Origin of the sequence: Pseudomonas sp. P7759 (assembly GCF_013386445.1) — a bacterium.
GTDB classification, from domain to species: Bacteria; Pseudomonadota; Gammaproteobacteria; order Pseudomonadales; family Pseudomonadaceae; genus Aquipseudomonas; species Aquipseudomonas azotoformans_A.
In genome coordinates this window covers 56,165-112,655 of the sequence record NZ_JACART010000027.1, presented here as the reverse complement: position 1 = coordinate 112,655, position 56,491 = coordinate 56,165, and the positions used below count along the sequence as shown (strand labels likewise).

Sequence of the window (56,491 nt, the reverse complement as noted above, 5' to 3'; positions counted from 1 at the left end):
ATCCCCGTGCTGGAACTGGAAGACGGCACCTGCCTGTGGGAGTCCAACGCGATCCTCAATTTCCTGGCCGATGGCAGTGAATTCCTGCCGTCCGAGCCGCGCCTGCGCACCCAAGTGCTGCAATGGCAGTTCTTCGAGCAGTACAGCCACGAGCCATACATTGCGGTGGCGCGGTTTATCCAGTTTTACCTGGGGCTGCCCGAGGATCGCCTGGAGGAATACAAGAAGCTGCACAAGGGCGGCTACAAAGCGCTCAAGGTCATGGAGCGCCAATTGCAGCTCACGCCGTACCTGGTGGGCGATCAGTTCTCCATCGCCGATGTGGCCTTGTATGCCTACACCCATGTGGCGAATGAGGGTGGTTTTGAGTTGGAGGCTTATCCGGGTGTGCAGGCGTGGTTGAAGCGTGTTGCCAGCCATCCCAAGCATGTGGCGATGCTCGATTGATCATCCGCGCAATTCGTTGCTCAATAACTCGAAACACCGCTGCGCTGCCGGGCTCAAGCCCATCCCGCTGCGACTGATCAAGCCGATCTCCCGGTTCACGCCGGGATGATCGATGTTGATGCGATTCAATCCCTCCAAACTGTCCGCCGCCGACTCCGGCAGCACACTGATCCCCAGCCCCTGGCGCACCAGGGCCAACACCGTGGACATGTAGTTGGCCTCCATGCCGGCGTTCATTGTCAGGCGCGTCTCATCGAACAGTGCATCCACTTGCTCGCGCACGCTGCTGTCGCGGCCGGTGAGGATGATCGGTTGGTCGGCCAATTGCTCCAGGGTCAGTTGGCGATGGCGGGTGAGCGGATGATCCACCGGCACGAACGCACACAGGCGATCATTCAGCACTGGTACGAACTCCAGGCCATGGCTGAGCCGTGCGCGCACGCCGATACCGAAATCTACCTCGCCGGAACGTACCTGGGCATGAATACGGTGGGCCACCAGATCATGCAGGCGTACCTCGATTCCGGCAAAACGTTCGCGAAACAAGCGTAGAACCGGCGGCAAACTGCCGGCGCACACCGAGGGCAGGGCGGCGATGGTGACCACGCCCCGGCGCAGGGCGGCGAGGTCGCGGGAGCCGGTGACAATGTTGTCCAGGTCCAGCAGCAGTTTTTCCATGGGGCCGCGCGCGTCCTGGCCGGCGGCGGTAATGGTCACATGTCGCGGGCTGCGGTCGAGCAGGGCGACGCCGAGCCAGTCTTCCAGCTGTTGAACTTGTACGGTGAGTGCGGAGGGCGACAGGTGCAACTCGTTGGCGGCCTTGGTAAAGCTGCCCGTGCGAGCCACCGCCAGAAACGCCTGAATGTGTTGGATACTGTTCTTCATTTTGTTTTTCCGAACACTAGCGGGTGAATATTCCAATTTACAAAGACTAACCCGCTTCCAATACTCCAGGGAAAACAATAACCGGCCAACAAGGCCGCTCTGGAGTAACCCATGCTCGCTACCCTGGGTGTCATCACCATCCTGTGCCTGCTCGCTGCCGTCATGAGCAAACGCCTCTCGCCGCTGGTGGCCCTGATCGCCTTGCCGATCATCGCCGCGTTGCTCGGCGGGTTCGGCCTGCAAACCAGCGCCTTCATCATCACCGGTATCAAGAACGTCGCCCCCGTGGTGGGCATGTTTGTGTTTGCGATCCTGTTTTTCGGGATCATGACCGATGCCGGCATGCTCGATCCCATCATTGACCGCATCCTGCGCACGGTCGGCACGCGTCCTACACGCATTGTCGTAGGCACCGCGACCCTGGCGCTGTTGGTGCATTTGGACGGTTCCGGCGCGGTGACTTTTCTGGTGACGGTGCCGGCGATGCTGCCGCTGTATACACGGCTGGGTATCGATAAACGCATTCTGGCGTGTGTCTGCGCGATGGCAGCCGGGGTCAACTTTCTGCCGTGGACCGGCCCGGTGCTGCGCTCGTCGGCGGCCCTGCACGTGCCGGTGGCAGACCTGTTCCAACCGCTGATCCCGGTGCAGATCGTCGGCCTGGTTTTCGTTTTCGCCTGCGCCTGGTGGCTTGGCCGTCGCGAAGAAAAACGCCTGGGCCTCGGCGCCGGCTCCACCGTGGACGCGGTGCCGCAACGGGTACTGAGCGACGACGACATCAAGCTACGTCGTCCGCGGCTGTTCTGGGTCAACCTGATCCTGACCGTGCTGGTGATGGTGGTGATGATTGCCGGTTGGGTCGACCCCGTGGTGATGTTCATGCTCGGCACCGTGGTGGCGCTGTGCATCAACTATCCGAATGTGGACGCTCAGCGCGCCCGCATCGACGCCCATGCCAAGACCGCCCTGACCATGGCCAGCATCCTGCTCGCCGCCGGGGTGTTCACCGGGATCATGCAGGGCACCGGCATGCTCAAGGCGATTGCCGAGGTGGCGGTGGCGCAGATTCCGGCCGGCCACGGCAAGTTGATCCCGGCGGTGGTGGGCTTTATCTCCATGCCGCTGAGCATGTTGTTTGACCCGGATTCCTACTATTTCGGCGTGATGCCGGTGATCGCCGAAGTCGGCAAGGCCCTGGGCGTCGACCCGCTGCAAGTGGCCCAGGCCTCGTTGCTGGGCGTGCACACCACCGGCTTCCCGGTCAGCCCGCTGACCCCCGCGACCTTCCTGCTGGTGGGCCTGTGCAAGATCGAACTGGCCGATCACCAGCGCTTCACCATTCCGTTTCTGTTTGCCGCGTCGGTGTTGATGACCCTGACCGCGTTGCTCCTGGGAGTTATTTGAGATGAAAACCTTGCGCATCGGTTCCGGCGCCGGCTATTCCGGCGACCGTATCGAACCTGCCGTAGAACTGGCCGAGCACGGCGAACTGGATTACCTGGTGTTCGAATGCCTGGCCGAACGCACGATTGCCTTGGCGCAACAGGCACGCATCAGCGATCCCGAGGGCGGTTACGACCCGCTGCTGAGTGAGCGTATGCGCCGCGTGCTGCCGTTTGTGGGCGTAAGGGCCGGGCGTCGTCGCCTACGGGTGATCACCAATATGGGCGCGGCCAATCCGGTGTCGGCGGCCAGTGAGGTGCGGCGAATTGCGCGTGAACTGGGCTTTGCGCTCAAGGTCGTCGCGGTGGTCGGCGATGACGTGTTGGATGTGTTGAAGCCTGACTTTCTGCTGGATAACGGCCAGAGGGTCGGCGCCTTGGGTGAGCGGCTGATTTCCGCGAATGCCTACTTGGGCGTCGACGGCATTCTGCAGGCGTTGCACGCGGATGCCGACGTGGTGATCACCGGGCGCGTGGCCGACCCTTCGTTGTTCCTCGCGCCACAGATGTTTGAATTCGGCTGGGCCGCGGACGATTGGCAGCGCCTGGGGCGCGGCACGTTGGTGGGGCATTTGCTTGAATGTGCCGGGCAAGTCAGCGGCGGCTATTTTGCCGATCCTGGCTTCAAGGATGTGGAGGACCTGGCGCGTCTGGGTTTCCCCTTGGCCGAGATCACTGCGGACGGCGAGGCGGTGATTACCAAGGTAGCTGGGTCCGGCGGGCGGGTCAGCCGTGCGACCTGCACTGAACAGCTGATCTATGAAGTGCACGATCCGGCGGCGTACCTCACGCCTGACGTGACGGCGGATTTTTCCCAAGTGGGGTTTGTGGAGGAGGGCGTTGATCACGTTCGCGCCCAAGGTGCAGACGGTCGCGCGCGCCCCGAACAGCTGAAAGTCAGCGTCGGCTATCTGGACGGTTGGATTGGTGAAGGGCAGATGTCCTACGGCGGTCCCGGCGCTGTCGCACGGGCGCAACTGGCGCGGGATGTGGTCCTCAAGCGCCTTGAGTTGATGGGCGTGAAGATGCAAGACGTGCGTGCCGAACTGATCGGCATGGACTCGCTTCACGGCCCGCGCAGCACGGTCGAGCCCTGGGAAGTGCGCCTGCGCGTGGCGGCTCGCTGTGAGGCGCGCGGTGAGGCGGTACGCGTCGGCAATGAAGTGGAAACCCTCTACACCAACGGCCCGTCGGGCGGCGGCGGCGCGAGCAAAAGCGTGCGTCAGGTGGTAGCGGTAGCGTCGTTGTTGCTGCCGCGCGATAAGGTCAACCCGAGGATCGAAGCATGAAGCTGCAGAGGCTGGCCCATTCCCGCACTGGGGATAAAGGCGATACGTCGAACATTTCGATCATTGCCTATCGTGTCGAGGATTACCCACTGCTCTGCGAACAGTTGACGGCCGAGCGCGTGGCCGAGTTTTTCGCGGGGTTGCGTGAGCCCGGCGCAGCGCCTGTGCGGCGCTATGAATTGCCGAATGTGCAGGCGCTGAACTTCGTGTTGCCGGGCATCCTGCGCGGTGGCGTCACCCGCTCGCTGGCGCTGGATGCCCATGGCAAGTGCCTGGGCTCGGCGCTACTGGAACTGTCGATTCAGCGGTAGGCGGTCAAACCCCGGCGAAACGCTTGTCCAGATAATCAATGATCACCTTGGAGTCGTACATCCAGGTGGTCTGGCCATTCTCTTCGATACGCAGGCACGGCACCTTGATCTTGCCGCCTTGCTCCAGCAGGGTCTGGCGGTCCTGTTCGTTGTTCTTCGCATCTTTCAGCGCGACGGGCACATTCAGGCGGTGCAGGGTGCGGCGGGTCTTTACGCAGAAGGGGCAAGCGTGGAACTGATACAGCGTCAGCTCCTTGGCCGCTGCATTCACCTGTGCCTGTTGCTCGGCGGAACGCTGCTTTTTGCGTGGGCGGGTAAGAAAGTCGCCCGCGATGATGACGTGGCCGAGGCCCACTCGAAGTGCTTTGACGAACATGGCTGAAACCTCTTGCCCATGAAGAAGGGGCCGCAGCTTACCTCAATTTTGCAGGCGAAAAAAAACCGGCGATGAACGCCGGTTTTTTCGTCCGCAGCCGGTTACTTGATCAGGCTGAGGAATTCGCTGCGGGTGGCCGCGTTTTCGCGGAACTCACCCAGCATCACCGAGGTGATCATCGACGAATTCTGCTTCTCCACACCGCGCATCATCATGCACATGTGCTTGGCCTCGATCACCACGGCCACGCCCAGGGCACCGGTCACTTGCATCACGGCATCGGCGATCTGGCGGCTGAGGTTTTCCTGGATCTGCAAGCGGCGGGCGTACATGTCGACAATCCGCGCAACCTTCGACAGGCCCAGCACCTTGCCGCTTGGGATGTAGGCGACGTGGGCCTTGCCGATGAACGGCAGCAGGTGGTGTTCGCACAGCGAGTACAACTCGATGTCCTTGACCAGCACCATTTCGCTGTTGTCGGAGCTGAACAAGGCACCGTTGGTGACTTCTTCCAGAGTCTGCTCATAGCCGCGGCAGAGGTACTGCATCGCCTTGGCGGCACGCTTTGGCGTGTCGAGCAGACCCTCGCGGGAAACGTCCTCGCCGAGTTGGCCGAGGATCGCGGTGTAATTCTGTTCCAGGGACATGAAACTACCTGTGGGATTTTCGCAAAGCGCAAGGTTACGGTGGCGGGCACATCGCTGCAAGCCTGGCGATGGCACTTGTTACTCGTCGCGCCCTTCCATCATCGTACGCTTGAGCATCACATACACCGCCCCCGCGCCGCCGTGGCGGGCCTGGCATGAGGTAAAGCCGAGGACCTGGGCATGCTGGCGCAGCCAGGTGTTGACGTGGCTTTTGATCATCGGGCGCTTGCCGTCCAGCCGCACAGCCTTGCCGTGGGTGACGCGTACGCAGCGGATTTCGAACTTGGTGGCTTCAGCGAGGAAGGCCCACAGGGTTTCCCGGGCTTTTTCCACGTTCATGCCATGCAGGTCGAGACTGCCTTCGAACGGGATCTGGCCGGCCTTGAGCTTGCGTATCTGGCTTTCCTGCACGCCATCGCGGGCCCACATCAGCTCGTCTTCGGGGCCGACATCGATCACGAACTGGTCCGACAGGCCGTCCACGGTGGTGGCATCGGTGCGCACGGTCGCGGCCTGGCGCAGCTTGGCGATCTGCGCCCGGTCGGCCTTGGGTTTGCCGGTGTCGGCGCGGTCGTGCTTGATCGGCTTGACGCCGCGCAGCTCGTTTTTGAACAGGGAAAAATCGTCGTCTTGCATGTTGGCCTCCGCGAAGGGCGGGCAGTTTACCTAAATCGCGGCGGCCAGGGCGCAGGAAACGCTATCCAAGCGCCATCAGTCGTGCTTTTTCATCAGGTGTGAAGCGATGTTCAGCGACAACGGTTGACGCATCTTCCGACGGCTGCGCCGCCATAACCATACGCCCAACCACAGCACCAGCAGCCCGATCACCAACAAAATCGCCGAGCCGCCAGGGCTGGCATTCAATTCACCAAGGGCTGGCGAGTGACCAAACAAACCGGCGCCACCAGCGCCGGCCAACAGCAAACCAACTATCGCCAGCAACGCGGCAATGCCGGCTACCAGGCGCAGACGCCAGTTGCTCGGGCCCTTGGGGCGCAAGCGACGAGCGTCAAAACCATCGGATATCTTCATTCCGACCTTTCCTCCAGGGTATCGGCCCTTCGACCGGACAATACACAGGTTGTTCCGGGGGGAGGGGTAAATGCGCCAAATGAGAGGGCTTTGCAGATGAGCGGGGCCGTAAACAGGCCGCGCCGCTCATCAGAAGGTCGATCAGATCAGATCTTTGGTCAACGCCAGGGTGGCGAAGTTGTCGGCCATGATGGCCATTTCGGTTTGTTGCACGTGCTCGGCGCTGAGGATGCCACCTTTGTAAGGCAGGTCGCGGGTGGCGCAGGCGTCTTCCACGAGGGTGCAGCGAAAGCCCAGGTTCTTGGCGGCGCGCACGGTGGTGCTGACGCTGGAGTGGCTCATGAAGCCGCAGACGATCAGGTCCAGGGAGCCGAGGTCCTGCAAGTGTTTTTCCAGGCCGGTGCCATGAAAGGCGCTGGGCAGCAGCTTGCCGATGATGGTTTCGTCGCCTTCCGGCTCAAGCCCTGGAATGAATTCGCCGCGTTCGCCCTGTGGGTCGAACAGGCCGCCCACGGTGCCCAGGTGACGCACATGCACGATCGGGCGCCCGGCGCTGCGTGCGGCGGATACGAGTTGCTTGATATTGCCGACGGCCGCGTCCATGCCCGAGAGGGCGAGCGGGCCGCTGAGGTATTCCTTCTGGGCGTCGATGATCACGAGGGTCGCATGGCTGAGGTTCGCTGCTGCGTAACCACGACCGCTGAGTTGAAACATCGTCTTTGGAACGGACATTCTGGGGCTCCTGTGAGGGGGGCTTTTGCGACATTGTCCACTGGCTGAGCGGTTCTGTGAATCGCTACCATCGTAAGGTACGCCGTTGTTGACGTGCAGCCATGTCAAGAGGTGGGCCTGTTTAACACAATGATGGTAATTTGGATGAAATCCGACGGATGGCGACGGGCTTTCGTACATCGTCGGTACAGGTGAAGGCTGTTAGAATCGCCAGTCGTTTTTTCCAGGAGCTTGCCCCCGTGACCACTTCCCGCCTGCGCACCTTGCGCGACCATATCCGTTGGGCTGTCAGCCGTTTCCATGGGGAAGACCTGTTTTTTGGCCATGGCACCGATAATGCCTGGGACGATGCCCGGCAACTGGTGCTCGGTGCCTTGCACTTGCCGTGGGAAATTGCCGACAGCTACCTCGACTGCAACCTGGAAGAAGAGGAAGTCGCCCACCTGCAACGCTTGTTGCATCGCCGCATCCACGAACGCGTGCCGACACCCTACCTGATTGGTGAGGCCTGGTTCTGTGGCATGTCGTTTATCGTCGATGAGCGCGTGCTGATCCCGCGCTCACCGATCGGCGAGCTGATCGAAAACCGCTTCGAGCCCTGGTTGGCGCAGCCGCCGGCGCGCATCCTCGACCTGTGCACCGGTTCCGGTTGCATTGGTATCGCCTGCGCCTACGAGTTCCAGGACGCCGAAGTGGTGCTGGGGGACTTGTCCTTCGAGGCCTTGGAAGTGGCCAACCAGAACATCGAGCGCCATGGCGTCGATGAGCGTGTCTATACCGTGCAGGGTGACGGTTTCGACGGCCTGCCGGGCCAGCGTTTTGACCTGATCGTGTCCAACCCGCCGTATGTGGATGCCGAAGACTTCGCCGATATGCCTGACGAATACCAGCACGAACCGGAGCTGGGCCTGGCCTGTGGCGACGACGGTTTGAACCTGGTGCGGCGCATGCTGGCCGAAGCGGCGGACCACCTGACCGAGAAGGGGTTGCTGATTGTGGAAGTGGGCAACAGCCAAGTGCACGTCGAGGCACTGTACCCGGAAGTGGATTTTGCCTGGCTGGACTTCCAGCGCGGTGGTCACGGGGTGTTCATGTTGACGGCTGAGCAGTGTCGTCAACATCAGGCGGTGTTTGCCGCCCGAGTTTAATCGTTACCCGCAGGGCGCCCAATCAACAGGGCGCCTAGCGGTGAGTTGCAATCCAGATCAACAACCCCGCCTGAAACACCGTAAACGCCACCAGGCACGTGATGGTAAAGCGCAACCCGCTGTCTTCACGCTTGAACTTGGTGACCTTTTCCTCTTCCTTGCGCAGCTTCACTTCCTGCTCTGCCAGGTTCTGTTCTGCCTGTTGCAGCATCTGCGCCGCTTCCAGGATTTCTACGAACTGCACCTTCTCGGTGTTCCAACTATCCAGCACGTCACTGACCTTGCCCGGCTGCACATTACCCTTGAGGTGCTGCACATCGGCGTAAGCCACATCAAAACCCTGGATGCGCAGGAAGTGATCGCGGCGCAGGCGGGTGGCTTCGTTCAGCGCATCTTTGTTGGCCAGGTCAACGCCGTCGACGCGGTAGTGCGACCATTTCTTTTTCGCCCAGGCAGCGCCTTGGGCCACCAGGAAGCGCCCGATGCCACGGTTGGCCGGTTCGATTTCCAGGCTGTTGCCAGGGCCGAAGTGCACGCGGTGCGTGTCGTGGTCGACCCAGATATCCAGGTGATTCTGTTCACGGCGCACGCGCTGGCCGGGCAACTGGATGACCATGCGCAGCAGGCTGTGGTGTTTGTCGTTGCGCTCGGCATAGCCGAACTGCACGAAGCGCAAAGGCCGCACGCCCGTGGCGCGGTCGGTGGCCAGGGGCGCCAGGCGCAGCATCTTGAGATGCTCAGCCTGGACATCCGCCCACGGCAGGGGCGCCGCGTCGACGGCCTCGGTTTTGTCAGCCGGGGTGTCGGCGGTGGATTCCGGTATTGCTTCAGTGGTTGTCATGCGGCGCGATCCTGTCCAAGCCCAGCGAGTCGACAGTCTTTTTACTGTCGACTCTGGGCTTATCGGCCGCTTTCCCCAGGACTGGAGGCAAATTGTCGCTTAACGGGGTTGAAGTCCGTCGATAAAGCGCACCAGGCGGTTGCCCAGCTCGGCGGCGAGGGGCAGTTGCGGGTCGTTGTAGGAGGCCAATTGCTGCTTCACATCGTTGGGCACGATGCGCATCACGTGGTTCATGCCCTCAATCAGCACAAGCTGCGCGTCGGGCTTGGCTTTTTTAAGTTGCTGGGCATCGCCCACGCCGACCTGGATATCGTTGGTGCCCTGGATGATCAGTGCCGGCATGTTCAATTTGGCAAAGGCTGCCGACGGATCGGCACGAAACAGGCTGATCAGATATGGCTGCACACTGGGTCGGAAAATGCCTTCCAGCGGGCCAGGCACATCCGCATCCACTTGGCCGGCCTTGAGGTGATCGAGGATTTGGTTGCTGCGCAGCAGCAGGGCAGGGGGCAGGTGATCGGCCAACTGTTGGCGGATCACTTGATCCACCGGGCGCGCACTGCCAGACAACGAGACCACGCCCGCCGGGTCCAGTTGCGGCGCGGCGAGGGCGGCCACCAGCGCACCTTCGCTGTGGCCCAGCACAATCAGCGGACCCATGCGTTTGTCGGCCTTGAGCAGTTTGCCCCAGGCCACGGCGTCGGCGACGTAGGCGTCGAGGGTCAGGTTGCGTTCGTCGGGGGTGGCCGCCAGGCTGGCCGCGACGCCGCGTTTGTCGTAACGCACGCTGGCAATGTTATGCCGCGCCAGCACCCAGGCCAGGCGCTTGAGGCTGTCGTTGCGCGCACCGTCGGCGCTGTTGCCGTTGCGGTCTGTAGGGCCGGAACCGGCGATGATCAGCACCACCGGCACGGGTTTGTCGGATTTAGGCAGTAAGAGTGAGCCAAACAGCTCGCCGCTGCCGGTGTCCAGGCTGATAGGCCGTTGCAACACCACGGGGGAGGCGGCGAAGCCCAGGCTGGAAAACAGGGTGAGGGTCAAAAGCAGAACTCGCAGCATCATCGCGCCATCATTGGAGAGGTGCCGGTTGGACCAAGGTCTACCGCTAAGGTTTCGAGGATGAACTACTCGGTTAGCCTGCGTATACTGGCCGCCTTAAGTTATTACGGTTGACTTGATTCAACTGATTTCACGGAGCGCCCTGCATGTCCGGCAATACCTTCGGCAAGCTGTTCACTGTCACCACCGCGGGCGAAAGCCATGGCCCGGCGTTGGTCGCCATTGTCGACGGCTGCCCGCCCGGCCTCGAGCTGTCCCTGGAAGACTTGCAGCGTGACCTCGACCGCCGCAAGCCCGGCACCAGCCGCCACACTACCCAGCGCCAGGAGCCCGATGAAGTCGAGATCCTCTCCGGCGTGTTCGAAGGCCGCACCACCGGTTGCGCCATCGGCCTGCTGATCCGCAACACCGACCAGAAGTCCAAGGACTACTCGGCGATCAAGGACCTGTTCCGCCCGGCCCACGCCGACTACACCTATCACCATAAATACGGCGAACGCGACTACCGTGGCGGTGGCCGCAGCTCGGCGCGCGAAACCGCGATGCGCGTGGCGGCCGGTGCCATCGCCAAGAAATACCTGGCGACCCAAGGCATTGTGATCCGTGGCTACATGAGCCAGTTGGGCCCGATTGAAATCCCGTTCAAGACCTGGGACAGCGTCGAAGACAACGCCTTCTTCAGCCCTGACCCGGACAAGGTGCCGGAACTGGAAGCCTATATGGACCAGTTGCGCCGTGACCAGGACTCCGTCGGCGCCAAGATCACCGTGGTTGCCGAAGGCGTGAAGCCCGGCCTGGGCGAACCGATCTTCGACCGCCTGGATGCTGAACTGGCCCATGCGCTGATGAGCATCAACGCGGTGAAAGGCGTGGAAATCGGCGCGGGTTTTGCGTGCGTGTCGCAGCGCGGCACCGAGCACCGTGACGAGCTGACGCCGGAAGGTTTTCTCAGCAACAACGCAGGCGGCATCCTCGGTGGCATTTCTTCGGGTCAACCGATTGTGGCGCACCTGGCGCTCAAGGCGACGTCGAGCATCACCACGCCGGGCCGTTCGATTGATGTGCACGGCAACCCGGTGGACGTGATCACCAAGGGCCGCCACGATCCGTGCGTCGGCATCCGGGCCACGCCGATTGCCGAAGCGATGATGGCCATCGTGTTGATGGACCATTTGCTGCGCAACCGTGGGCAGAATGCCGATGTTCGCGTGAGTACGCCGGTGCTGGGCCAGCTGTGACGGCTCGGCTGTGACAGCCCTCCCGTACTGGCGCCTCTCCAGCTTCTACCTGTTCTACTTCGCCCTCCTGGGGGCGACGGCGCCGTTCCTGGCGCTGTACTTCGACCACTTGGGCTTCTCCAGCGCGCGCATCGGCGAGCTGGTGGCCATCCCTATGCTGATGCGCTGCGTGGCGCCCAACCTGTGGGGCTGGCTGGGTGACTACACCGGCCGGCGTCTGGCCATCGTACGTTTTGGCGCGGTGTGCACCCTGGCGAGTTTTTCGCTGATCTTCATCAGCCATACCTACGCCTGGCTGGCCCTGGTCATGGCGCTGCATGCGTTCTTCTGGCATGCGGTGCTGCCGCAGTTTGAAGTCATCACCCTGGCGCACCTGCAAAAACAGACCTCGCGCTACAGCCAGATCCGATTGTGGGGCTCCATCGGGTTCATCCTCACCGTGGTGATCATGGGCCGCCTGTTCGACTGGCTGAGCCTGGACATCTACCCGGTGGTGGTCGTGGTGATCATGGCCGGCATCATCGGTGCCAGCCTGTGGGTGCCGAATGCGCAACCTGCCAGCCACGGCAATCGTCTGGCGGGCGAGGGTTTCCTCAAACAATTGCGCAGCCCCGGCGTCCTGGCGTTTTATGCCTGCGTGGCGCTGATGCAGATGAGCCATGGGCCGTATTACACCTTTCTCACCTTGCACCTCGAACACCTGGGCTACAGCCGCGGTGTGATTGGTATGCTGTGGGCGTTGGGCGTGGTGGCGGAAGTGCTGATGTTCCTGGCCATGAGCCGCATCCTTTCGCGCTTTTCGGTACGCCGGGTGCTGCTGGCGAGTTTCCTGCTGGCGGCGCTGCGCTGGCTGCTGCTGGGCTCGTTTGCCGAGTTTTTCTGGGTGCTGTTGCTGGCGCAGGTGATGCACGCCGCTACCTTTGGCAGTTTCCATGCGGCGGCGATTGCCTTTGTGCAGCGCAGTTTCGGCGACAAGCAACAAGGCCAGGGCCAGGCGCTGTATGCCGCGTTGGCCGGCACCGGTGGCGCATTGGGCGCCCTGTATTCAGGCTACAGTTGGAACCTGTTGGGGCCGACCCTGACCTTCAGCATCGCCAGTGTCGCCGCCTTGGCGGCCGCCGTTATCATCGGTTTTCGATTGCAAGAGCAGAACCAAGGAACCCTTCAATGAGTTATGTCGCTGTCTACTCCGTCGCTACACCGGAAACGCCGAACAAGGTCCTGACCCATTTTGACGACATCGCCGCCACCCTGGCCGAGCAGGGCGTGCGTTTTGAGCGCTGGCAGCCCGGCCCGGTCGAGAAGGGCGCCAGCGATGGCGAGTTGATTGCCGCCTGCCAGGCGCAGATTGATCAGCTCGGCTACCGCGCCGCCGAGGTGATGAGGGATGCCGGCGACCCCGCGCAGAACGCCGAATTACGTGGGCAGTTTCTCGATGAGCGCCGCTACAGCGAAGACGATGCGCGTTTTTTCCTTGCCGGCCAGGGCCTGTTCGCGTTGCATATTGGCGATTACGTATACGCCATACGCTGTGAGAAGAATGACCTGCTGGTGATCCCGGCCGGTGTGGCACATTGGTTCGACATGGGTGAGAACCCGCACTTCGTGGCGTTGCGTTTATTCAATACCGAGAAAGGGTGGGTGCCAGCATTCACCGGTGACGATATTGCCCGGCGTTTTCCCGGTTTGGATGACTGATCGCGAGCTATCAGAATCTTCAAGTCCCGCATGTTGGAAGTTGTTGTGGGAAGAAACTTAAGCTCATGTAGGGGCTTGCTGTTTATTCTCATGGGTGCGCCTTAATCCCACGCCTTATGTAACTCTCTTCGGCAATAGCGTTTATATCATCCGTCAATAGGAGGAATCCGAAGGGTGATAGGTCGTCAGCCAATAATAAAGGAGAGGAACTAATGAGAGGCTCAAGGGAATCGTTTCTGGCGCCGTATACGGTGCCCAACGCTGTCAGGCGGCGCATTAATCTGGCGGGCAAGAGCCTGACTCGCACGGAGCTGGAAATACTGCGTTGGGCCTCGGAAGGCAAGACCGTGTGGGAGATCAGTCAGATACGCGCCACGTCCGAAGCCACGGTAAAATTCCACCTGCGCAATATCTACGGCAAGTTGGAAGTCAGTAACCGCGTCCAGGCAATGAATGAAGCGGCGCGCAAGGGCCTGTGCTGAACGCATGAAAAAGGGCCGCGACACCCCTGGGTGTCGCGGCCCTTTGCTTTTGTGGTTGATTAAGCCGAATGGTAGGTCGGCAGGGCAAAGCGGTTCTGGCTTTGCAGCATCGAAATCTGTGGCAGGTCGCTGGCTTGTTCAGCCAGGTCGCGGCGGATGGCGCTGATCACCCAAGTCAATTGGTCGGCCGTGTGCAACTGCTGGTACGAGATCGAGCGCTTGACCTGTTTGCCTTCACTGTTACGCAGGGTCAACAGGATGCCGCCGTCGGGACGTGGCTGGGTGGTGACGTCGTAGTTGGAGAATACTGAAGCGAATTTATCTTGGATCAGGCTCATGTCTATCAGCTCCGTTGGCTCAAGTTGGCAAGCATGGAGTGATAGGTGCAGTGATTGTGCCAGCTATTGATTTTATAAAATATCGTTATAAATCAATAAGATATAAAAATTGCAGATTTTCGATTTCGTGCAATTTGCATGAATGGCCATCATGCATCCTGCATTTTGCGTGGCCCGTCGGGGTCGAACGGGCCCGCCATTACTCCTACAGACTGCCCTGGCGTCGCTGAATTCCTTTTTTCGGCGGTCGTTCATCGGGATACAAAACTTTTCAAATCCTGCGTGTACAGCCGGAGAGAGGCTGACGTACTTTCCTGCAAGGTTTACGAAGAATAAGAAAAAGGATGTTCCCATGAGCCAACCGCCAAACGACATGATCACCTGGGGCATGATGCTGCGTAAGGTGCCCGCCATTGTTCGCGCCCTGCCACGGGTAGTGCGCGGCATGCGTGCCGCCAACGTCACCGACCCTCAGCAGCCCTGCGGCCTGGGTTGGACCTTCGAGCAAGCCACCCAGCGCAATCCGGATGGCGCCGCGTTGTTGTACGCCGACCGCGTGCTCAGCTACACCGAGGCCAATCAATCCGCCAACCGTATCGCCCACCACTTGCAGGCCCAGGGCATTCGCAAGGGCGATGTGGTGGCGATGTTTATCGAAAACCGCCCCGAGTTGCTGCTGAACGTGCTGGCCGTGGCCAAGCTGGGCGGCATCTGCGCCATGCTTAATACGGCGCAGACCCAAGCGGCGCTGGTGCACAGCCTGAACCTGGTGAGCCCGGTGGCGATTGTGGTGGGCGCGGAATTGGTGGCTGCCTATGATGCCGTACGCGATCAAGTGGACATTCCCACTGCACGGTCCTGGTTTATCCCGGAGCAGCAGGCCGTTGTGACGCCCGAGGGTTATGTCGACCTGATGGCCGCCAGCGCCGACGCCCCGGTGGATAACCCGATCAGCAGCGCGCAGATCTTTTTCAACGATCCCTGCTTCTATATCTACACCTCTGGCACCACCGGCTTGCCCAAGGCCGGCATCATGAAACATGGCCGCTGGACCAAAACCGCCGTCAGCTTCGGCAGCATCGCCCTGGACATGGGCCCGGACGACGTCCTCTATTGCACCTTGCCGCTGTACCACGCCACCGGCCTTTGCGTGTGCTGGGGCTCGGCGATTGTCGGGGCGTCAGGGTTCGCCATCCGGCGCAAGTTCAGTGCCAGCCAATTCTGGGATGACGCCCGCCGCTTCAAGGCGACCACCCTCGGTTATGTCGGTGAATTGTGCCGTTACCTGCTCGATCAACCCGCCAACCTCAACGACCGCGATCACCGCGTGACCAAGATGGTCGGCAATGGCTTGCGCCCCGGCGTGTGGGCGCAGTTCAAGGCGCGGTATGGGGTTGAGCATGTCTGCGAGTTGTATGCAGCCAGCGACGGCAACATCGGCTTCACCAATGTATTGAACTTCGACAACACCGTCGGCTTTTGCCTGCAGCACTGGGCGCTGGTGGACTACGCCCACGACACCGGCGAGCCGATTCGTGGCCGCGATGGCTTCATGCACAAAGTAAAGACTGGCGGGCAAGGTTTGCTGCTGGCCAGGATCGATGAAAAGTCGCCCTATGATGGCTACACCGACCCGGAAAAGAACCGCAAGGTGATCCTCACCGACGTATTCGAGAAAGGCGACCGCTACTTCAATACCGGCGATCTGGTGCGCAGTATCGGCTTCGGTCATGCGCAGTTCGTCGACCGCCTGGGGGATACCTATCGCTGGAAGGGTGAAAACGTCTCCACCACCGAGGTGGAGAACGTGTTGCTGCAACACCCGCAGATCGCTGAAGTGGTGGCCTACGGTGTGGAAATCGAAAACACCAACGGCCGCGCCGGCATGGTTGCCATCACCCCGAGCGAATCGCTGGCCTCGTTGGATATGCGCGAGTTGCTGCAATTCGCCCACGGCCAGTTGCCACATTACGCGGTGCCGCTGTTCCTGCGCATCAAGGTCAAGATGGAGACCACCGGCACGTTCAAATACCAAAAGGTGAAACTCAAGGAGGAGGCATTCGATCCGCAGAGGGCAGGCAATGACCCGGTCTATGCCTGGTTGCCAGGTTCGGACTGCTACGTGCCGGTCACTGGGCAGCTATTGGCGCAGATCCAGGGCGGACACTTTCGTTATTAAGCCGCGCTATTGAATATGCCTATGGAGGCTTTTGACAAAAAAGCCATGACAGATGGGAACTCCCTCGCGACACTGGGCGCCATATAGAGGACAAGACAAGGAGCCCCACATGTCAGACCAAGCCAAACAAATGACCGATGACGAAGCCGCAGAATTTGCCGAACAGGTGTTCGACGTCGCCCGCAAAGGCGACGCCGCCATGCTTGCCGCGCTGCTGGCCAAGGGCTTGCCAGCCAACTTTCGTAATCACAATGGCGACACCTTGCTGATGCTCGCGGCCTATCACGGTCATATCGAGGCAGTAAAAGTGTTGCTGGAGTTCAAGGCAGACCCGCTGATTGCCAACGACAAGAATCAGCTGCCAATGGCTGGCGCGGCGTTCAAAGGCAACCTGGAGGTGGTCAAGGCACTGATCGAAGGCGGTGTGCCAGTGGATGCGTCTTCCTCCGATGGCCGTACGGCACTGATGATGGCTGCGATGTTCAACCGCGTGGAAATGCTCGACTACCTGCTCGGCCAGGGCGCCGATCCCAAGGCCACTGACGCCCAAGGCGCAACCGCGTTGGCGGCGGCACACACCATGGGCGCGGTGGATACGGCGGCGAAATTGCAAAAACTGGTGTAGGCTACCCGCCCTCGAAAACCGCCCGCCACAGGACCACACCCATGAAAACCGCCCTCGTCGAACTCATCAGCAAAATCAGCGCGGGTGTCATGAGCGAGGAAGAAGTGGCGCGCATTGCCGATGAAGCGGCCCAGGCCTACGCGGACCCCGCGGCGTTTCTGGCGGCCAACCCGGATATCAACTACGACGACAGCTTCCCGATTCCGTTGGGCGAGTGGGTCGTCGTCGGCAGCCTGCCGGAGACCGTGCTGTTCCAGGCCGACACCTATGGCGACCTGTTCGCGCAAATCGTCGCCTCGTTCGGTCCTGGCGTGGCGTTCAACCTCAAGCCCAAGCAGCTGGCGAAGACTGAGGACCTCACGGCGCTGAACCGCATCCAGATCCAGATGAGCGCCCTGAGCCCGGAAGATGGCGGCTATGTGCTGCTTAACTTCAGCCAACTGCTGGATGACGAGATCCAGGCCGTGCTGGTCTATGGCAACGACTTGCCGCGCGTGCTGGAACTGTGCGCCGAGGTGGGCATCAAGGGCGAGCCCTCCCTGGAAGCGCTGAAGATCGCCGTTCACGTCTGAAATAAAACGGAACCCCCGCCAGGGCTGGCTATCCTACAAGTGCATGCCCCCACTTTAGGAGCGACACCATGGGTTCCACTTTTAATGGCTTGATCGGGCTGATCATCCTGGCCCTGGATATCTGGGCGATCATCAACGTGTTCAAAAGCGGCGCGAGCACGGGCGCCAAGGTGCTGTGGATTTTGCTGATCCTGTTGTTGCCGGTGCTGGGCTTGATCATTTGGGCAATCGCCGGGCCGCGCGGTAACGTGCGGATCTGACCCCGCAACGCTTAGTCGATGCAGTCGGTGTGGAAGAGGGGCAAGCCTTCTTCCACATTTTTTTGTGTCCAAATATTCGCTACACAGAATTTTCACACAGCGTTTTGGACAATTCCCTTCGCTTTGCTTCCTTGTAGGAGAGGTCTGTCAACGGCCTGGAAAAGCACCACAAAGACGTGTTTTCCCTCAGTAATCAATAGCGTTGATGGCATTCATCGGGCACCATTTGCGCCAACGCGCTAACCCCCCTGTTCCTACACGCTTGGGTGTAGGCAGGATGCCGCTGCAATATTTCGCAACTTAAACCTCCAATGGGTCCTAAAACGACATGGCAAACCCGGACGCCCTGAATCAGCAGCGCGCTTCAAATCGCTTGCTGCAACCGACCGTCAAATCCCATCTGGCGTACACGCTGCTCTGCGCACTGGTCATGATGGTGATGTTCTCCCTGCTGCGCCTCGCGCTGCTGGTGTACAACCGTGAAATGATCCTCGACACGCCGGCCTCGACCTTCCTGGAAGCGTTCGGCAATGGCACGCGCTTCGACATCCGCTTTGTGATGTACGCATTGGTCCCGCTGCTGCTGGCTCTGTTCAGCGTCCGCGCCATGGCTGCGCGTGGGTTCTTCCGTTTGTGGCTGACTGTCGCGTCCAGCATTGCCCTGTTCCTGGGCCTGATGGAAATGGACTTCTACCGCGAATTCCACCAGCGCCTCAACGGCTTGGTCTTCCAGTACGTGAAGGAAGACCCGAAAACCGTGATGAGCATGCTCTGGTACGGTTTCCCGGTGGTGCGCTACCTGCTGGCCTGGGCCGTGGGTACGCTGATCCTTAGCATCGCCTTCAAAGGCGCCGACCGTGCAACACGCCCGCGTGGCCCGTTCAGCGGTGGCAGCATCGGCACCCGCCAAGTGGCGCCGTGGTACACGCGTATTGCGGTGTTTGTGGTGTGCCTGCTGGTCGCCGTGGTCGCCATTCGCGGCACCCTGCGCCAGGGCCCGCCGCTGCGTTGGGGTGACGTGTACACCACCGATTCGAACTTCGCCAACCAGTTGGGCCTCAATGGCACGCTGTCGTTGATCGGCGCCGCCAAGGCGCGTTTCTCCGAACACCGTGATAACACCTGGAAGGCCACGCTGGAGCAGCCGCTGGCAACCCAGACCGTGCGTGACATGCTGGTGCTGCCGACGGAAAAACTGGTGGATACCGACACCACCGCCGTGCGCCGCGAGTTCACCCCGCCGGCCGAGAAAACCCTGCCGATCAAGAACGTCGTCGTGATCCTGATGGAAAGCTTCGCCGGTCACTCGGTCGGCGCCCTGGGGCGTCCGGGTAATATCACGCCGTACTTCGACAAACTGTCCAAGGAAGGCCTGCTGTTCGACCGCTTCTTCTCCAACGGCACGCACACCCACCAAGGCATGTTCGCCACCATGGCGTGCTTCCCGAACCTGCCGGCGTTCGAATACCTGATGCAGACCCCGGAGGGCAGCCACAAGCTGTCGGGCCTGCCGCAGTTGCTCAGCGCGCGCAAGTTTGACGACGTGTATGTCTACAACGGCGATTTTGCCTGGGACAACCAGTCGGGCTTCTTCAGCAACCAGGGCATGACCAACTTTATCGGGCGTAACGACTTCGTCGACCCGGTGTTCTCCGACCCGACGTGGGGCGTATCCGACCAGGACATGTTCAACCGTGGCCTGGAAGAGTTGAAAGCCCGCGAAGGCGGCAAGCCGTTCTATGCCTTGCTGCAAACCCTGTCCAACCACACGCCGTATGCCTTGCCGACGCCATTGCCGGTGGAGAAGGTCACGGGCCGTGGCAGCCTCGACGAGCATTTGACGGCGATGCGCTACTCCGACTGGGCCCTTGGCCAGTTCTTTGAAAAGGCCCGCAAGGAGCCGTACTTCAAGGAAACCCTGTTTGTGATCGTGGGCGACCATGGTTTTGGTAACGAGCAGCAAATTACTGAAATGGACCTGGGTCGCTTCAACGTGCCGATGCTGATGATTGCACCGGGCATGCAGGAGAAGTTCGGCGAGCGTGACCACACTGTCGGTACGCAGATCGACATCGTGCCGACCATCATGGGCCGCCTCGGTGGCGAGACCCTGCACCAGTGCTGGGGCCGCGACCTGCTGAACCTGCCGGAAGGCGACAAGGGCTTTGGTGTGATCAAGCCGTCGGGCAGCGATCAGACTGTGGCGCTGGTCACCGGCGATCGCATCCTGGTACTGCCCAAGGAAATGCCGCCGAAGTTGTGGGAATACGAGCTGGGCGCCAACCCGACCGGTAAGGTGATTCCAGAGTCGCCGGACGAGGGTGCATTAAGGCAGAAACTGGAGTCGTTCCTGCAGACGGCAACCAAGAGCCTGTTGGATAACACCGCTGGCGTGGTTGACGGTAAGCCGGACTAAATAACCGGCAATAAAAAAGAGGCCTTTAAAGGCCTCTTTTTTTTGCCTGGCTTTTATATCCGGCCGAGCAGCAGTAGCACCAGCAGGACGACCAGCACAACACCCAGAATACCTGACGGGCCATAACCCCAGTTACGTGAGTGAGGGAATACTGGCAGACCACCGACCAGCAGGAGGATCAGGATAATGATCAGAATGAGGCTCATGGTTTTTTTCCTTATTGGCCTTCTGCAAAGACCGGTTATTAACGATAGGCCCGCTAGTTGATTCACGAACGCCTTAACAACTCCGACTGTTACCCTCTGCGGAAAATTCAGTATTTTTTTAAAGCATTTCGCACACTTGCTTATTTCTTTTAATGCGTTCGCAAATACGCGTTGTTAGTTGAAAAATATTGAACTTAGGCTACACGCGAACCTCCGACCCGGCTGCCGGTTTGCCAGGGGCATTCATCATTCTGATGGTGGATGGGGGCAGGAAGAACCTTCGCTACACTGCCGGTCACTTCTTCCGTGAACCACAAGGCTACCTCCTATGCAAAATCGCATGATGATCACTGGCGCCGGGTCGGGCCTGGGCCGCGAAATCGCTTTGCGCTGGGCCCGTGAAGGATGGCAGTTGGCCTTGTCAGACGTCAGCGAACCTGGCTTGCAGGAAACGCTCAAGCTCGTACGCGAGGCGGGTGGCGACGGGTTTATCCAGCGTTGCGACGTGCGCGACTACAGCCAACTCACCGCGTTCGCCCAGGCGTGCGAAGTGAAACTGGGTGGCATCGATGTGATCGTCAACAATGCCGGCGTGGCCTCCGGTGGTTTTTTTGCCGAACTGTCCCTGGAAGACTGGGACTGGCAAATCGCGATCAACCTGATGGGCGTGGTCAAGGGCTGCAAGGCGTTCCTGCCGCTGCTGGAAAAGAGCAAGGGCCGCATTATCAACATCGCGTCCATGGCGGCGTTGATGCAGGGCCCGGCGATGAGCAACTACAACGTGGCCAAGGCCGGAGTGGTCGCACTGTCGGAAAGCCTGCTGGTGGAACTCAAGCAGCAGGAAGTCGGCGTGCACGTGGTATGCCCGTCATTCTTCCAGACCAACCTGTTGGATTCGTTCCGTGGGCCGACCCCGGCGATGAAGGCCCAGGTAGGCAAGTTGCTTGAGAGCTCGCCGATCTCGGCGGCGGACATTGCCGACTACATCTACCAGCGCGTGGCAGAAGGCGAGTTCATGATCTTGCCACATGAACAAGGGCGGATGGCGTGGGCGTTGAAGCAGAAGAACCCGCAACTGCTCTATGACGAGATGACCACCATGGCTGACAAAATGCGCGCTAAAGCGCAGGCGGCCAAGGGCTGATCAGGTAGTAGTCTGTCAGGCAATTTACCTGCGTTTGTAGGTATGGCCTGATTTCGCGGCAAGCCATTGCTGCGGTCCACCCCCAGCGCGCATGGTCGAGGTCCTTTCACTGTTAAAAGGACAACCGCCATGCTGGTCTTAAGCCGCGCTGTAGGCGAAGTCATCTCCATCGGCGATGACATCGCCGTGCACATCCTTGAGTTGAACGGTAACCAGGTGAAGTTCGGCGTTGAAGCGCCGGCCGGGGTGCATGTTCATCGCGCGGAGGTGTACCAGAAGATCCTCGAGCGCCAAGACGCCAGAACCCATCCGGTGCCTGTGCCCAACCCCTGAAAACCCGCTCAGTCGAACAGATGCTTGGGCACATCGTGCTTGAGCATCAACTGGCACTGCTCGCTCTCGGGGTCGAACACGATCAGTGCCTGGCCCTTGGTCAGCGCCTGGCGCACGCGCAACACGCGGGTTTCCAGGGGCGTGTCGTCGCCATTGTCGGTGCCGTCGCGGGTGACAAAATCTTCGATGAGACGGGTCAGGGTGTCGACTTCAAGTGCGTCGTAGGGAATCAGCATACAGGCCTCGGGTGATGGATCCCGGCGATGCTACTGCGCCGGGACCCTGGTTGCCAGCCTCAGGACTTATTGCCCACCAGGCTGTCCACCGACGGCACACGTGTGTCGCTTTCCATCTGCGTCTCGTGCTCGATCTGATGACTGAACCGATCCAGGGAGCCCTGGGCCGGCTGTGCATCGCTGGCGAACACCGGCGGGCTGAGGATGTAAGCGCCCAATAGACGACTCAACGCCGCGAGGCTGTCGATATGAGTGCGCTCATAGCCATGGGTCGCATCGCAACCAAACGCCAGCAAGGCGGTGCGGATATCGTGGCCGGCGGTGACCGCTGAGTGTGCGTCACTGAAGTAATAGCGGAACAGGTCGCGACGCACTGGCAATTCGTTGTCAGACGCCAGGCGCAGCAGATGCCGGGACAGGTGATAGTCATACGGCCCGCCGGAGTCCTGCATCGCCACGCTGACCGCGTGCTCGCTGGAGTGCTGGCCGGGGGCGACCGGGGCGATATCGATGCCGACAAACTCACTGACGTCCCAGGGCAGGGCGGCGGCTGCACCGCTGCCGGTTTCTTCGGTGATGGTGAATAGTGGATGGCAGTCGATCAGCAAGGGCTCGCCACTGTCGACAATGGCCTTGAGCGCCGCGAGCAGGGCGGCGACACCGGCTTTGTCATCCAAGTGGCGCGCGCTGATATGCCCGCTCTCAGTGAACTCGGGCAACGGGTCGAAGGCGACATAGTCACCGATGCCAATGCCCAGGGAATCGCAATCGGCGCGGGTCGCGCAATAGGCGTCAAGGCGCAGTTCCACGTGGTCCCAGCTCACCGGCATTTCATCCACGGCGGTGTTGAAGGCATGCCCGGAGGCCATCAATGGCAACACGCTGCCGCGGATCACGCCATTGTCGGTGAACAGGCTGACGCGGCTCCCTTCGGCAAAGCGGCTCGACCAGCAGCCCACCGGCGCCAGGCTCAGGCGGCCGTTGTCCTTGATCGCACGCACGGCCGCGCCGATGGTGTCCAGGTGCGCGGACACGGCGCGGTCGGGGCTGTTTTTCTGGCCTTTCAAGGTCGCGCGGATGGTGCCGCGGCGGGTCATCTCAAACGGGATGCCGAGTTCTTCCAGGCGCTCGGCGACGTAGCGCACGATGGTGTCGGTAAACCCGGTGGGGCTGGGAATGGCGAGCATTTCCAGCAGGACTTTTTGCAGGTAATTCAGATCCGGTTCGGGGATGGTTCGGCTCATAAAGACTCCTGGGGTTCGGATCGTTCAGCTATGGGGAAACAGCAAATCCACAAATTTCTCCGCGGTAGGCTGCGGTTCATGATTGGCCAGGCCGGCCCGTTCGTTGGCTTCGATAAACACGTACTCGGGTTGATCGGCGGCGGGCACCATCAGGTCCAGGCCCACCATGGGGATGTCCAGGGCGCGGGCGGCGCGTACGGCGGCGTCCACCAGCGTCGGGTGCAAGATGGCGGTGACGTCTTCCAGGCACCCGCCGGTGTGCAGGTTGGCGGTGCGGCGCACGGCCAGGGTCTGGCCACGGGGCAGGATGCTGCTGTAGTCGACACCGGCGGCTTTCAAGGTGCGTTCGGTTTCGGCATCCAACGGGATTTTGCTTTCGCCGTCGGTGGCAGCCTGGCGGCGCCGGCTTTGGGCTTCGATCAGCGCGCCGATGGAATGGTGGCCGTCACCGGTCACCTCCGCAGGGCGACGAATCGCAGCGGCAACCACCTCGAAACCGATCACCAGGATGCGCAGGTCCAACCCTTCGTGAAAGCTCTCCAACAGCACACGGCTGTCGAACTGCCGCGCCGCTTCAATGGCCTGCTGCACCTCTTCGATGCTCTGCAGGTCCACCGCCACGCCCTGGCCTTGCTCACCGTCCAGCGGCTTGACGACGATGCGCTGGTGCTCGTCGAGGAACTCCAGGTTGTCATCCGCGCTGCCCGCGAGTTGCTGTGAAGGCAGTTTCAAACCGGCCGCTTTCAGCACTTTGTGAGTCAGGCTTTTGTCCTGGCACAGGGTCATGCTGATGGCGCTGGTCAAGTCGCTCAGCGATTCACGGCAACGCACGCGACGCCCGCCGTGGCTCAGGGTGAACAACCCGGCATCCGCATCATCCACCTGTACGTCGATACCACGACGATGCGCCTCTTCGACAATGATCCGCGCATAGGGATTGAACCCCGCCTGCGGGCCCGGGCCGAGAAACAGAGGCTGGTTGATACCGTTCTTGCGCTTGATCGCAAAGGTGGTCAGCGCGCGAAAGCCAAGCTTGGCGTAGAGGTTCTTGGCCTGACGGTTGTCGTGCAGCACTGACAGGTCCAAGTAGCTCAAGCCACGGCTCATGAAGTGTTCCACCAAATGGCGCACCAGCACTTCGCCCACGCCTGGCCGCGTGCATTGCGGGTCGACCGCCAGGCACCACAGGCTGCAACCGTTTTCCGGGTCGTGAAAGGCTTTTTGGTGATTCAGACCCATGACGCTGCCGATCACCGCGCCGCTGTCTTCGTCTTCCGCCAACCAATACACCGGGCCACCTTGATGGCGCGGCGTGAGGCGTTCTGCGTCGACCGGCAACATGCCGCGTCCCTGATACAACTGATTCACTGCCAGCCAATCCGCCTCAGTCTGCACCCGGCGAATGCGAAAGCCGCGGAACACGCGAGTGGCGGGGCGGTAGTCGGTGAACCACAGGCGCAGGGTGTCGGAAGGGTCGAGGAACAATTGCTGCGGGTCGATCCCCAGGATCTGCTGGGGCGCCGCGACGTAAAGCGCGATATCCCGCTCGCCCGCCTGCTCATTGAGCAATTCCTGGGCGAGACTGGCAGGGTCTGGAAAGGTATGACCGATCAACAACCGGCCCCAACCGCAATGCACGGCAATCGGTTCGGCCGCCAATGGGCTGCCATCTTCCGCCAGCCGGGCTTGCAGGCGCTCGTACGACGGTGCCTGGCCCTTCAGCAAACGTTGGCTGTAAGCCGCTGCATGGGGTTTCATCGATCAGATTCCTTGTTCGCTGAGCCACAGGTTCAGCGCCGCCAGTTGCCACAGCTTGGAGCCGCGCAGCGGAGTCAATTGGCCTTGCGGGTCGGTGAGCAAGCGGTCAAGCATCGCGGGGTTGAACAGGCCGCGATCCTGGCTCGGGTCGAGCAACAGTTCACGTACCCAGTTCAACGTGTCGCCCTGCAAATGCTTGAGGCCAGGTACCGGGAAGTAGCCTTTTTTGCGGTCGATGACTTCGCTTGGGATCACGCGGCGCGCGGCTTCTTTCAATACCTGTTTGCCGCCATCGGGCAGCTTGAACTTACCCGGCACCCGCGCCGAGAGTTCCACCAGGCGGTAATCCAGGAATGGCGTGCGCGCTTCCAGGCCCCAGGCCATGGTCATGTTGTCGACGCGTTTGACCGGGTCGTCCACCAGCATCACCGTGCTGTCCAGGCGCAGGGCCTTGTCCACCGCGGCATCGGCGCCTGGCATGGCGAAGTGTTCGCGCACGAAGTCACCGGCGGCGTCATTGGCGGTCAGCCATTTTGGCGCGACAGTCGCCGCGTAATCGTCATAGCTGCGGTCGAAAAACGCATCGCGATAAGCCGCGTACGGATCGCTGGCGCCGTCCACCTGCGGATACCAATGGTAACCGGCGAACAGTTCATCCGCGCCCTGGCCGCTCTGCACCACTTTGCAATGTTTGGCCACTTCCCGCGACAGCAGGTAGAAGGCGATGCAGTCGTGGCTGACCATCGGCTCGCTCATGGCGCGGAAAGCGGCGGGCAGTTGTTCGATGATCTCGCTTTCGGCGATGCGCAATTGGTGGTGGCGGGTGCCGTAGTGCTTGGCGATCAGGTCGGAGTATTGAAACTCGTTGCCCGCTTCGCCGCCGGCGTCTTCAAAACCGATGGAAAACGTCGACAGGTCTTGTACGCCGACTTCGCGCAGCAGGCCCACGAGCATGCTCGAATCGACACCACCGGAGAGCAACACGCCCACATCCACCGCCGCACGTTGGCGGATGGCCACGGCTTCGCGGGTGCTGTCGAGTACGCGGTCGGTCCAGTCTTCCAGGGTCAGGTTTTTTTCGTCGTCGTGTGGGCCGTAGGGCAGGGTCCACCACACTTTCTGCTCGGTCTTGCCGCTGGCGTCGATGCGCATCCAGCTGGCTGGCGGCATTTTTTCGATGCCGGCCAGCAAGGTGCGCGGCGCAGGCACCACGGCGTGGAAGTTCAGGTAATGGTTGAGGGCCACCGGATCGAGGATCGGGTTGATATCACCGCCCTTAAGCAGTGCCGGCAAGGCCGAGGCAAAGCGCAAACGCTGGCCGGTACGTGACAGGTACAACGGCTTCACGCCAAGACGGTCACGGGCGATGAACAGGCGTTGGGCATCACGTTCCCAGATCGCAAACGCGAACATGCCATTGAGCTTTGGCAGCAATGCCTCGCCCCAGGCGTGATAGCCCTTGAGCAGCACTTCGGTGTCGCCGCCGGAATAGAAGGCGTAGCCCAGGGCTTCCAGCTCTTCTCGCAGTTCCGGGAAGTTATAGATCGCGCCGTTGAAGGCCAATGACAGGCCGAGCTGCGAATCGACCATCGGTTGGGCTGAGCCGTCCGACAGGTCCATGATTTTCAAGCGCCGGTGGCCGAGTGCAATCGGCCCTTGGGCATGGAAACCCCAGGCGTCTGGGCCACGGGGAGCCAGGTGATGGGTGATGCGCTCAATGGCTGCCAGGTCGGCAGGTTGGGCATCGAAACGTAATTCTCCAGCTAATCCGCACATAAATTCCTTACCGGTTTTTCCGTTGGGGAGGGGAAACACTCAATACGCCCTGAAGGGCGCGTACCCAGAAACTGACACGGGGCTATTCGTGGAGTTTTAGACCGATAAGTTATAAGGCAAATAGCCGCAATCTCGGCGTGGACTCTGTCGGCCGTGCGCGGGCTGCGTGCCAGTGGTGGTACAAGAAGCCGGTTTCGCCGCAAAATCTGCGGCGTTTCAGCCCTTGAATGCTGCGGTTTTTGAACCTTTTTCCACGGGCCGTAGGTTTATCGTCTCCAGCCATCATTGATTGCATCAGGGAGGGTTGGAATGACTGAAACACAGGGTTTATATGAAGAGGTTGCCCCCGTAACGCGCGATGAGCTGGACGCCGCCTTACTCGATATGACCGGCGATCTGGATAAGGCACAGGTGTTGCACCAGACGTTGCCGCACTGGATGCTCGACGCGCCGCCGGGCAGCCTGGCGGCCGTCGAGCAGGCCTACCTCGACAGTGGGGCCCCGCGCCAACGCCTTGAGCAGCGCCTTGGCCGGCTGCAGCCGTTGCATGAGTTCTGCACGGCAAAACTGCAGGAATATCTGGTCGGCAAAGGGCATGCGGGGCTGAATGTTCGCCAGGACTATCTGGAACGCCCCAGGAGCGAACCGTTCGAAATTGCGCCTAACGTGAGCGGTATTCCGATTTTTTCGACCACTCTGGAAAAACACAGCCTAGTGCAGGCGGCCATGCAGAATTTTTCCGAAGCCGAGGCCGAACTCGACGGCCTGCCTAAAAAGTCCCTGATTCGCCGGGGGGCTGACAACAGCATTGTGTCAGGTCTCACCGCGCATCAATTCGTGGGCTATTGCCGCGATCTGGATCTGGGCAACGCCTACCAGGCGCATTTACGCGACGTCTTCAGCTTGCCTGCCCCAGGCGAGTCGGCGCTGCCCCTGAGCTACAACCTTGCCGCACTGGATGTGGGACGGGGCAAGCGCGCCGATATGCTGACAGACCTGCACCTCGCCCTGGCCAGGCAAGCTATCAGCCAGGCCACCCATGCTCGTCTGCTCAAGTTGATCAAGGCCGACTTGCCAGCCGCCCGGCATGCCGATTCGGAGTTCACCCAGGAACGCCTGATCTGGCAGGGCCTTAATCTGGACAAGGCCTGCCTGTGGAGTGTGTTGGTGTTTTCTGAGGCGCAGGCCGGTGAGCTGGCCGAGGATAACCTGATCGTCTACATGCCCGACGAACCGCTGCGTCCCTGGTACGAATACTCGACCCTGGCGGACTTCAAGCAGTACCTCACGCTCAAGTTGCGAGTGGCGTCCTACCGGCAGGCGTTCGTACGCTATCTGGATGAATCCGAGCGCGTGGATTTTCTCAGCCACTTTCAAGCCGGTGGTGCGCTGGGTTCGCTGCAAGCAATACCGGTAAACGACAATTTCAGCGATTTTTTCTTCCGCGCCTGCGTCGGCAAAGTCCAGTTGGATGCGCGGGTATTGGCCGTGCCCAAGGCTCAAGTGGATGAAGACGCGCGGCAACAGCGCCTGTGGGATTACCTCAACTTCGGGCTGGATGTCCTCAATGTTGCGGCCTTCGTGGTGCCGGTACTCGGGCAACTGATGATGGGTGTTGCCATCGGTCAACTGCTGGGGGAGGTGTTCGACGGGGTCGAGGACTGGAGTCATGGCGACAACGCCGAGGCACTCAAGCATCTGGTCAATGTGGCGGAAAACCTTGCCGCCATGGTGCTGTTCGCGGCAGGCGGGCGCGTGGTGGGGTCGCTCAAGCGCAAGTTGGCCTCGTCTGCAGAGTTTTTCGACAAAGTCGAGGCCGTCAAGCTACGTGATTCCCAACCAAGGTTGTGGCAGCCACGGCTGGCGGCCTATCGCCAAGCTGTGGAGATGACCGATTCGGTGGCGCGTAACTCGCAGGGCGTATACCTGGCCAGCGAGGGCCTCTATATCCAATTGGCGGGCGAGTCGTATGCCATTGCTTATGACGCGAACCTCGGGCAATGGCGAATCATCCACCCGCAACGGCCGGCTGCGTATCGGCCGCCATTGCAACATAATTTCCAGGGTGGCTGGCAACACGACTATGAGCGTGCGCGGGAATGGGCTGAGCCGTTGAACATTCTCCATCGCATTGACCCTGGCCTGGCCGAGGTGCCGTCGGACGACCTACGAAGTATCGCTACCATTAATCAAATGGACCTGCCTATGTTGCGTCAGCTGGCTCAGGCACACACAGCCCTGCCGGAACGCTTCCAGGATGGAGTGGCGCGGTTTCGCCAGCACCGCAAAATGCTTGACCTGATCCAGGCGCTGGAGCCCGAGCAGGCTCTCACACCCGCCACCGCCCGCAGCCAGATGCTCGCCTTGCCGCTGATACCCAGTTGGCCCAAAGGGCGCTTTTTCGAGCTATTGGACGCTGACGGCAACCTCCTTGAGAGCTACCCAAACCTGTCTCCCCTCAACTATGAAGACCTGAGCATTCATATCAACGAGCAGCAACTCAAGGATGGCCAAGTGATGGAGACCTTGCTGCAAGCCTTGGGCGAGGAAGAACGCAGCACGTTGCTTGGCGTCAGCGTACCGCTAGAGGACGCCCAGCCGCTGCTCAAGCGTCGTTTGCTGGAGGCTATGAATGCACAGCATCGCGTCCTTTATGAGCGGTTGTATGACGATTATAACGGCGTCGCCACCGGTGACCTCGCGCCGCTGTGCGCGCGCTTTCCGCGCTTGCCGCGCCGATTTGCGTGGGAGCAACTGTCCGAAGCGCGCACCTTGGATCGCCGCTATTTGCGCAAGGACAATCGTGTGTCGTTGACATTAGAAGAGCGCTGTCGCGAAGCGATTGAGCAGATGGACGAAGACGATGCCCTGATGGGTTTGTACTGGCCGCCCCTGGCCGGTAGCGGAACGCAACGCGTGATCTTCGGCTTGCTCGGGGGGCTGGCGCATTGGCCGCAGGATATGTGTGTACAGCTACGTGAAGGTGGCATGACCGGGGATGTCCTTGAGCAGGTAGGGGCTTCCGGCGCTTCGGTGCAGCGCACCATCGTTCGAGATGCACAGGGTTTTCAGGCCTTCGATGAGCAAGGCAAGGATTTGAATACCCGTGTCAGCGGCCCTGATGGATTGCTTCGGGCGGTGGTGGATTGCCTGTCGACTGCCCGAAGGAAACTGATGGGCCTGGAGGGCGATCAAGCAGTGGACCGCCTGCGCAGCCAGTTACGCTTTAAGAGTCAGGACGAACGTCCTCGTATGCGGCGCTACTTGCGAACGCAGCGTCCGGCCGTAGAGGAGCAACTGTCGGCTTGCGCATCCGCGCAGTTGCGGGAACTGGCCGCACCGGTACTGGCGGATTTTTCAACGGCGTTGGTGCGCAAAGTCAGAAAGCTCTACCCGGCGATGGATGGCGCGCAAGTCTTACATCTTCTGCAGGACGCGGGCGCCGACCACTTGAGCCGTGCGAAGGCGGTAAAGGCGCTTGAGCAGGAGTTCAAGGCACTTCAGCAGGCGCTGAAACGCTGGGTCAGTGACCGTACGGACTATGTGCCTGAGGTCATCCCTTATTGGGATTATCGCCTCAGCCGTTCCCAGGTCCGGGAGGCCATCGAATGCAGCTGGCGCGGGCTGACTATGCTCAGGGACCCAGAGCAGCGCAGTGTCCCCAGCCTGGCGTTGGACGAGATGGTCGTGGGAAAACTGCCGACTTTGCCCGCCCAGATACGCTTCGAAAAGGTCAAACAGTTGTCTCTGCGTAACATGGGCTTGAACGATGAGGTGGCGTATTTTCTCAAGCACTTCAACAACCTGCACACCCTTGATCTGTCGCACAACCAAATCACGCGCTTGCCCGAAGCCCTGTCGTTGATGCCTGACCTGACATATTTGTATTTGCCGCGCAATCGCTTGCAACTCACCGAACACACACGAAAGAAACTCGGTGAGATACGTCGGCTCAAAACCCTGAACCTGGCCCATAACCCTTTGCTCAATGCGCCCGATGTGACGCATCAGCATGATTTGCGCCGGTTGCGGTTGCGCGATTGCGGGCTTAAGGAGTTTCCTGTCGGTGTCGGGGGCCTGCAGTATCTGGATCTTGTTGACTTGCGCGGCAATTTGATCACCACATTGCCCGATTGGCTGTTTCTGCTGCCTCGCCGGGCTGGGCAGGCCTACAACCTGCGCCTAAACGCGTTGTCGGGTGAAAGCGCAGCGGCCCTGAAGGTTTATCTTGACCGCGTGGGCGTTGGCATGGGGTTTCTTGAGGACGACATACCCCGTTTGACCGAACATAGGGCGCGGGAGAACTGGTTGGCGAATGAGCGTGTCGCTGACTATGTCGAGAAGAACCGGGTATGGACCGGACTGAGGAATGAGCCAGACAGTGGGGAGCTGTTTAATTTGCTCGCCGAGTTGGTCAATACCGCGGATGCCACCAAAGTGCGTGATGATTTGGAGCGGCGGGTATGGCGGGTACTGAATGCCACGGCTGCCCATGCAGCGCTGCGCAAAGAGGTATTTGAGCGGGCCGGTGCGCCGTTCAATTGCGACGATTCGACGGCGATGAACTTCAGTGATCTGGAAGTGCTGGTGGAGATCGATGAGGTGTCCCGCGAGAACGCAAGTGAGCCATTGGCTGCCCGATCCCGGTTGAAAGTTGCCAAGGGGCTTTTTCGCCTCGACCAGTTGCGCAAAATTGCGGCTCGCCACAGTAGCGAAAATCCGACCTACGACCCCTTGGAAGTGGAGCTGGCTTACCGTGCAGGCCTGGCACCTCAGGTCTATTTGCCGGGCCAGCCAAGCGGCATGTTGTTCCCGGACCTGGCAGGCGTCACCGAAGTGAAGCTCAGTCAAGCAGAGCTGGAACTCAAGAGCGCTGAATTATCGCCACAGTTACTGGCCTATATCGTCAAGCTGCCGTTTTGGGAACGCTACCTGAAACTCGCTTTTGCCAGCCGTTTTGACACGTTGAACGCCCCCTTCAGCCTGCGCGCCGATGAGGTCTATGAGCAACGTGAAGAGCTGTCGAGCGCCGAGTTCCAGCGCCTGATGAATCAGATCAGGCTGGAAAGGGAGCAGGCCGAAGCCGTCGAGATCGAGCGGCTGACCAAGGGCGCATTGCGCAGTGACGACCAGCATGTGTGTGAAGCGCCGGCGGGTTGATCAAGATGCGGTCGACTTGGCCCGGATCAACGCGCGCAAGACAAACCGATTCGGATGGCACGCCTCGGCCACGCTGGCCGGCAGCGGCAGCGGTTCAGCATCAATCCAGGCAGCCACCAATTCGCCGCACAACGGCGCGGTGATCAGTCCGCGCGACCCGTGGCCACTGTTGATGTACAGGCCTGGCAGCCAGGGGCAGGGCGTGTCCGGCACTTGTCGGGCGTCCTTGCTCAGCACGGCATAGGTTTGGTTGAACAGCGCGAGATCGGCCAGCGGCCCGACAATGGGCAGGTAGTCGGGGCTGGTGCAACGGAAGGCGGCGCGGCCTTCCAGCCCCTCGGGGTCGAGGTGGTCGGCGCCCAGGCGGACCAGCAAGTCTTCGGAGATGTCCCGCAGCATCTCCAGGTTGCCGGCGTGTTCAGCGGCGGTGGGCGTGAGGTCGTCGCTGTTAAAGTCAAAGCTGGCGCCGAGGGTGTGTTCGCCCAAGCGCGCCGGGGCGACATAGCCTTCGGCGCAGACCACGGTCGCCAGTGCTTCGCTCGCCGGGGTTTGCGCCAATCGGGTGATTTGCCCGCGGATGCGCTTGAGCGGCAGCTCGCTGCTCGCCGGAAAATGCTTGATGTCGGCTGCGCCGGCCAGCACCACCACGCGGGCGCTGGCCAACAGCCGATTGCCGTCGAGGGCTTGCCACTGGTTATCGACGTGCCGCAGCTCAACCGCGTGGTGATGGGGAAGCACGCTGATCATAGGGTGCGCTGTTTGCCATTGGCACAACGCCGGCGGATGCACCCAACCGCCCTCGGGGAAAAACAACCCGCCCTGTTCCAGTTGGATACCGGCACGTTGCTGGGCCTGATCTTTATCCAACACGTGCAGCAACTCAGGCGCAAAGGCTTCGGCCAGTTTTGCCTGGCGCTCGGCTTCCTTGGCATCGAAGGCCAGTTGCAGCACGCCGCAACCATCCCAGTCGACCCCGCGATGCAGGTGTTCCAACTGGCGCCGGGTGTGGCCGAAACCGCTCAGGATCAACTGCGATAACGCCGTTCCATGGGCCGAGAGCTTTAAATAGAGTACGCCCTGGGGGTTGCCTGAAGCCTCCTGGGCCAGTGCGGCATGCCGCTCCAGCAGGCTGACGCGCCAGCCACGGGCGGCGAGGCTGGCCGCGGTGGCGCAACCGGCGAGGCCGCCACCGATGATCATGGCGTGACGTTCGCCTTCGATAACCGGTGGCCGCGCAAACCAGGGTTTGGCGGCGGCCGGTGCAGGTGTTTCGGCGGGCCAACCGAGGAACTCGCCGCGCAGGATCTCCCACTTGTGGCCGATGCCCGGCGTGCGTTTCATCTTGAAGCCTGCGGCGTTGATCAGCCGTCGCACCCAACCGGTACTGGTGAAGGTGCTGATGGTCGAACCCGGCGCGGCCAGGCGTGCCAGTTCGGCGAACAGTTCGGCGGTCCACATATCCGGGTTTTTCGCGGGGGCGAAACCGTCGAGGAACCACGCGTCGACCTGCGCGTCCAGTTGTGGCAGTTGCTCCAGAGCGTCGCCGATCAACAGGGTCAGGGTCACGCGACCGTTATCCAGTACCAGGCGTTGGAAGCCTTGATGGATCGCGATGTACTGCGCCAGCAGTTGTTCGGCAAAAGGTTGCAGCTCTGGCCAGAGGGCGAGGGCGCGTTGCAGGTCGGCGTGGCTCAGCGGGTACTTTTCCACACTGACAAAATGCAGGCGCGCACCCGCCACCGCGTGCTGTTCGAACAATTGCCAGGCGCACAAGAAATTCAAGCCAGTGCCGAAACCGGTTTCGCCAATCACCAACCGCCCGTCCACCGGCAAGGCGGCAAAACGCTCCTGCAGTCGGTTTTGTTCGAGGAACACATAACGGGTTTCTTCCAGGCCCGACTTATCGGAGAAGTACACGTCGTCAAACACCCGCGAGTGCGGGCGGCCTTGGTCATCCCAGTCGAGCTGGGCGTGGGTGATGGGCGTCATGGGCGGCTCGGTAAATACAAGGCCGCCATTCTAGCCGATCAACAGGCAATGAATTGACCCACGGCAAGCGCCGATGGAATTTCCTCCCGCGTGTTGCGGCCCAATCCGCTAGTCTTGAGCCATCTTGAAACGGAGCTGCCCATGTTCGAATCCGCCGAAATCGGTCACGCCATCGACAAAGACACCTACGACGCCGAAGTGCCGGCCCTGCGCGAGGCCCTGCTGGAGGTGCAGTACGAGCTGCAACAGCAGAAGCGCTTCCCGGTGATCATCCTGATCAACGGCATCGAAGGCGCCGGCAAGGGCGAGACCGTCAAGCTGTTGAACGAATGGATGGACCCGCGCCTGATCGAAGTGCGCACTTTCGACCAGCAGACCGACGAAGAGCTGGCGCGGCCACCGGCCTGGCGCTACTGGCGTCAGTTGCCCGCCAAGGGCCGCATGGGGATTTTCTTCGGTAATTGGTACAGCCAGATGCTGCAGGCCCGCGTGCACGGGCAGATCAAGGACGCGCGCCTGGACCAGGCCATTGCCGGTGCCGAGCGCCTGGAAAAGATGCTCTGCGATGAGGGCGCGCTGATCTTCAAGTTCTGGTTCCACCTGTCCAAGAAGCAGATGAAGGCAAGGCTCAAGGCCCTGGCTGACGACCCGCTGCACAGCTGGCGCATCAGCCCGTTGGACTGGCAGCAGTCCGAGACCTACGACAAATTCGTGCATTTCGGCGAGCGCGTGCTGCGTCGCACCAGCCGCGACTATGCGCCGTGGCATGTGATCGAAGGGGTGGACAGCAACTATCGCAGCCTCACTGTGGGCAAGCTGCTGCTCGAAGGCCTGCAAAATGCGCTGAAGCTGCCCAAGGGCAAGGCCAGCGGCATGAACCCGGCGCCGTTGATCGCCTCCGTGGACAAGAAGAGCCTGCTGGACAGCCTCGACCTGACGCAACGTTTGGACAAGGACGATTACGAAGAACAACTGATCACCGAGCAGGCGCGTTTCTCCGGCCTGATGCGCGACAAACGCATGCGCAAGCACGCGCTGATCACGGTGTTCGAGGGTAACGACGCGGCGGGCAAGGGCGGGGCTATCCGTCGGGTGGCGGCAGCGCTGGACCCACGGCAGTATCACATCGTGCCGATTGCCGCGCCGAGCGAAGATGAACGCGCTCAACCGTATCTATGGCGTTTCTGGCAAAAGATCCCGGCGCGGGGCATGTTCACCGTGTTCGACCGCTCCTGGTACGGCCGCGTGCTGGTGGAGCGTATCGAGGGCTTCTGCACCCCGGCGGACTGGATGCGCGCCTATGGCGAGATCAACGACTTCGAAGAACAACTGCGTGATGCGGGTGTGATCGTCGTCAAGTTCTGGTTGGCCATCGATAAGCAGACCCAACTGGAGCGTTTCCAGGCCCGCGAGGAAATCCCGTTCAAACGCTTCAAGATCACCGAAGACGACTGGCGCAACCGCGACAAGTGGGACGACTACCGCGCCGCCGTGGGCGATATGGTCGACCGCACCAGCACCGAAATTGCACCCTGGACCTTGGTGGAAGCCAACGACAAGCGCTGGGCCCGGGTCAAGGTGCTGCGCACCATCAACCGGGCGCTGGAAGACGCGTTCGACAAATCCGACAAGCACGATAAAAAGAAAAAGAAATAACTCGGTCCCTGTGGCGAGGGAGCTTGCTCCCGCTGGGCTGCGCAGCAGCCCCAATTGAGCCGCCGCGGTGTATCAGACCTACACGCGGCGCCTGTTCTGGGGCCGCTTCGCAGCCCAGCGCGAGCAAGCTCGCTCGCCACAACGAGCTCACTGGCCACAGGGTGCCCATGCTTTTGCATACGCCGGGTGAATGATCGTCGCGATTGACGGGAGCTGGATCTATCCTCGATCCATCTCCCCACAACCACAAGATCGAGGTAGCCCATGCGTGAAGTAGTGATCGTCGACAGCGTGCGAACCGGCCTGGCCAAATCCTTTCGCGGCAAGTTCAACCAGACCCGCCCGGATGACATGGCGGCCCATTGCGTCAACGCGCTGCTGACCCGCAATGGCATCGACCCGGCGACGGTGGAGGACTGCATCGTCGGCGCCGGCTCCAACGAGGGCGCACAGGGCTACAACATCGGGCGCAACGTGGCAGTGTTGTCGAAACTGGGCACCGGCACGGCCGGGATGACCCTCAACCGTTTCTGCTCGTCGGGCTTGCAGGCGATTGCCATCGCGGCCAACCAGATTGCCTCCGGTTGCAGCGACATCATCGTTGCCGGTGGCGTCGAATCCATCAGCCTGACGATGAAAAGCGTCAACACCGACAACCTGATCAACCCGCTGCTGAAAGAGCAGGTGCCGGGTATCTACTTCCCCATGGGCCAGACTGCCGAGATCGTCGCGCGTCGCTACAGCGTCAGCCGCGAAGAGCAGGACCTCTACGCCCTGCAAAGCCAGCAACGCACTGCCCAGGCTCAGGCCGACGGTTTGTTCAACGATGAAATCGTGCCGATGGCGGTCCAGTACAAGGTCGAAGACAAGAACACCGGTGCAGTGCAGGTGCTCGAAGGCGTGGTTGACCGTGACGACTGCAACCGCCCGGACACCACCCTGGCCAGCCTGCAAGGCCTGAAACCAGTGTTTGCCGAGGACGGTTCGGTGACGGCGGGTAACTCCTCGCAGCTGTCCGACGGCGCTTCGATGACCCTGGTGATGAGCCTGGAAAAAGCCCTGGAGTTGGGGCTCAAGCCTAAGGCGTTTTTCCGGGGGTTCACGGTAGCCGGGTGTGAGCCGGACGAGATGGGCATCGGCCCGGTGTTCTCGGTGCCCAAGTTGCTCAAGGCCAAGGGCTTGCAAGTGGCGGACATCGACCTGTGGGAACTCAACGAAGCCTTCGCGTCCCAGTGCCTGTATGCGCGTAATCGCCTGGAAATCGACAATGCCAAGTACAACGTCAATGGCGGCTCGATCTCCATCGGGCACCCGTTCGGCATGACCGGTTCGCGGCAGGTGGGGCATCTGGTACGTGAGTTGCAGCGGCGCAATCTGCGTTACGGCATCGTCACCATGTGCGTGGGCGGCGGCATGGGGGCGACCGGGTTATTCGAAGCGGTGCGCTGATCTTCGCTACACAAAGTGCGTCGGGTGCCCCTAGAATGCGGCTCCACTTCCTCTGGCTTCTGGGGCACTCATGCACATCTCTTCCGGCCGCTGGGTCTACGGTTTTCTCCTGACCCTGCTGACCGCGCTGCTCTGGGGCATTCTGCCGATCAAACTCAAGCAAGTGCTGCAGGTGATGGACCCGATCACCGTCACCTGGTTTCGCCTGATCGTGGCCGGCAGTTGTCTGTTTATCTACTTGGCGCTGACCAAACGCTTGCCCAGCCGCAAGGTATTGGGCCCCAAGGGCGGTTGGCTGGTGGGCATGGCGGTGTGTGGCCTGGTGGGCAACTACGTGTTGTACCTGGTGGGCCTGAAGATGCTCAGCCCCGGCACCGCGCAGCTGGTGGTGCAGATGGGGCCGATCTTCTTGATGATCGCCAGTGTGTTTGTGTTCAAGGAGCGGTTCAGCCGCGGGCAGGTGTTGGGGTTGTTCGTGTTGATCGCAGGCTTTGGCCTGTTCTTCAACCAGCGCCTGGAAGAGTTGCTGACGTCCCTTGGCGCCTATACCGCCGGCGTGCTGACCATCCTGCTTGCCACTTCGATCTGGGTGTTCTACGCCCTGGGCCAGAAGCAACTGCTGACGGTGTGGAATTCGCTGCAAGTGATGATGGTGATCTACCTCACCTGCGCGTTGTTGCTCACGCCTTGGGCGCATCCCCTTGAGGCCTTGGACCTGAGCCCGCTGCAAGGCTGGCTGTTGCTGGCGTGCTGCATGAATACCCTGGTGGCCTATGGCGCCTTTGCCGAAGCGTTGGCCCACTGGGAAGCATCGCGGGTCAGTGCGACGTTGGCGCTGACACCGCTGGTGACTTTCGTGGCTGTGGCCCTGGCGGCGTGGCTGTGGCCCGAGTATGTGCAGGCCGAAGAGATCAACGCCCTGGGCTATGCCGGGGCGTTGGTGGTGGTGTTGGGCTCGGCGACCGTGGCGCTGGCGCCGTCGTTGCTCGCCGGGCTCAAGGCCCGGCGGTTGCGCATGGCGTCCTAGGCACCGAGCATGTCTTGCGGGCGAACCCACTGGTCGAATTGCTCATCGGTGAGGTAGCCCAGGTCCAATGCGGCCTCGCGTAGGGTCAAGCCTTCGGTGTAGGCCTTCTTGGCGATTTCCGCCGACTTGTCGTAGCCGATGTGCGGGTTGAGCGCGGTCACCAGCATCAGCCCGCGCTCCAGGTGCTCGGCCATCTGCACGGGGTCAGGCTCAAGCCCGGCGACGCAATGTTCCTGGAAGTTGTTGCAGCCATCGGCCAGCAGGCGGATGGATTCCAGCAGGTTGTGGATGATCACCGGCTTGTACACATTCAACTGCAAGTGCCCTTGGCTGGCGGCGATGCCGATGGTCACGTCATTGCCCAGCACCTGGCAGGCCAGCATCGACAGCGCTTCGCACTGCGTCGGGTTGACCTTGCCCGGCATGATCGAACTGCCGGGCTCGTTGGCCGGCAACTTCACCTCGGCCAAGCCGGTGCGCGGGCCGGAGCCCAGCAGGCGCAGGTCGTTGGCGATTTTCATCAGGGCCACTGCCAGGGTTTTCAGCGCACCGTGCAGGGTCACCAACGGTTCGTGGCCGGAAAGGGCGGCGAATTTGTTCGGCGCGGTGACGAACGGCAAGCCCGACAACGCCGCCAGCTCGGAGGCAATCGCCTCGCCAAAACCGTGGGGCGCATTCAGCCCGGTGCCAACGGCCGTGCCGCCCTGAGCCAACTCGCACACGGCGGGCAGTGCGGCGCGAACGGCGCGTTCGGCGTAGTCAAGCTGGGCGATGAACGCCGAAAGCTCCTGGCCGAAGGTGATCGGCGTGGCATCCATCATATGAGTGCGGCCGGTCTTCACCAGCTTCATATGTTTGGCTGCTTGTTCAGCCAGGCCGCCGGAAAGCGTGGCAATCGCCGGTAGCAAGCGCTGATGCACAGCCTGGACCGCCGCGATGCTCATGGCGGTGGGGAAGCAGTCATTGGAGCTCTGGGAACGGTTGACGTGATCGTTGGGGTGCACCGGGCTCTTGCCGCCACGTTTGTTGCCTGCCAGTTCGTTGGCGCGGCCGGCGATCACTTCGTTGGCGTTCATGTTGCTCTGGGTGCCGCTGCCGGTCTGCCACACCACCAGGGGGAATTGGTCGTCATGTTGCCCGTCGAGCACTTCGTCGGCGGCTTGTTCGATCAGGCGGGCGATGTCGGCGGGCAAGTCGCCATTACGGTCGTTGACCCGTGCTGCGGCCTTCTTGACCAGGGCCAGGGCGTGCAACACCGCCAGCGGCATGCGCTGTTCGCCAATGGCGAAGTTCACCAGCGAACGTTGGGTCTGGGCGCCCCAGTAAGCGTCATCCGGGACGTGGACTTCTCCCAGGCTGTCGGTTTCGATACGGCTCATCGGGCACACTCCTTCAGGTCTGTTTGCGCAGTTTAGGCCTTGATCGACCGGTGGGGTTCCCTAAAAGACTTTTCATCGGGTTCATCCCTCGAGAATCCTTGTCCTACATGGCTTGGGGTTGAGCCATAAGGTTTTTTAGGCGCAGAATGGGCGCCCTTGGGGTCCGACCTCGCCTGCTAGAAAAGGAAACTCGATGACTCGTCTTCGTGCCATCTGTACCGCGGTTGCTCTGGTTTGCGCCAGCGGCCAAGTCTTCGCCGATACCGCCAGCCACAACGCCAGTGCCGAAGCCTTCCTTACCCTGGCCCATGCCGACAAGCTGGGTACCCCGGTGTACATGCAAGTGCAGCAAATGTTCGCCCAGCGCTTCGAACAGACCAAGGCGCCTGCCGCCAAGCAGTCCGTACTGGACAGCTACCAGGCCAAGGCCAACGCCGCCCTGGACCAGGCTATCGGCTGGCCGAAGCTGAAACCGGACATGGTCAAGCTCTACACCAGCAACTTCAGCGAATCCGAACTCAAGGACCTGGTTGCCTTCTACCAGTCGCCACTTGGCAAGAAAGTCCTGGAAAAAATGCCTCAGCTGACCCAGCAGTCGGCCCAGATGACCCAGGCCAAGCTGGAAAGCGCCGTGCCGGTGGTGAACAAGCTGTTGGAAGACATGACCAACGAGCTGACGCCTAAAGCCGCCGCCCCGGCCAAGAAGAAGTAAGCAGGAATGACCATGCAACAGCGTATCGAAACGGCGCTTGCCGCCCTGGGCACCGACCACTTGAGCGTGCTGGACGAAAGCCATATGCACAGCCGTGGGTTGCAGACCCACTTCAAGGCCGTGCTGGTCAGCCCGCAGTTCGAGGGGCTCAACCGCGTCAAGCGCCATCAGAAGGTCTACGCCACCCTGGGTGACCTGATGAGCGAATTTCATGCGCTGGCGCTGCATACCTACACGCCTGAGGAATGGGCGAAAATCGACGCAGCCCCGGCCTCGCCGACCTGCGCTGGCGGACATGACTGATGATCGGGTGTCTCTGACACCGGGCATTTGTTAGAATCCGCAACGCGCCGCTTAGCCGGCGCGTTTTTTTTGCATCCGGTTCACCCTTTACGAGGGTAGCCACCTGGAGAGAACACCCATGACTCAACCGATTGTCGTGGCGGCACTGTATAAGTTCGTCACCCTCGAAGATTACGTCGCCCTGCGCGAGCCGCTGTTGCAGGCGATGGTCGACAACGGCATCAAAGGCACTTTGCTGATCGCCGAAGAAGGCATCAACGGCACCGTTTCCGGCAGCCGCGAAGGCATTGACGGCCTGATGGCCTGGTTGAAGAACGACCCGCGCATGGTCGACATCGACCACAAAGAATCCTACTGCGACGACCAGCCGTTCTACCGCACCAAGGTCAAGCTCAAGAAAGAGATCGTGACCCTGGGCGTCGAAGGCGTCGACCCGAACAAGAAAGTCGGCACCTATGTCGACCCGCAGGACTGGAACGCGTTGATCAGCGACCCGGAAGTGCTGTTGATCGACACCCGCAACGACTATGAAGTGTCCATCGGCACATTTGAAGGTGCGATCGACCCGAAAACCACCAGTTTTCGCGAATTTCCCGACTACATCAAAGCCAACTTCGATCCGGCCAAGCACAAGAAAGTCGCCATGTTCTGCACTGGCGGCATTCGCTGCGAGAAGGCGTCGAGCTACATGCTCAGCGAAGGCTTCGATGAGGTCTACCACCTCAAGGGTGGCATCCTGAAGTATCTCGAAGAGGTGCCGCAGGCCGAAACCAAATGGCAGGGCGACTGCTTTGTTTTCGATAATCGCGTGACCGTGCGCCACGACCTGAGCGAAGGCGACTACGATCAATGTCATGCTTGCCGCACACCGGTGAGCGCCGAAGACCGCGCCTCCGAGCACTACGTGGCTGGCATCAGCTGCCCGCATTGCTGGGATAAGCTGCCGGAGAAGACCCGTCGCAGCGCGATCGACCGCCAGAAGCAGATCGAGCTGGCCAAGGCCCGCAACATGCCGCACCCGATTGGTTTCAACTACAAGCAAACTCCTTCCGAGGCCTGACCCATGTCCGCGCGCCTGCTCTATGTAATGGACCCGATGTGTTCCTGGTGCTGGGGGTTTGCCCCGGTGGCCGAGGCGTTGGTGGAGCAGGCCCAGGCGGCCGGCGTGGTACTGCACCTGGTGGTGGGCGGCTTGCGCACCGGCAGCGGCGCGGCGCTGGAGCCGACCACTCGGCGCTATATCCTGGAACACTGGCAGGCAGTCACCGACGCCACCGGCCAGCCGTTCAAGCGCGAAGGCGCGTTGCCCGACGGTTTTGTGTATGACACGGAGCCGGCGTGCCGGGCCATTGTCACCGCCCGCAGCCTGGCGCCGGACTGCGCCTGGAAGCTGCTGGGGCTGATCCAGCGTGCGTTCTATGTGGAAGGCCGCGACGTGACCCTCGCCAGCGTGCTGGTGGAACTGGCGGAACAAGCGGGTATCCCGCGTATCGAGTTTGCTGGCGAGTTTGACCGCGCTGAGCAGCATGCGGCTACGGCGGCCGACTTCACCTGGGTGCAGGACTTGGGCATCGCTGGTTTCCCGACGCTGCTGGCCGAGCGCAATGGTCAATTGGCCTTGCTGACCAACGGTTACCAGCCGCTGTCCGAGCTATCGCCTCTACTGGGCCGATGGCTGGAGCGAGCCACCTGTGCATGAACCCGCCCAGCGCACCGATCGCCTGACCTGGGCGGAAATTCGCCGCCTGGCCCTGCGTCACAAGAAATCACTGTGGATCGCCAATGGCGTCGCCGTGCTGGCGACCCTGTGCAGCGTGCCGATCCCGTTGCTGTTGCCGCTGCTGGTGGACGAAGTCCTGCTGGGCCATGGCGACGCTGCGCTCAAGGTCATGAATCACGCATTGCCGCTGGGCTGGCAGAAGGCGGCTGGCTATATCGGCCTGATGCTGCTGGTGACCCTGTTCCTGCGCTGTGGTGCGTTGGTGTTCAACGTAATGCAGGCGCGCTTGTTTGCGCGATTGGCCAAGGACATTGTGTACCGCATCCGCGTGCGCCTGATCGAGCGGCTCAAGCGCATTTCCCTGGGCGAGTACGAAAGCCTGGGTAGCGGCACGGTCACGACTCATCTGGTCACCGACCTCGATACGCTGGACAAATTCGTCGGCGAAACCCTCAGCCGCTTCCTGGTGGCCATGCTCACGTTGGTGGGCACCTCGGCGATCCTGGTGTGGATGCATTGGCAACTGGCGCTGCTGATCCTGTTGTTCAACCCGCTGGTGATCTACGCCACGGTGCAGTTGGGCAAGCGCGTCAAACACCTGAAGAAGCTGGAAAACGACAGCACCTCACGTTTTACCCAGGCGCTGACTGAAACCCTGGACGCGATCCAGGAAGTCCGCGCTGGCAACCGCCAGGGTTTCTTCCTCGGGCGCCTGGGCCAGCGTGCCCAGGAAGTGCGCGACTACGCAATACACTCCCAGTGGAAAACCGACGCCTCCAGCCGCGCCAGTGGTTTGCTGTTCCAGTTCGGTATCGACATCTTTCGCGCGGCGGCCATGCTTACCGTGTTGTTCTCCGACCTGTCGATCGGCCAGATGCTCGCGGTGTTCAGCTACCTGTGGTTCATGATCGGCCCGGTGGAGCAATTGCTGAACCTGCAATACGCCTATTACGCGGCGGGCGGCGCGCTGACGCGGATCAACGAACTGCTGGCGCGTGCCGATGAGCCGCAGTACGCCGGGGGCGAAGATCCCTTCGTGGGGCGTGAGACCGTCGGCATCGAAGTGCGCGGTCTCAATTTCGGTTATGGCGAAGATTTGGTGCTGGATCAGTTGAACCTGGCTATCGCGCCTGGAGAGAAGGTGGCCATCGTCGGCGCGAGCGGCGGCGGTAAAAGTACACTGGTGCAACTGTTGCTCGGACTTTATACGCCACAGGCTGGAACTATCCGCTTTGGGGGAGCCACTCAGCAGGAAATCGGCCTGGAGACCATTCGCGAAAACGTCGCCGTGGTGCTGCAACACCCGGCACTGTTCAACGACACGGTGCGCGCCAACCTGACCATGGGCCGTGAACGCAGTGACCAGGCCTGCTGGCAGGCACTGGAAATCGCCCAGCTGGATGCTACCGTCAAGGCATTGCCCATGGGCCTGGACAGTGTGGTGGGGCGTTCTGGGGTGCGGTTTTCTGGTGGGCAGCGTCAGCGCCTGGCGATTGCACGCATGGTATTGGCCGAACCGAAAGTGGTGATCCTCGACGAGGCGACTTCCGCCCTCGATGCTGCCACCGAATACAACCTGCACCAGGCGCTGGCGCGGTTCCTCAGCGGCCGTACTACACTGATCATCGCCCACCGTCTGTCGGCGGTTAAGCAGGCTGATCGAGTATTGGTCTTTGATGGCGGTCACATTGCTGAAGACGGGGACCATCAACAGCTGATTGCTGACGGTGGGTTGTACGCCAAACTCTACGGGCACTTGCAACAAGTTCGTTGATTTAGCCTAGGCTGAGCTATCGGAAGCGGTTTTTCGCGTGCGTATCCAGCGGTGCATGTGCAAGGGGCTTCATGAAGCAAAAGCGGACTCTCGGAACGCCACGGCTGTTGGGCATTGTGTGGCCTTTTATCGCCGTCGTACTGTTCCAGGCATTGTTAGGCTGCGTCAGTCTCTACGTGCTGTCGGCAGTGCGCGGCTACGTGGCAGGCGAAAGTTTGTGGTCCAAGGGCCAGAAAGATGCCATTTATTACTTGACGCTCTATGCCGACAACCGTGACGAAACCACGTACCTCAAGTACCAGCAGGCGATCGCCGTGCCCCAGGGCGGGCATGAACTGCGCGTTGCGCTGGACCAATCCACGCCAGACCTCAGCGCTGCCCGCCTGGGCATCCTCAAAGGTGGCAACCACCCGGATGACGTCTCCAGTTTGATCTGGCTCTACCTCAATTTCCGCCATTTCAGCTACCTGGAAAAAGCCATCGAGCTATGGACGGTAGGCGATAGCTACCTGGTGCAACTGGATGACCTGGCCCGGGAGATGCACGGCGCGATCACCCGTGACCAGGTCAGTGCCAACGACGTACGTCAGTGGAAAGCCCATATCATCGCCATCAACGAAGGGGTGACTCCGGCGGCCAAGGCCTTCAGTGATGCCTTGGGCGAAGGCTCGCGGATGATCCTGCGGTTGCTGCTGATTACCAACCTGGCCACGGCCCTCGGCCTGATCGTACTGGCACTGTTGCGTACCCATAAGCTGCTGACCCAGCGCCACGCGTTTGCTGATGCGTTGCAGGAAGAGAAGGAGCGGGCGCAGATCACGTTGGAGTCGATTGGCGACGGGGTGATCACCACCGACGTCGACGGCGCCATCACCTACATGAACCCGGCTGCCGAGGCACTGACTCACTGGAATTCTGCCCAGGCCCAGGGTCTGCCCCTGGCTGCGCTGTTCAACCTGCTGGATGACAATGCCCAGCCAGACGGTTTTACCCTGATCGAACATATCGTCAAGGGCCAGCTCAGTGGCGGCAGCGAGCATTCCAAAACCATCCAGCGCCTGGATGGCAGTACGGTTTCGGTGACGCTGGTGGGCGCGCCGATCCGCAGTGCCGGCAAGGTGACGGGGGCGGTGCTGGTGCTGCATGACATGACCCAGGAGCGTCAATACATCGCCAACCTGTCCTGGCAGGCAACCCACGACGCCTTGACTGGCCTGGCCAATCGCCGCGAATTCGAATTCCGCCTGGAGCAGGTGCTGCACCCCACAGCACAGCATTTGGGCGAGCGGCATGCGTTGATGTTTCTTGACCTGGACCAGTTCAAACTGGTCAATGACACCTGTGGCCACGCGGCCGGTGATGAATTGCTGCGGCATATCTGCGCGCTGCTGCAATCGGACCTGCGCGAGGGCGACACCCTGGCGCGACTGGGCGGCGACGAATTCGGCATCCTGTTGGAGAACTGCCCGGCAGCGGTGGCGGAAAAGATCGCCGAGAGCCTGCGCCACACGGTGCAAAGCCTGCACTTTGTGTGGAAGGGGCGGCCGTTCATGACCACCGTCAGCATTGGTCTTGTGCACCTTGGGCACACCCCTACCACCCTGGAAACCTCACTGCGCGCCGCCGACATGGCGTGCTACATGGCCAAGGAAAAAGGCCGCAACCGCGTGCAGGTTTACCACGCCGACGACTCGGAACTGTCCCTGCGTTTTGGTGAAATGGCTTGGGTGCAGCGCCTGCACATGGCCTTGGAAGAAAACCGGTTCTGCCTTTACGCCCAGGAAATCTCGCCCCTGGGGCACACCGACGGAGGCGATGGGCATATCGAGATCCTGTTGCGCCTGCATGACGAAGCCGGTCGTATCATCTTGCCCGACAGCTTTATCCCGGCCGCCGAGCGTTATGGCTTGATGACGTCCCTGGATCGCTGGGTGGTCGAGAATGTGTTCAAGATCATCAATCGATGCATGCAGGAGCGGCCGGGGCGGCCCATGGCCATGTGTGCGATCAATTTGTCAGGCATCACTATTGGTGACGATGACTTCCTCGGGTTTTTACGTGAGAAGTTTCATACATACGCTATTCCGCCGGGCATGATTTGTTTTGAAATAACCGAAACCAGTGCTATCGCAAACTTAGGCAGCGCGATCCGCTTTATTAATGAACTCAAAGCCTTAGGCTGTCATTTTTCGTTGGATGACTTTTGTGCCGGAATGTCCTCATTCGCCTATCTTAAACATTTACCTGTAGACTTCCTGAAGATCGATGGAAGTTTCGTAAAGGATATGCTGGACGACCCGATTAACCGCGCGATGGTCGAAGTGATCAACCACATCGGCCATGTCATGGGTAAGCGCACAATTGCTGAATTTGTCGAGACACCGCAAATCGAACAGGCATTACTCGAAATTGGTGTGGATTACGCTCAGGGCTACCTGATTGAACGACCGCAATTGTTTACCTTTGATAGCTTGCAGTGTCGACCTGTGCGGCCGCAGCCTCTGTTATTCAAGGCGCCCGGCACATTCCGCTGAAACATTTGCTGGTCTGTACAATCACACTTAAAAAGGAGCCTTAACAGTGATCGACACATTCATCAGAACCGGCCCGCTTATGGAAGCCTCGAGTTACCCGGAATGGGCTCAGAAACTGATCCTGGACTGTAGCGAGAGCAAGCGCCGCGTTGTCGAACACGAACTGTACCAGCGCATGCGCGACAACACGCTCAGCGCCAAGACTATGCGCCACTACCTGATTGGTGGATGGCCCGTGGTGGAACAGTTTGCCTTGTACATGGCACAGAACCTCACCAAGACCAAATTTGCCCGCCATCCTGGGGAGGACATGGCGCGCCGCTGGCTGATGCGCAATATTCGCGTGGAACTCAACCACGCCGACTATTGGGTGCATTGGGCCCGTGCCCACGGCGTGAGCCTGGAGGAGTTGCAGGCCCAGAACGTACCGCCGGAACTGCATGCACTGAGCCATTGGTGCTGGCACACCAGCTCTGCCGATTCGCTGATCGTGGCCATTGCCGCGACCAACTATGCGATCGAAGGCGCTACCGGGGAATGGTCGGCGGTGGTGTGTTCTACCGGCGTCTATGCGGCGGCTTTTCCTGAAGAAGAGCGCAAGCGTGCGATGAAGTGGCTGAAGATGCACGCGCAGTACGATGATGCTCACCCATGGGAAGCACTGGAGATCATCTGCACCCTGGCCGGGCTGAACCCGACCAAGGAACTGCAGACGGAGCTGCGCCAGGCCGTGTGCAAGAGCTACGACTACATGTACCTGTTCCTGGAAAGCTGCATGCGCCTGGAGAAAGAAAAAGCCCCAGCCGTGGCGCGCGAGCGCCAGGCGCGGGTCGCCAGCGAAGCGTGATGTAACGGGAGTGGCGGGGCTTTACCCCGCCATTGCCAGGCGGTTACGGCCTTCGCGCTTGGCCACGTACAAGGCGCTGTCGGCCCGGCGCAGCAGGCTTTCGGCAGACTCGGCGGCCAGCAAGGTCGAGCAACCCAGGCTCACCGTCAATTCGATCCGCGTGTCATCCGCCCAATAATCCTGGGCCTGTGCCGCTTGGCGCAGTCGTTCACCGACCATCGCCGCCGCATCGCGACCCGTGTTGGACAGCAGGATCAGAAACTCTTCCCCGCCAAACCGGAACACCATGTCCACATTACGCAATTGGCCCTTGATTGCCCCGGCGACGGCGCGCAGTACCTTGTCGCCAGCGGAATGGCCGTAAGTGTCGTTGATGGTCTTGAAGTGATCGATGTCCAGCATCAGCAACGACAACGGGTTGAGGTGCCGGCGCGCCATGTCGATTTCCCGTTGCAGGGTCTGGTCCATGGCGATGCGGTTACCGGTTTCGGTGAGCGGATCGCGCAAGGCGCTGCGGGTGGCGGCGCGGTAGAGCAGGGCGTTGCGCATCGGGTAGAGCAGGGTGGCCAGCAGGGATTCGAGTTGGCCAAGTTCTTCTTCCGCCAGACGCTGATTGCGGCGAAAGATCAGCTCGCCCAGGTGCTCACCTTCATGGCTCAGGCTATAACTCACTGAATGGTGGCCGCGGTGGCCGAACTCCAGGCGCAAATCGCTGGCTTGATGGCGGTATAGCAAGGCGTCCAACGGCACCAGGCGCTGGATCTCGCGAAAGAACACAGCGAGGATGCGTTCCGGCTCCAGGCTGGTCTGCAATTGCAGGCCCAATTGTTGTCGGAGTTGCGCAAGGGTGGTGGGACGGCGTGGGACGAGGGATGGCTGACCAAACCCCAGGCGTTGCAATTTGGCACTGTCAAAGTCAATTGCGTTGGTCTGGGTAGGTGTTTTCATAAGCGATCGGCCTCTAAGCACTTGGCTGTCTTACAGGCTCGATGAGAGTGGCGAGTGCCAAGCGTCTTACTGTTCCTTCAGTTCCGTAAAACATGGGTAACAGTCTAGACCGCTTTGCAATGGGTTATAACCCCTGGGCACTGCCGCACGTCTTGTCATCGCTAACCTGCTTGAACAGGGTTAGAGCGAGATTCATGCCAAATACGATCAACTTAATAAAAAGGCTTATAAATCAAGCGACTGTTTTTACCGCAAAATACAGTCGCTGAATGATGACGCCAGTTAATTGGCAACTAAGCTCCAGCAGAATCAGACTAGGGTAGTTCGGTCAATGTGTTCGATGGAGGTAACTCCGGTGAGGGTCATCGCCACGCGCATTTCCTTGGCGAAGATATCCAGCAGGTTTTCCACCCCGTGCTGGCCGTCGGCGGCCAGCGCATAGGCCGTGGCGCGCCCCAGCAGGCAGGCCTTGGCGCCCAGGGCCAGCATGCGCACCACGTCCAGTCCGGAACGGATGCCGGAGTCCACCAGCACCGTGAGATCGTCGCCCACCGCATCGGCAATCGGTGGCAGGGCTTTGGCGGTGGACAGCACGCCGTCCAGCTGACGGCCGCCATGGTTGGAGACCACGATGCCGTCAGCGCCGAAACTCACCGCGTCCTTGGCGTCCTGCGGGTCGAGAATACCTTTGATGATCATCGGGCCTTTCCAGAATTCGCGGATCCATTCCAGGTCTTTCCAACTGATGGACGCGTCGAAATTGTTCGCCAGCCAACCGATGTAGTCTTCCAGGTGGGTGGGTTTGCCCAGGTACTTGGAGATATTGCCCAGATCATGTGGCCGGCCCATCAACCCGACATCGAAGGCCCATTGCGGCTTGGTGACGGCTTGCAACATGCGCCGCTGTGCCGCGAAAGGACCGGACATGCCCGAGTGCGCATCGCGATAACGCGCGCCGGGCGTGGGCATATCCACGGTAAACACCAGTGTGGTCACCCCGGCGGCTTGCGCACGCTCCAGCGCATTGCGCATGAAACCACGGTCCTTGAGCACATACAGCTGGAACCAGATCGCCTGGGCGCTCTGCGATGCCACCTCTTCAATCGGGCACACCGACACCGTCGACAGGCAGAACGGAATGCCTTTGTTCGCCGCTGCCTTGGCCGCCTGCACTTCACCACGTCGTGCGTACATTCCGGTCAGGCCCACCGGGCTGAGGATCACCGGCATGTCCAGCGCCTGGCCGAACAGCGTGGTCTTCAGGCTCAGGTTGTCCACATTGCGCAGGATGCGCTGGCGCAGGCTGATCTCGGCCAGGTCCGAACTGTTCGCGCGCAACGTGTGTTCGGCGTAGGCGCCGCCGTCGATGTAGTCGAACAGGAAGCGCGGCAGCTTGCGCTTGGCGGCTGCACGGTAGTCGGAGGCGGACGAGATGATCATTATTGGGGGCTCCACAAGGCAAGGTGGGTTCAGGATAGGTAATTCTCTGGCATGATAAAAACAACTTTTATCGCTGGTAGCCAGTCGCCAAAGGAATACTGATGAACCTGAGAACGTTGCGCGCCTTTGTCGAAGTGGTGCGCCAGGGCGGCTTTTCCCAGGCTGCCGAGGTGGTGTCCCTGACCCAATCTACCGTGAGCAAGGCGGTCAAGACCCTGGAAGATGAATTGGGCACGCCGCTGCTTAACCGCCTCGGCCATCGCAACGAACTCACTGCCGCCGGTGAAATCGCCTACCGCCGTGCCTTGGTGCTGCTCGCCGAGCGCAACGATTTGGTGGCCGAGATCAACGACCTGCGGGGTTTAAAGCGTGGCGTGCTGCGTATCGGCCTGCCGCCGGTAGGATGCGGTGTGCTGTTTGCGACGATGTTTGCGACCTACCGCCGGCGCTATCCGGATATCGACATCGAACTCACCGAGTACGGCAGCAAAAAGTTGCGCGAATGCCTGGAGGCGGGGGAGGTTGACCTGGCGGCGCTGCTGCTGCCGGTCGACGAAGACTTCGACTACCAGCCCGTGCGCAATGAGCCGCTGATGGCTGTGTTGCCCATCAGCCACCCTTTGGCCCAGCGCAATCGCATCGACTTCACCGACCTGGCGGATTCTCCTTTCATCTTGTTCGAAGCCGGCTTCGCCCTCAACGCGAAGATCCTTGCCGCCTGCGAGCGCAAAGGTGTCACCCCGAAGGTGACCGCACGCAGCGGGCAGATCGACTTCATCATCGATCTGGTCGCCGCCGGACTGGGCGTGGCCTTTGTGCCACGCATGCTGGCACACAAACATCAACACGCTGGCATCGCCCTGATCCCCTTGGACGAACCCCACACAGACTGGCACATCGCCCTGGCCTGGCGCGCCAGCGCCCACCTGCCACCGGCCGCTTTGGCCTGGCTGGAGTTGGCCAGGGAACACGCCGCTTCAACCGGTCATCCGATTTAATCAAGCCGAATGCCCGAAAAGGTTTGACTTATCCTTTTTAATCAGTAACATACGGCGCATTCCGCGATAGCTCAGTTGGTAGAGCAAATGACTGTTAATCATTGGGTCCCTGGTTCGAGTCCAGGTCGTGGAGCCAGATAGCGACATAAAGAAAAGCCTGCAGCGATGCAGGCTTTTTTTTGCCTTGGATTTCTCTAGGCGCTGAACCCCGCTCCCTCCAGGTGATACACCTGCGGCTCCTGCGTAAAAAACGCCTCCAGCCCCAACATGAACTCCCGATGATCCTCACTCGCTTCAAACCCCGGCGTGTGGTCCTCAAGCGATTCCCAGCGCACAATCAGATTGAATCGCTCAGGTGTTTCGATCCCTTGCGCGAGCATGTGGCCCAGGTAGCCTTTCGCACGGGCGAGCAGTGGCGTGACTTCGGTAAATGCGCGTCTGAACGCATCGATGTGCTCTTTTTGAACTGGGAGTACGGCGATCTCGTAGATCATGGCTTCGCTCCGGCAGTGGGCTCGACGGCGATTGCGATTTTGCCCTGTAGGCCGTTATTGGCACTTTCCAGCCGCGCATGGGCGAGTCCGATGTCGGCCAACGCATAGACGGCGCCGACATGGGGGCGCAGCTGACCCTGTGCGACCAAGGTACTCAACTCATCCAGCTTGCCGCGATTCTGCCGCGTGAACACAAAATGGTAACTCGCATTCTTGCCCCAGGCCTGAACCAGGTTCTGTGGCTGGGCGATGTCCACGATCGAGACCACGCGGCCCAGTTGTGCGAGTGCATCAGGGCTGCGGGCGAGTGTGTTGCCGCCGATAGTGTCGAACACCACATCGACGCCGCGTCCGTCCGTTTCCCGCAGGATGGCGTCGATGTAGTCCTCCTTCTCGTAGTCGATGATCACATCCGCGCCCATGCTCCGTGCGAATGCTGCGTTGGCTTCGCGCACGGTGGTGAACACCTTGGCACCGATGGCCTTTGCCAGTTGGATCGCGATATGGCCCACACCGCCAGCACCCCCGTGTATCAGGATACTTTCCCCCACCCGCAGTGCTGCGCGCACGGTCAGCGCTTCCCAGGCCGTCCCGCCGACCAGGCTCAGGCTGGCCGCTTCCAAGTGACTCAGGCTGGGCGGTTTTTTCCCGATAATGCTTTCGGCCGCCACGTGGTATTCGGCATAACTGCCAGGGCCGTCGAAGATCTGCGGGGTGTACCAGACTTCGTCGCCGGGTGCGAAGTGCTTCACGCCCGGCCCGATGGCCTCGACAACGCCGGAGACGTCGTGGCCGGTGATGGCGGGGAGGGGCACCCAGTCGGCATAGTCGCCACGCCGCACCTGATAATCCAGCGGGTTGATAGAAGTTGCATGGACCCGCACCAGTACCTGTCCTGCCTGCGGCACCGGCGTGGGCACTTCGCAGTGTTCGAACGAATCCGGGCCGCCAAATGAGTCAAGCATCATCGCTTTCATTGCATTACCTCGTTTCAGTAATCGTGGGTTTCGGTAAAAAGGGATATCGGGAATTCTCGATATTATGGGATAAAAAATTACAGCTCCTTGCCGATGATTTCAGACAGGGCGCTGATGGTTGCTTCGTTACGCTTGTAGTAGGTCCACTGGCCGATGCGCCGCGTTTCGATCAAGCCCGCGCGGTGCAGCGTCGCCAGGTAATCCGACACGGTCGACTGCGACAGCCCGACGCCTTCCTGGATACTGCTGACGCAGACGCCCACGGTATGAACGTCCCCTTCATCCTGCGGGGGGAAGTTCTTTTCGGGATCCTTCAAACCTTTCAGGATTTCGAGTCGAGTTCGGTTTGAGAGCGCTTTGAATATTTCGAGTAGGTCCATGGTGTGAGGATATCGGGATTTACCGATATGTCAATCTGGAAATGTAGAAAGCCTGCAACGATGCAGGCCTCTAGGATTTCCCTGATTCCTTCAGTTTGTACATCCGCTCCCCATCACCAGATAGCTCGCAATATGCCGTACACCCTGCGAGTCGTCGTAGACCCACTCCACGGGAACCACACCGCAGACCTGACTGGTGTCGGTGACGCTGATGGTTTTGGCCACATCCAGCGGTACGCCGGTCTGGGCGCTTTCGATGGCAGGTGCGGCGAAGGCGTTGCTGAATACAAAAGCAAGGGAAAGCGCGGCTAACATTTTCATGATGAGGCTCCAGGATTCAAAGGGAATGTTCTTGCAGTAAGCGCCGAGCGGAATCGGCCATGATGGGCAGGGCGCCGGCGAGCATCAGCACATCCTTGAGCACCAGCCGGCCGCCGCCAGAGAGGTAAGGGAACCCGTGCTGGGCATCGCCCGCCGCACTCACCCACGCTTCAGGGGTGGTGATCAGAAAACTCAAGGTCACCAGTGGCGTGGCAAAGGCGAGGGCGCCGCCGAGCAGGCCGGTCTTGCGCGAGAGCGGGTTGGAGAGCACCAGCAGGCCGATCAGGATTTCCACCGTGCCCAGCCCGTAAGAGAAGGCGTAAGTGTGGTTGGCCGTTTGCCAGGCACGTTTGTCCTGGTCCAGTTCACCTTCGTGAGTCAGGTGTGTCTTATAGTCCTGCGGCTGCTGGTAGAAGAACGACAGGAATGGGCTGTTGGCGACAAAAGGAGTAATGCTGTCGGCTTCGTAGGGGGCGAACTTCAGCGCGCCGATCCACAGGAAGACGATGCCAATCGCCAGGCGCATCAGGTGGGTGCCGAGGGTGTCGAGCTTGCCGACCGCACGCAGGCCGGCGTTGAATGAATGCAACATGAGGACTTCTCCAGTCATTCCACGGTGTGTGAGAACGTGGGAGAAGTGTGCGGTTTTGCCGGGGGGAGCCTTGTTGCGTAAGGCTCAGGTTTTTGTCTGATCGTCTCAAAGATGGGGGCGTATCAAATGTCGGGCGCTCCTGCGCGCCAACCTTCCAGCGTCCTCCACAACTTCCTCATCGTCGGGTTCTGGTTTTCAATCGCGCAATACGAGCGAATCTCCAGCCGCGTACTCCATTCCTCTCCCCCGGCACGCACCAGCAGCCCGCGTTCCAACTCATCCACCACCGCGCTTTGCGGCAACCACGCCACGCCATAGCCCTCGATGGCCATGCGCATCAGCAGCATCGCCATGTCAGCTTCATAGCAGCGTTCCAGCAGCGCGGGAGCAGGGCCATTCTTGATCACGATTTCCGCCACGCGCCCCAGGAATGTCGTGGCGGTGTAGGCCAAATGCGGGACGGGTTTGCCTGTGTTGCCCGGCAGGCGATACAGCGGTCGGCCACGCTTGTCCGGGGCGCACAAGGGGATGAACGCATCGTGCCCCAAGGCCAGGCTGCCAAAGCGTTCCGCGTCCAGCAGGATCGGCGCCAGCGGGTGGTGGTAGACGATCATCAGGTCGCAGCTGCCTTCTTCGAGCGCAATCACCGCATCATGAATATTCGCCGCCACCACCCGTGCATTGAACTGCTCAGTGTGTCGTTGGAATTGCGCCAGCCACTTGGGCAGGAACGTCATCGACAGGCTGTGGCCGGCGGTCACCTGGATCGAGCGCCCCGGCATGCGTTCCACTTCGCGCAGGCTGGCGCGCAGGCGCATCAGGCCGGCGAGGGCGTCGCGGCTTTCGCTGCAGAAGGCGACGCCCGCAGCGGTAAGTTGCACCGGATAGGTGCCACGGTCGACCAGTTCGACACCCACCCATTCTTCCAGTGAGCGAATACGCCGCGACAAGGCCGATTGCGTCACGCAGCGCACTTCGGCGGCGCGGGAAAAGTTCTTCCACTCGGCAATGGCCAAGAGGTCGTCCAACCATTTGATCTGCATGCCGGCTCTCCAGGCGATGAGCCTTGAGTGTATGCCGCAGCGCCCAGGCGGGGCTGGGCTTTTTACAAACTATTCCAAAAGCGCATGGGGTTAGCCGGATTACTCATCATGGTGGTCGGGGGCTGTCCCTAGAATCCTCGGCATACAACAAAAGCCATCCGAGGGCCGCACCTGTGAACAAGAACAAACTCCCCCGTCGCATTGCAGTCGGCATCGCCCTGGGCGTGCTGGTGGGATGGGCATGTCACCACTATGCCGGCAGTGAGCAGGCCGCCAAGGAATTGGCCGGGTACTTTTCGATGGTGACCGACATCTTTTTGCGCATGATCAAGATGATCATTGCGCCGCTGGTGTTCGCCACCCTGGTGGGCGGCATCGCTAGCATGGGCAGTTCGCGTTCGGTGGGGCGAATCGGGATGCGCGCGATGCTGTGGTTTGTCACGGCGTCGCTGGTCTCGCTGATGCTCGGCATGGCGCTGGTCAACCTGTTCCAGCCGGGTGCCGGGTTGAACATGCAGGTGGTGCAACACGCGACGGCGGCGGTGCCGGTCAACACTGGCGACTTCAGCCTCAAGACCTTTATCAGTCACGTGTTCCCGCGCAGCATTGCCGAGGCGATGGCCAACAACGAGATCCTGCAGATCGTGGTGTTTTCGCTGTTCTTCGGCTTCGCGCTGGCGGGCGTCAAGCGTGCCGGTTACACGCGCATCACCGACACCGTCGACGAACTGGCCAAGGTGATGTTCAAGATCACCGATTACGTCATGGCCTTCGCGCCAATCGGTGTGTTTGCCGCCATTGCCTCGGCAATCACCACCAACGGCCTGGGCCTGCTGGCGGATTACGCCAAGCTCATCGCCGAGTTTTATCTGGGGATTGTGTTGCTCTGGGTGTTGCTGTTCGCCGCTGGCTACCTGTTTCTTGGGCGTTCGGTGTTCACCCTTGGCAAGCTGATCCGCGAGCCGATCCTGCTGGCATTCTCCACGGCCAGCAGCGAGTCGGCCTACCCGAAAACCATGGAGGCCCTGGAGAAATTCGGCGCGCCCAAGCGCGTCTCCAGTTTCGTGTTGCCGCTGGGCTACTCCTTCAACCTTGACGGCTCAATGATGTACCAGGCGTTCGCGATCATGTTTATCGCCCAGGCCTATAACATCGACCTGAGTTTCACCCAGCAACTGCTGATTCTCCTGACGCTGATGATCACCAGCAAAGGCATGGCCGGCGTGGCGCGGGCCTCGGTGGTGGTGGTAGCGGCGACCTTGCCGATGTTCAACCTGCCCGAGGCCGGGTTGCTGTTGATCATCGGTATCGACCAGTTCCTCGACATGGCGCGCACCGCCACCAACGTGGTGGGCAACAGCATCGCCACGGCGGTGGTGGCGAAATCCGAGACAGAGGAAGAACCTGCCGAGCTGCCGCAAAGGGTGCGCACATGACCACCACTTCCCGATTGGGCATCGTCGGCGGGCTCGGCTCGCTGGCGGGCGGCGATCTGTTCTACAAACTGGTCAAATCCAGGGCCGTGCTGGAGGACCAGGGCCGCTACCACTTCCTGTTCGAGCAGCACCCCTTCAAGGATGTGCTGTTGCCCCTGGACCGCCACGCGAGCATGACCGCGCGCAAGTTCTATGTGTTCCAGGTGTGCAAAACCTTTGAAGACAGCGGCGTGGATGCGGTACTGCTGCCGTGTTTCGCCAGCCAGACCTTTCGTGAGGAAATCCAGCAAGAACTCGGCATTCCCGTGCTGGACATGATGCAGGCACTTGTCCGGCACATCCTGAGCAGTGTCGCACCGGGCACCACCCTGGGCGTGATTGCATCGGACTTCGTGCGCCACGCTGGTTTGTTCGAACAGCACCTCGGCCAGCACTTCAACCTGGTGTATCCGGAGGACCACGCCCAGGTCGCGTTGATGGAGGCTATGTATGGCGTCAACGGCATCAAGGACGGCCACCTCGACGGCGTGCCGCTGGAGTCGGTGTACCAGGCGTGCCTGTCATTGCAAGGGCAGGGCGCCACGGTGATCGTGCCGGG

The 56,491-nt window shown here is 60.8% G+C and carries 54 protein-coding genes and 1 tRNA gene (2 of these 55 cut by a window edge); 31 read left to right on the top strand and 24 right to left on the bottom strand.

Features of this window, described 5'->3' with window-relative positions; genetic code table 11:
• Window positions 1-447: the 3' portion of a glutathione S-transferase family protein gene (locus HX823_RS21125; protein ID WP_016976364.1), read on the top strand. 156 nt of this gene lie to the left of the window's left edge; only the last 447 of its 603 coding nucleotides appear in the window; its start codon lies beyond the left edge, outside the window; the stop codon is at window positions 445-447.
• Here HX823_RS21125 and HX823_RS21120 read toward each other — a convergent pair whose 3' ends face one another.
• Window positions 448-1,332: a LysR family transcriptional regulator gene (locus HX823_RS21120; RefSeq protein ID WP_038847455.1), complete on the bottom strand. Its 885-nt coding sequence runs from the start codon at window positions 1,330-1,332 to the stop codon at window positions 448-450.
• Window positions 1,333-1,443: 111 nt separating this feature from the next.
• Here HX823_RS21120 and HX823_RS21115 point away from each other — a divergent pair, with 111 nt between their 5' ends.
• Genes HX823_RS21115 through HX823_RS21105 form a run of 3 tightly spaced genes read left to right on the top strand, consistent with a single transcriptional unit; the run spans window position 1,444 to window position 4,374 of the window.
• The gene (locus HX823_RS21115) at window positions 1,444-2,736 is read left to right on the top strand and encodes a CitMHS family transporter (RefSeq protein WP_033900869.1); all 1,293 of its coding nucleotides are present in this window, start codon (window positions 1,444-1,446) and stop codon (window positions 2,734-2,736) included.
• Window position 2,737: 1 nt separating this feature from the next.
• Complete coding sequence (locus tag HX823_RS21110; protein WP_177076460.1) at window positions 2,738-4,063, top strand: acyclic terpene utilization AtuA family protein; 1,326 nt, start codon at window positions 2,738-2,740, stop codon at window positions 4,061-4,063.
• Window positions 4,060-4,374 carry a hypothetical protein gene (locus tag HX823_RS21105; protein WP_177076458.1) on the top strand — a complete coding sequence of 105 codons (315 nt, stop codon included), beginning with the start codon at window positions 4,060-4,062 and terminating at the stop codon, window positions 4,372-4,374. The genes HX823_RS21110 and HX823_RS21105 overlap by 4 nt, the downstream gene beginning before the upstream one ends.
• Window positions 4,375-4,378: 4 nt before the next feature.
• On the opposite strand, the gene HX823_RS21100 is transcribed toward HX823_RS21105, so the two are convergent.
• The 5 genes from HX823_RS21100 to HX823_RS21080 all read right to left on the bottom strand — a co-directional run bounded on the left by HX823_RS21100 (window position 4,379) and on the right by HX823_RS21080 (window position 7,161).
• Window positions 4,379-4,750, bottom strand: coding sequence for a glutathione S-transferase N-terminal domain-containing protein (locus HX823_RS21100; protein WP_016976368.1), 372 nt, complete (start codon window positions 4,748-4,750; stop codon window positions 4,379-4,381).
• Between the two features lie 101 nt (window positions 4,751-4,851).
• Window positions 4,852-5,397 carry a GTP cyclohydrolase I FolE gene (folE, locus tag HX823_RS21095; protein ID WP_003442011.1) on the bottom strand — a complete coding sequence of 182 codons (546 nt, stop codon included), beginning with the start codon at window positions 5,395-5,397 and terminating at the stop codon, window positions 4,852-4,854.
• Between the two features lie 78 nt (window positions 5,398-5,475).
• Window positions 5,476-6,033 carry a Smr/MutS family protein gene (locus HX823_RS21090; RefSeq protein ID WP_177076456.1) on the bottom strand — a complete coding sequence of 186 codons (558 nt, stop codon included), beginning with the start codon at window positions 6,031-6,033 and terminating at the stop codon, window positions 5,476-5,478.
• Window positions 6,034-6,108: 75 nt separating this feature from the next.
• Entirely contained in the window at window positions 6,109-6,429 is a 321-nt protein-coding gene (locus HX823_RS21085) for a hypothetical protein (protein ID WP_028617257.1), read from the bottom strand.
• A gap of 141 nt (window positions 6,430-6,570) precedes the next feature.
• Window positions 6,571-7,161, bottom strand: a complete 591-nt coding sequence (locus HX823_RS21080) for a cysteine hydrolase family protein (protein ID WP_177076454.1) — start codon at window positions 7,159-7,161, stop codon at window positions 6,571-6,573.
• Window positions 7,162-7,400: 239 nt separating this feature from the next.
• Between HX823_RS21080 and prmB the strand changes: the two genes are divergently transcribed.
• Window positions 7,401-8,309 carry a 50S ribosomal protein L3 N(5)-glutamine methyltransferase gene (gene prmB / locus HX823_RS21075; protein WP_016976374.1) on the top strand — a complete coding sequence of 303 codons (909 nt, stop codon included), beginning with the start codon at window positions 7,401-7,403 and terminating at the stop codon, window positions 8,307-8,309.
• A 34-nt stretch (window positions 8,310-8,343) separates the two neighbouring features.
• Here prmB and HX823_RS21070 read toward each other — a convergent pair whose 3' ends face one another.
• Entirely contained in the window at window positions 8,344-9,150 is an 807-nt protein-coding gene (locus HX823_RS21070) for a hypothetical protein (RefSeq protein WP_177076452.1), read from the bottom strand.
• A gap of 99 nt (window positions 9,151-9,249) precedes the next feature.
• Window positions 9,250-10,212, bottom strand: coding sequence for an alpha/beta hydrolase (locus HX823_RS21065; RefSeq protein ID WP_016976376.1), 963 nt, complete (start codon window positions 10,210-10,212; stop codon window positions 9,250-9,252).
• A gap of 143 nt (window positions 10,213-10,355) precedes the next feature.
• On the opposite strand from HX823_RS21065, the gene aroC reads away from it, so the two are divergent.
• The 4 genes from aroC to HX823_RS21045 all read left to right on the top strand — a co-directional run bounded on the left by aroC (window position 10,356) and on the right by HX823_RS21045 (window position 13,627).
• Window positions 10,356-11,447 (top strand): chorismate synthase, encoded by a 1,092-nt coding sequence (gene aroC / locus HX823_RS21060; protein ID WP_016976377.1) that lies wholly within the window; start codon window positions 10,356-10,358, stop codon window positions 11,445-11,447.
• Window positions 11,448-11,457: 10 nt separating this feature from the next.
• Complete coding sequence (locus HX823_RS21055) at window positions 11,458-12,618, top strand: MFS transporter (protein WP_033900884.1); 1,161 nt, start codon at window positions 11,458-11,460, stop codon at window positions 12,616-12,618.
• Complete coding sequence (locus tag HX823_RS21050; protein WP_038847442.1) at window positions 12,615-13,145, top strand: acireductone dioxygenase; 531 nt, start codon at window positions 12,615-12,617, stop codon at window positions 13,143-13,145. Before HX823_RS21055 ends, HX823_RS21050 begins: the two co-directional genes overlap by 4 nt.
• A gap of 212 nt (window positions 13,146-13,357) precedes the next feature.
• Entirely contained in the window at window positions 13,358-13,627 is a 270-nt protein-coding gene (locus tag HX823_RS21045; RefSeq protein WP_177076450.1) for a response regulator transcription factor, read from the top strand.
• Window positions 13,628-13,686: 59 nt separating this feature from the next.
• On the opposite strand, the gene HX823_RS21040 is transcribed toward HX823_RS21045, so the two are convergent.
• Complete coding sequence (locus HX823_RS21040) at window positions 13,687-13,965, bottom strand: DUF3509 domain-containing protein (RefSeq protein ID WP_010208870.1); 279 nt, start codon at window positions 13,963-13,965, stop codon at window positions 13,687-13,689.
• A 352-nt stretch (window positions 13,966-14,317) separates the two neighbouring features.
• Between HX823_RS21040 and HX823_RS21035 the strand changes: the two genes are divergently transcribed.
• From HX823_RS21035 to HX823_RS21015, 5 genes are all read left to right on the top strand, one after another.
• Window positions 14,318-16,144: a long-chain-acyl-CoA synthetase gene (locus HX823_RS21035; protein ID WP_177076448.1), complete on the top strand. Its 1,827-nt coding sequence runs from the start codon at window positions 14,318-14,320 to the stop codon at window positions 16,142-16,144.
• Between the two features lie 109 nt (window positions 16,145-16,253).
• Entirely contained in the window at window positions 16,254-16,769 is a 516-nt protein-coding gene (locus HX823_RS21030) for an ankyrin repeat domain-containing protein (protein WP_177076446.1), read from the top strand.
• Between the two features lie 41 nt (window positions 16,770-16,810).
• Window positions 16,811-17,341 (top strand): hypothetical protein, encoded by a 531-nt coding sequence (locus HX823_RS21025; RefSeq protein ID WP_038847433.1) that lies wholly within the window; start codon window positions 16,811-16,813, stop codon window positions 17,339-17,341.
• A gap of 68 nt (window positions 17,342-17,409) precedes the next feature.
• Complete coding sequence (locus tag HX823_RS21020) at window positions 17,410-17,601, top strand: PLDc N-terminal domain-containing protein (protein ID WP_003172956.1); 192 nt, start codon at window positions 17,410-17,412, stop codon at window positions 17,599-17,601.
• 328 nt (window positions 17,602-17,929) lie between these two features.
• Window positions 17,930-20,017, top strand: a complete 2,088-nt coding sequence (locus HX823_RS21015) for an LTA synthase family protein (protein WP_177076444.1) — start codon at window positions 17,930-17,932, stop codon at window positions 20,015-20,017.
• Between the two features lie 53 nt (window positions 20,018-20,070).
• On the opposite strand, the gene HX823_RS21010 is transcribed toward HX823_RS21015, so the two are convergent.
• The gene (locus tag HX823_RS21010) at window positions 20,071-20,223 is read right to left on the bottom strand and encodes a DUF3309 family protein (protein WP_015885095.1); all 153 of its coding nucleotides are present in this window, start codon (window positions 20,221-20,223) and stop codon (window positions 20,071-20,073) included.
• 328 nt (window positions 20,224-20,551) lie between these two features.
• Here HX823_RS21010 and HX823_RS21005 point away from each other — a divergent pair, with 328 nt between their 5' ends.
• Together HX823_RS21005 and csrA are read left to right on the top strand one after the other, a co-directional pair.
• Window positions 20,552-21,367 (top strand): SDR family oxidoreductase, encoded by an 816-nt coding sequence (locus HX823_RS21005; RefSeq protein WP_016976386.1) that lies wholly within the window; start codon window positions 20,552-20,554, stop codon window positions 21,365-21,367.
• A gap of 129 nt (window positions 21,368-21,496) precedes the next feature.
• A complete protein-coding gene (gene csrA / locus HX823_RS21000; RefSeq protein WP_038847428.1) occupies window positions 21,497-21,700 on the top strand; it encodes a carbon storage regulator CsrA in 204 nt (67 codons plus the stop codon).
• A gap of 8 nt (window positions 21,701-21,708) precedes the next feature.
• Here the strand turns inward: csrA and HX823_RS20995 are convergent, their stop codons facing one another.
• Genes HX823_RS20995 through HX823_RS20980 form a run of 4 tightly spaced genes read right to left on the bottom strand, consistent with a single transcriptional unit; the run spans window position 21,709 to window position 26,714 of the window.
• Window positions 21,709-21,936 (bottom strand): YheU family protein, encoded by a 228-nt coding sequence (locus tag HX823_RS20995; protein ID WP_003192759.1) that lies wholly within the window; start codon window positions 21,934-21,936, stop codon window positions 21,709-21,711.
• A gap of 59 nt (window positions 21,937-21,995) precedes the next feature.
• Window positions 21,996-23,180, bottom strand: coding sequence for an osmoprotectant NAGGN system M42 family peptidase (locus tag HX823_RS20990; RefSeq protein ID WP_010208883.1), 1,185 nt, complete (start codon window positions 23,178-23,180; stop codon window positions 21,996-21,998).
• Window positions 23,181-23,204: 24 nt separating this feature from the next.
• Window positions 23,205-24,938: an N-acetylglutaminylglutamine synthetase gene (ngg, locus tag HX823_RS20985; protein WP_177076442.1), complete on the bottom strand. Its 1,734-nt coding sequence runs from the start codon at window positions 24,936-24,938 to the stop codon at window positions 23,205-23,207.
• Window positions 24,939-24,941: 3 nt separating this feature from the next.
• A complete protein-coding gene (locus HX823_RS20980) occupies window positions 24,942-26,714 on the bottom strand; it encodes an N-acetylglutaminylglutamine amidotransferase (RefSeq protein WP_177076440.1) in 1,773 nt (590 codons plus the stop codon).
• 309 nt (window positions 26,715-27,023) lie between these two features.
• Between HX823_RS20980 and HX823_RS20975 the strand changes: the two genes are divergently transcribed.
• Entirely contained in the window at window positions 27,024-31,874 is a 4,851-nt protein-coding gene (locus HX823_RS20975) for an NEL-type E3 ubiquitin ligase domain-containing protein (protein WP_177076438.1), read from the top strand.
• Here the strand turns inward: HX823_RS20975 and mnmC are convergent, their stop codons facing one another.
• Window positions 31,875-33,863, bottom strand: coding sequence for a bifunctional tRNA (5-methylaminomethyl-2-thiouridine)(34)-methyltransferase MnmD/FAD-dependent 5-carboxymethylaminomethyl-2-thiouridine(34) oxidoreductase MnmC (gene mnmC, locus HX823_RS20970; protein WP_177076436.1), 1,989 nt, complete (start codon window positions 33,861-33,863; stop codon window positions 31,875-31,877).
• A gap of 141 nt (window positions 33,864-34,004) precedes the next feature.
• On the opposite strand from mnmC, the gene pap reads away from it, so the two are divergent.
• The 3 genes from pap to HX823_RS20955 all read left to right on the top strand — a co-directional run bounded on the left by pap (window position 34,005) and on the right by HX823_RS20955 (window position 37,995).
• A complete protein-coding gene (gene pap / locus HX823_RS20965; RefSeq protein ID WP_038847416.1) occupies window positions 34,005-35,519 on the top strand; it encodes a polyphosphate:AMP phosphotransferase in 1,515 nt (504 codons plus the stop codon).
• Between the two features lie 264 nt (window positions 35,520-35,783).
• Entirely contained in the window at window positions 35,784-36,968 is a 1,185-nt protein-coding gene (locus HX823_RS20960; protein WP_177076434.1) for a thiolase family protein, read from the top strand.
• A gap of 70 nt (window positions 36,969-37,038) precedes the next feature.
• Window positions 37,039-37,995, top strand: a complete 957-nt coding sequence (locus HX823_RS20955; RefSeq protein ID WP_038847411.1) for a DMT family transporter — start codon at window positions 37,039-37,041, stop codon at window positions 37,993-37,995.
• On the opposite strand, the gene HX823_RS20950 is transcribed toward HX823_RS20955, so the two are convergent.
• Complete coding sequence (locus HX823_RS20950; RefSeq protein ID WP_038847408.1) at window positions 37,992-39,374, bottom strand: class II fumarate hydratase; 1,383 nt, start codon at window positions 39,372-39,374, stop codon at window positions 37,992-37,994. The two genes, HX823_RS20955 and HX823_RS20950, sit on opposite strands and share 4 nt — an antisense overlap.
• 193 nt (window positions 39,375-39,567) lie before the next feature.
• On the opposite strand from HX823_RS20950, the gene HX823_RS20945 reads away from it, so the two are divergent.
• The 7 genes from HX823_RS20945 to HX823_RS20915 all read left to right on the top strand — a co-directional run bounded on the left by HX823_RS20945 (window position 39,568) and on the right by HX823_RS20915 (window position 47,264).
• Window positions 39,568-40,086 (top strand): DUF2059 domain-containing protein, encoded by a 519-nt coding sequence (locus HX823_RS20945; RefSeq protein WP_010567461.1) that lies wholly within the window; start codon window positions 39,568-39,570, stop codon window positions 40,084-40,086.
• 6 nt (window positions 40,087-40,092) lie between these two features.
• The gene (locus HX823_RS20940) at window positions 40,093-40,389 is read left to right on the top strand and encodes a BolA family transcriptional regulator (protein ID WP_038847405.1); all 297 of its coding nucleotides are present in this window, start codon (window positions 40,093-40,095) and stop codon (window positions 40,387-40,389) included.
• Between the two features lie 118 nt (window positions 40,390-40,507).
• The gene (locus HX823_RS20935; protein ID WP_038847404.1) at window positions 40,508-41,449 is read left to right on the top strand and encodes a rhodanese-related sulfurtransferase; all 942 of its coding nucleotides are present in this window, start codon (window positions 40,508-40,510) and stop codon (window positions 41,447-41,449) included.
• 36 nt (window positions 41,450-41,485) lie between these two features.
• On the top strand, window positions 41,486-42,088 hold the full coding sequence (locus HX823_RS20930; protein ID WP_177076472.1) for a DsbA family protein: 603 nt from the start codon (window positions 41,486-41,488) through the stop codon (window positions 42,086-42,088).
• Window positions 42,081-43,883, top strand: a complete 1,803-nt coding sequence (locus HX823_RS20925; RefSeq protein WP_038847399.1) for an ABC transporter ATP-binding protein — start codon at window positions 42,081-42,083, stop codon at window positions 43,881-43,883. Before HX823_RS20930 ends, HX823_RS20925 begins: the two co-directional genes overlap by 8 nt.
• A gap of 71 nt (window positions 43,884-43,954) precedes the next feature.
• A complete protein-coding gene (locus tag HX823_RS20920; protein ID WP_177076432.1) occupies window positions 43,955-46,417 on the top strand; it encodes an EAL domain-containing protein in 2,463 nt (820 codons plus the stop codon).
• A gap of 79 nt (window positions 46,418-46,496) precedes the next feature.
• The gene (locus HX823_RS20915) at window positions 46,497-47,264 is read left to right on the top strand and encodes a TenA family transcriptional regulator (RefSeq protein ID WP_218169931.1); all 768 of its coding nucleotides are present in this window, start codon (window positions 46,497-46,499) and stop codon (window positions 47,262-47,264) included.
• 21 nt (window positions 47,265-47,285) lie between these two features.
• On the opposite strand, the gene HX823_RS20910 is transcribed toward HX823_RS20915, so the two are convergent.
• On the bottom strand, window positions 47,286-48,212 hold the full coding sequence (locus HX823_RS20910; RefSeq protein WP_177076428.1) for a GGDEF domain-containing protein: 927 nt from the start codon (window positions 48,210-48,212) through the stop codon (window positions 47,286-47,288).
• Between the two features lie 309 nt (window positions 48,213-48,521).
• Complete coding sequence (lldD, locus tag HX823_RS20905) at window positions 48,522-49,652, bottom strand: FMN-dependent L-lactate dehydrogenase LldD (RefSeq protein WP_177076426.1); 1,131 nt, start codon at window positions 49,650-49,652, stop codon at window positions 48,522-48,524.
• A gap of 101 nt (window positions 49,653-49,753) precedes the next feature.
• Here lldD and HX823_RS20900 point away from each other — a divergent pair, with 101 nt between their 5' ends.
• Entirely contained in the window at window positions 49,754-50,650 is an 897-nt protein-coding gene (locus tag HX823_RS20900) for a LysR family transcriptional regulator (protein ID WP_177076424.1), read from the top strand.
• 60 nt (window positions 50,651-50,710) lie between these two features.
• Window positions 50,711-50,786, top strand: a tRNA-Asn gene (locus HX823_RS20895).
• Between the two features lie 58 nt (window positions 50,787-50,844).
• On the opposite strand, the gene HX823_RS20890 is transcribed toward HX823_RS20895, so the two are convergent.
• The 6 genes from HX823_RS20890 to HX823_RS20865 all read right to left on the bottom strand — a co-directional run bounded on the left by HX823_RS20890 (window position 50,845) and on the right by HX823_RS20865 (window position 54,457).
• Complete coding sequence (locus HX823_RS20890) at window positions 50,845-51,144, bottom strand: antibiotic biosynthesis monooxygenase (RefSeq protein ID WP_038844338.1); 300 nt, start codon at window positions 51,142-51,144, stop codon at window positions 50,845-50,847.
• A complete protein-coding gene (locus HX823_RS20885; protein WP_038844335.1) occupies window positions 51,141-52,121 on the bottom strand; it encodes a zinc-dependent alcohol dehydrogenase family protein in 981 nt (326 codons plus the stop codon). The genes HX823_RS20890 and HX823_RS20885 overlap by 4 nt, the downstream gene beginning before the upstream one ends.
• 77 nt (window positions 52,122-52,198) lie before the next feature.
• Window positions 52,199-52,501, bottom strand: a complete 303-nt coding sequence (locus tag HX823_RS20880) for a helix-turn-helix transcriptional regulator (RefSeq protein ID WP_038844333.1) — start codon at window positions 52,499-52,501, stop codon at window positions 52,199-52,201.
• Between the two features lie 90 nt (window positions 52,502-52,591).
• A complete protein-coding gene (locus HX823_RS20875; RefSeq protein ID WP_177076422.1) occupies window positions 52,592-52,822 on the bottom strand; it encodes a DUF2790 domain-containing protein in 231 nt (76 codons plus the stop codon).
• 16 nt (window positions 52,823-52,838) lie between these two features.
• Window positions 52,839-53,414, bottom strand: a complete 576-nt coding sequence (gene rclC, locus HX823_RS20870) for a reactive chlorine resistance membrane protein RclC (RefSeq protein WP_033900974.1) — start codon at window positions 53,412-53,414, stop codon at window positions 52,839-52,841.
• A 122-nt stretch (window positions 53,415-53,536) separates the two neighbouring features.
• Window positions 53,537-54,457 (bottom strand): LysR substrate-binding domain-containing protein, encoded by a 921-nt coding sequence (locus HX823_RS20865; protein WP_038844328.1) that lies wholly within the window; start codon window positions 54,455-54,457, stop codon window positions 53,537-53,539.
• A 173-nt stretch (window positions 54,458-54,630) separates the two neighbouring features.
• Between HX823_RS20865 and HX823_RS20860 the strand changes: the two genes are divergently transcribed.
• Both HX823_RS20860 and HX823_RS20855 read left to right on the top strand, forming a co-directional pair.
• Window positions 54,631-55,893 (top strand): dicarboxylate/amino acid:cation symporter, encoded by a 1,263-nt coding sequence (locus tag HX823_RS20860; RefSeq protein WP_177076420.1) that lies wholly within the window; start codon window positions 54,631-54,633, stop codon window positions 55,891-55,893.
• Window positions 55,890-56,491: the 5' end (the start) of an amino acid racemase gene (locus tag HX823_RS20855; RefSeq protein ID WP_177076418.1), read on the top strand. 850 nt of this gene lie beyond the right edge of the window; 602 of the gene's 1,452 nt are visible here — the first part of the coding sequence; it begins with the start codon at window positions 55,890-55,892; its stop codon lies off the right edge, out of view. Before HX823_RS20860 ends, HX823_RS20855 begins: the two co-directional genes overlap by 4 nt.

Coding starts and splice junctions, on each gene's coding strand:
- HX823_RS21120 (WP_038847455.1), bottom strand. CDS start 1,332: ATGAAGAACAGTATCCAACACATTCAGGCGTTTCTGGCGGTGGCTCGC.
- HX823_RS21115 (WP_033900869.1), top strand. CDS start 1,444: ATGCTCGCTACCCTGGGTGTCATCACCATCCTGTGCCTGCTCGCTGCC.
- HX823_RS21110 (WP_177076460.1), top strand. CDS start 2,738: ATGAAAACCTTGCGCATCGGTTCCGGCGCCGGCTATTCCGGCGACCGT.
- HX823_RS21105 (WP_177076458.1), top strand. CDS start 4,060: ATGAAGCTGCAGAGGCTGGCCCATTCCCGCACTGGGGATAAAGGCGAT.
- HX823_RS21100 (WP_016976368.1), bottom strand. CDS start 4,750: ATGTTCGTCAAAGCACTTCGAGTGGGCCTCGGCCACGTCATCATCGCG.
- folE (WP_003442011.1), bottom strand. CDS start 5,397: ATGTCCCTGGAACAGAATTACACCGCGATCCTCGGCCAACTCGGCGAG.
- HX823_RS21090 (WP_177076456.1), bottom strand. CDS start 6,033: ATGCAAGACGACGATTTTTCCCTGTTCAAAAACGAGCTGCGCGGCGTC.
- HX823_RS21085 (WP_028617257.1), bottom strand. CDS start 6,429: ATGAAGATATCCGATGGTTTTGACGCTCGTCGCTTGCGCCCCAAGGGC.
- HX823_RS21080 (WP_177076454.1), bottom strand. CDS start 7,161: ATGTCCGTTCCAAAGACGATGTTTCAACTCAGCGGTCGTGGTTACGCA.
- HX823_RS21070 (WP_177076452.1), bottom strand. CDS start 9,150: ATGACAACCACTGAAGCAATACCGGAATCCACCGCCGACACCCCGGCT.
- HX823_RS21065 (WP_016976376.1), bottom strand. CDS start 10,212: ATGATGCTGCGAGTTCTGCTTTTGACCCTCACCCTGTTTTCCAGCCTG.
- aroC (WP_016976377.1), top strand. CDS start 10,356: ATGTCCGGCAATACCTTCGGCAAGCTGTTCACTGTCACCACCGCGGGC.
- HX823_RS21050 (WP_038847442.1), top strand. CDS start 12,615: ATGAGTTATGTCGCTGTCTACTCCGTCGCTACACCGGAAACGCCGAAC.
- HX823_RS21045 (WP_177076450.1), top strand. CDS start 13,358: ATGAGAGGCTCAAGGGAATCGTTTCTGGCGCCGTATACGGTGCCCAAC.
- HX823_RS21040 (WP_010208870.1), bottom strand. CDS start 13,965: ATGAGCCTGATCCAAGATAAATTCGCTTCAGTATTCTCCAACTACGAC.
- HX823_RS21035 (WP_177076448.1), top strand. CDS start 14,318: ATGAGCCAACCGCCAAACGACATGATCACCTGGGGCATGATGCTGCGT.
- HX823_RS21030 (WP_177076446.1), top strand. CDS start 16,254: ATGTCAGACCAAGCCAAACAAATGACCGATGACGAAGCCGCAGAATTT.
- HX823_RS21025 (WP_038847433.1), top strand. CDS start 16,811: ATGAAAACCGCCCTCGTCGAACTCATCAGCAAAATCAGCGCGGGTGTC.
- HX823_RS21020 (WP_003172956.1), top strand. CDS start 17,410: ATGGGTTCCACTTTTAATGGCTTGATCGGGCTGATCATCCTGGCCCTG.
- HX823_RS21015 (WP_177076444.1), top strand. CDS start 17,930: ATGGCAAACCCGGACGCCCTGAATCAGCAGCGCGCTTCAAATCGCTTG.
- HX823_RS21010 (WP_015885095.1), bottom strand. CDS start 20,223: ATGAGCCTCATTCTGATCATTATCCTGATCCTCCTGCTGGTCGGTGGT.
- HX823_RS21005 (WP_016976386.1), top strand. CDS start 20,552: ATGCAAAATCGCATGATGATCACTGGCGCCGGGTCGGGCCTGGGCCGC.
- csrA (WP_038847428.1), top strand. CDS start 21,497: ATGCTGGTCTTAAGCCGCGCTGTAGGCGAAGTCATCTCCATCGGCGAT.
- HX823_RS20995 (WP_003192759.1), bottom strand. CDS start 21,936: ATGCTGATTCCCTACGACGCACTTGAAGTCGACACCCTGACCCGTCTC.
- HX823_RS20990 (WP_010208883.1), bottom strand. CDS start 23,180: ATGAGCCGAACCATCCCCGAACCGGATCTGAATTACCTGCAAAAAGTC.
- ngg (WP_177076442.1), bottom strand. CDS start 24,938: ATGAAACCCCATGCAGCGGCTTACAGCCAACGTTTGCTGAAGGGCCAG.
- HX823_RS20980 (WP_177076440.1), bottom strand. CDS start 26,714: ATGTGCGGATTAGCTGGAGAATTACGTTTCGATGCCCAACCTGCCGAC.
- HX823_RS20975 (WP_177076438.1), top strand. CDS start 27,024: ATGACTGAAACACAGGGTTTATATGAAGAGGTTGCCCCCGTAACGCGC.
- mnmC (WP_177076436.1), bottom strand. CDS start 33,863: ATGACGCCCATCACCCACGCCCAGCTCGACTGGGATGACCAAGGCCGC.
- pap (WP_038847416.1), top strand. CDS start 34,005: ATGTTCGAATCCGCCGAAATCGGTCACGCCATCGACAAAGACACCTAC.
- HX823_RS20960 (WP_177076434.1), top strand. CDS start 35,784: ATGCGTGAAGTAGTGATCGTCGACAGCGTGCGAACCGGCCTGGCCAAA.
- HX823_RS20955 (WP_038847411.1), top strand. CDS start 37,039: ATGCACATCTCTTCCGGCCGCTGGGTCTACGGTTTTCTCCTGACCCTG.
- HX823_RS20950 (WP_038847408.1), bottom strand. CDS start 39,374: ATGAGCCGTATCGAAACCGACAGCCTGGGAGAAGTCCACGTCCCGGAT.
- HX823_RS20945 (WP_010567461.1), top strand. CDS start 39,568: ATGACTCGTCTTCGTGCCATCTGTACCGCGGTTGCTCTGGTTTGCGCC.
- HX823_RS20940 (WP_038847405.1), top strand. CDS start 40,093: ATGACCATGCAACAGCGTATCGAAACGGCGCTTGCCGCCCTGGGCACC.
- HX823_RS20935 (WP_038847404.1), top strand. CDS start 40,508: ATGACTCAACCGATTGTCGTGGCGGCACTGTATAAGTTCGTCACCCTC.
- HX823_RS20930 (WP_177076472.1), top strand. CDS start 41,486: ATGTGTTCCTGGTGCTGGGGGTTTGCCCCGGTGGCCGAGGCGTTGGTG.
- HX823_RS20920 (WP_177076432.1), top strand. CDS start 43,955: ATGAAGCAAAAGCGGACTCTCGGAACGCCACGGCTGTTGGGCATTGTG.
- HX823_RS20915 (WP_218169931.1), top strand. CDS start 46,497: ATGGAAGCCTCGAGTTACCCGGAATGGGCTCAGAAACTGATCCTGGAC.
- HX823_RS20910 (WP_177076428.1), bottom strand. CDS start 48,212: ATGAAAACACCTACCCAGACCAACGCAATTGACTTTGACAGTGCCAAA.
- lldD (WP_177076426.1), bottom strand. CDS start 49,652: ATGATCATCTCGTCCGCCTCCGACTACCGTGCAGCCGCCAAGCGCAAG.
- HX823_RS20900 (WP_177076424.1), top strand. CDS start 49,754: ATGAACCTGAGAACGTTGCGCGCCTTTGTCGAAGTGGTGCGCCAGGGC.
- HX823_RS20890 (WP_038844338.1), bottom strand. CDS start 51,144: ATGATCTACGAGATCGCCGTACTCCCAGTTCAAAAAGAGCACATCGAT.
- HX823_RS20885 (WP_038844335.1), bottom strand. CDS start 52,121: ATGAAAGCGATGATGCTTGACTCATTTGGCGGCCCGGATTCGTTCGAA.
- HX823_RS20880 (WP_038844333.1), bottom strand. CDS start 52,501: ATGGACCTACTCGAAATATTCAAAGCGCTCTCAAACCGAACTCGACTC.
- HX823_RS20875 (WP_177076422.1), bottom strand. CDS start 52,822: ATGAAAATGTTAGCCGCGCTTTCCCTTGCTTTTGTATTCAGCAACGCC.
- rclC (WP_033900974.1), bottom strand. CDS start 53,414: ATGTTGCATTCATTCAACGCCGGCCTGCGTGCGGTCGGCAAGCTCGAC.
- HX823_RS20865 (WP_038844328.1), bottom strand. CDS start 54,457: ATGCAGATCAAATGGTTGGACGACCTCTTGGCCATTGCCGAGTGGAAG.